69 protein-coding genes and 1 tRNA gene (2 of these 70 cut by a window edge) are annotated in these 53,459 nt (G+C 65.2%); 43 read left to right on the top strand and 27 right to left on the bottom strand.

Going from position 1 to position 53,459, the window contains the following annotated elements:
- Together PV761_RS03690 and PV761_RS03685 are read left to right on the top strand one after the other, a co-directional pair.
- Positions 1-436, top strand: partial view of a class I SAM-dependent methyltransferase gene (locus tag PV761_RS03690; RefSeq protein ID WP_347894480.1) — the 3' portion only. The gene continues 275 nt to the left of window position 1, outside the view; only the last 436 of its 711 coding nucleotides appear in the window; its start codon lies beyond the left edge, outside the window; the stop codon is at positions 434-436.
- Entirely contained in the window at positions 429-1,583 is a 1,155-nt protein-coding gene (locus PV761_RS03685; protein WP_347894478.1) for an NAD(P)/FAD-dependent oxidoreductase, read from the top strand. The genes PV761_RS03690 and PV761_RS03685 overlap by 8 nt, the downstream gene beginning before the upstream one ends.
- Here PV761_RS03685 and PV761_RS03680 read toward each other — a convergent pair.
- The gene (locus tag PV761_RS03680; RefSeq protein WP_347894476.1) at positions 1,580-1,990 is read right to left on the bottom strand and encodes a nuclear transport factor 2 family protein; all 411 of its coding nucleotides are present in this window, start codon (positions 1,988-1,990) and stop codon (positions 1,580-1,582) included. The genes PV761_RS03685 and PV761_RS03680 overlap by 4 nt on opposite strands.
- 59 nt (positions 1,991-2,049) lie before the next feature.
- On the opposite strand from PV761_RS03680, the gene PV761_RS03675 reads away from it, so the two are divergent.
- A complete protein-coding gene (locus PV761_RS03675; protein WP_347894474.1) occupies positions 2,050-2,961 on the top strand; it encodes a hypothetical protein in 912 nt (303 codons plus the stop codon).
- 9 nt (positions 2,962-2,970) lie between these two features.
- Positions 2,971-3,642, top strand: a complete 672-nt coding sequence (locus PV761_RS03670) for a peptide deformylase (RefSeq protein WP_347894472.1) — start codon at positions 2,971-2,973, stop codon at positions 3,640-3,642.
- Here the strand turns inward: PV761_RS03670 and PV761_RS03665 are convergent.
- Positions 3,639-5,717 (bottom strand): S9 family peptidase, encoded by a 2,079-nt coding sequence (locus tag PV761_RS03665; protein ID WP_347894470.1) that lies wholly within the window; start codon positions 5,715-5,717, stop codon positions 3,639-3,641. The two genes, PV761_RS03670 and PV761_RS03665, sit on opposite strands and share 4 nt — an antisense overlap.
- Positions 5,718-5,906: 189 nt before the next feature.
- On the opposite strand from PV761_RS03665, the gene PV761_RS03660 reads away from it, so the two are divergent.
- The 4 genes from PV761_RS03660 (at position 5,907) to PV761_RS03645 (ending at position 9,069) form a co-directional block, all read left to right on the top strand.
- Positions 5,907-6,758, top strand: a complete 852-nt coding sequence (locus tag PV761_RS03660) for a putative RNA methyltransferase (RefSeq protein ID WP_347894468.1) — start codon at positions 5,907-5,909, stop codon at positions 6,756-6,758.
- 122 nt (positions 6,759-6,880) lie between these two features.
- Positions 6,881-7,342, top strand: a complete 462-nt coding sequence (locus tag PV761_RS03655; protein ID WP_028269200.1) for an NfeD family protein — start codon at positions 6,881-6,883, stop codon at positions 7,340-7,342.
- Between the two features lie 115 nt (positions 7,343-7,457).
- On the top strand, positions 7,458-8,456 hold the full coding sequence (locus PV761_RS03650) for an SPFH domain-containing protein (protein ID WP_347894466.1): 999 nt from the start codon (positions 7,458-7,460) through the stop codon (positions 8,454-8,456).
- Between the two features lie 265 nt (positions 8,457-8,721).
- On the top strand, positions 8,722-9,069 hold the full coding sequence (locus PV761_RS03645) for an RNA polymerase-binding protein RbpA (protein WP_026266329.1): 348 nt from the start codon (positions 8,722-8,724) through the stop codon (positions 9,067-9,069).
- A gap of 116 nt (positions 9,070-9,185) precedes the next feature.
- On the opposite strand, the gene PV761_RS03640 is transcribed toward PV761_RS03645, so the two are convergent.
- The 18 genes from PV761_RS03640 to PV761_RS03555 form a co-directional block, all read right to left on the bottom strand.
- The gene (locus PV761_RS03640) at positions 9,186-9,926 is read right to left on the bottom strand and encodes a polyprenol monophosphomannose synthase (RefSeq protein WP_347894463.1); all 741 of its coding nucleotides are present in this window, start codon (positions 9,924-9,926) and stop codon (positions 9,186-9,188) included.
- Between the two features lie 421 nt (positions 9,927-10,347).
- Positions 10,348-12,024, bottom strand: a complete 1,677-nt coding sequence (locus tag PV761_RS03635; protein WP_347894461.1) for an amidohydrolase family protein — start codon at positions 12,022-12,024, stop codon at positions 10,348-10,350.
- 63 nt (positions 12,025-12,087) lie between these two features.
- The gene (locus PV761_RS03630) at positions 12,088-14,976 is read right to left on the bottom strand and encodes a DEAD/DEAH box helicase (RefSeq protein WP_347894459.1); all 2,889 of its coding nucleotides are present in this window, start codon (positions 14,974-14,976) and stop codon (positions 12,088-12,090) included.
- 24 nt (positions 14,977-15,000) lie between these two features.
- Positions 15,001-15,795: a twin-arginine translocase subunit TatC gene (gene tatC, locus PV761_RS03625; protein WP_028269205.1), complete on the bottom strand. Its 795-nt coding sequence runs from the start codon at positions 15,793-15,795 to the stop codon at positions 15,001-15,003.
- A gap of 48 nt (positions 15,796-15,843) precedes the next feature.
- Positions 15,844-16,128, bottom strand: coding sequence for a Sec-independent protein translocase subunit TatA (gene tatA, locus PV761_RS03620; protein ID WP_028269206.1), 285 nt, complete (start codon positions 16,126-16,128; stop codon positions 15,844-15,846).
- A gap of 32 nt (positions 16,129-16,160) precedes the next feature.
- Complete coding sequence (locus PV761_RS03615; RefSeq protein ID WP_347894456.1) at positions 16,161-16,538, bottom strand: hypothetical protein; 378 nt, start codon at positions 16,536-16,538, stop codon at positions 16,161-16,163.
- 10 nt (positions 16,539-16,548) lie between these two features.
- Positions 16,549-18,549, bottom strand: a complete 2,001-nt coding sequence (locus PV761_RS03610; protein WP_347894454.1) for a WYL domain-containing protein — start codon at positions 18,547-18,549, stop codon at positions 16,549-16,551.
- A 122-nt stretch (positions 18,550-18,671) separates the two neighbouring features.
- A complete protein-coding gene (locus PV761_RS03605) occupies positions 18,672-19,067 on the bottom strand; it encodes an FKBP-type peptidyl-prolyl cis-trans isomerase (RefSeq protein ID WP_028269209.1) in 396 nt (131 codons plus the stop codon).
- A gap of 43 nt (positions 19,068-19,110) precedes the next feature.
- The gene (locus PV761_RS03600) at positions 19,111-20,040 is read right to left on the bottom strand and encodes an FKBP-type peptidyl-prolyl cis-trans isomerase (protein ID WP_028269210.1); all 930 of its coding nucleotides are present in this window, start codon (positions 20,038-20,040) and stop codon (positions 19,111-19,113) included.
- A gap of 111 nt (positions 20,041-20,151) precedes the next feature.
- Complete coding sequence (gene pafA, locus PV761_RS03595; protein WP_028269211.1) at positions 20,152-21,516, bottom strand: Pup--protein ligase; 1,365 nt, start codon at positions 21,514-21,516, stop codon at positions 20,152-20,154.
- A gap of 1 nt (position 21,517) precedes the next feature.
- Positions 21,518-22,225 carry a proteasome subunit alpha gene (prcA, locus tag PV761_RS03590; RefSeq protein ID WP_347894451.1) on the bottom strand — a complete coding sequence of 236 codons (708 nt, stop codon included), beginning with the start codon at positions 22,223-22,225 and terminating at the stop codon, positions 21,518-21,520.
- A 1-nt stretch (position 22,226) separates the two neighbouring features.
- Positions 22,227-23,054 (bottom strand): proteasome subunit beta, encoded by an 828-nt coding sequence (gene prcB, locus PV761_RS03585; protein WP_347894449.1) that lies wholly within the window; start codon positions 23,052-23,054, stop codon positions 22,227-22,229.
- Positions 23,055-23,141: 87 nt separating this feature from the next.
- Positions 23,142-23,345, bottom strand: a complete 204-nt coding sequence (locus PV761_RS03580; RefSeq protein WP_028269214.1) for a ubiquitin-like protein Pup — start codon at positions 23,343-23,345, stop codon at positions 23,142-23,144.
- An 84-nt stretch (positions 23,346-23,429) separates the two neighbouring features.
- Entirely contained in the window at positions 23,430-25,103 is a 1,674-nt protein-coding gene (dop, locus tag PV761_RS03575; protein ID WP_347894446.1) for a depupylase/deamidase Dop, read from the bottom strand.
- Complete coding sequence (gene arc / locus PV761_RS03570) at positions 25,100-26,881, bottom strand: proteasome ATPase (protein ID WP_028269216.1); 1,782 nt, start codon at positions 26,879-26,881, stop codon at positions 25,100-25,102. Before arc ends, dop begins: the two co-directional genes overlap by 4 nt.
- An 82-nt stretch (positions 26,882-26,963) precedes the next feature.
- Positions 26,964-28,031, bottom strand: a complete 1,068-nt coding sequence (locus PV761_RS03565; RefSeq protein WP_028269217.1) for a tRNA (adenine-N1)-methyltransferase — start codon at positions 28,029-28,031, stop codon at positions 26,964-26,966.
- Between the two features lie 103 nt (positions 28,032-28,134).
- Positions 28,135-29,346 (bottom strand): site-2 protease family protein, encoded by a 1,212-nt coding sequence (locus PV761_RS03560; RefSeq protein ID WP_347894444.1) that lies wholly within the window; start codon positions 29,344-29,346, stop codon positions 28,135-28,137.
- Positions 29,315-30,064, bottom strand: coding sequence for an HAD family phosphatase (locus tag PV761_RS03555; protein WP_347894442.1), 750 nt, complete (start codon positions 30,062-30,064; stop codon positions 29,315-29,317). Before PV761_RS03555 ends, PV761_RS03560 begins: the two co-directional genes overlap by 32 nt.
- A gap of 164 nt (positions 30,065-30,228) precedes the next feature.
- Between PV761_RS03555 and PV761_RS03550 the strand changes: the two genes are divergently transcribed.
- The gene (locus tag PV761_RS03550; protein WP_347894440.1) at positions 30,229-31,134 is read left to right on the top strand and encodes a PAC2 family protein; all 906 of its coding nucleotides are present in this window, start codon (positions 30,229-30,231) and stop codon (positions 31,132-31,134) included.
- Between the two features lie 32 nt (positions 31,135-31,166).
- On the opposite strand, the gene mshC is transcribed toward PV761_RS03550, so the two are convergent.
- Positions 31,167-32,444: a cysteine--1-D-myo-inosityl 2-amino-2-deoxy-alpha-D-glucopyranoside ligase gene (gene mshC, locus PV761_RS03545; protein WP_347894438.1), complete on the bottom strand. Its 1,278-nt coding sequence runs from the start codon at positions 32,442-32,444 to the stop codon at positions 31,167-31,169.
- Positions 32,445-32,459: 15 nt separating this feature from the next.
- The gene (locus PV761_RS03540) at positions 32,460-33,293 is read right to left on the bottom strand and encodes an undecaprenyl-diphosphate phosphatase (RefSeq protein WP_028269222.1); all 834 of its coding nucleotides are present in this window, start codon (positions 33,291-33,293) and stop codon (positions 32,460-32,462) included.
- Between the two features lie 52 nt (positions 33,294-33,345).
- Here PV761_RS03540 and PV761_RS03535 point away from each other — a divergent pair, with 52 nt between their 5' ends.
- A complete protein-coding gene (locus PV761_RS03535) occupies positions 33,346-34,281 on the top strand; it encodes an aldo/keto reductase (RefSeq protein ID WP_347894435.1) in 936 nt (311 codons plus the stop codon).
- 47 nt (positions 34,282-34,328) lie between these two features.
- Here the strand turns inward: PV761_RS03535 and PV761_RS03530 are convergent, their stop codons facing one another.
- Positions 34,329-34,595, bottom strand: coding sequence for a hypothetical protein (locus tag PV761_RS03530; RefSeq protein ID WP_028269224.1), 267 nt, complete (start codon positions 34,593-34,595; stop codon positions 34,329-34,331).
- Between the two features lie 39 nt (positions 34,596-34,634).
- On the opposite strand from PV761_RS03530, the gene PV761_RS03525 reads away from it, so the two are divergent.
- Complete coding sequence (locus tag PV761_RS03525; protein ID WP_028269225.1) at positions 34,635-34,868, top strand: DUF5703 family protein; 234 nt, start codon at positions 34,635-34,637, stop codon at positions 34,866-34,868.
- A gap of 61 nt (positions 34,869-34,929) precedes the next feature.
- On the opposite strand, the gene PV761_RS03520 is transcribed toward PV761_RS03525, so the two are convergent.
- Together PV761_RS03520 and PV761_RS03515 are read right to left on the bottom strand one after the other, a co-directional pair.
- Positions 34,930-36,093, bottom strand: a complete 1,164-nt coding sequence (locus tag PV761_RS03520; protein ID WP_347894432.1) for an acyl-CoA dehydrogenase family protein — start codon at positions 36,091-36,093, stop codon at positions 34,930-34,932.
- A gap of 46 nt (positions 36,094-36,139) precedes the next feature.
- Positions 36,140-37,444: a M20/M25/M40 family metallo-hydrolase gene (locus PV761_RS03515; RefSeq protein ID WP_347894430.1), complete on the bottom strand. Its 1,305-nt coding sequence runs from the start codon at positions 37,442-37,444 to the stop codon at positions 36,140-36,142.
- A gap of 165 nt (positions 37,445-37,609) precedes the next feature.
- Between PV761_RS03515 and PV761_RS03510 the strand changes: the two genes are divergently transcribed.
- A tRNA-Leu gene (locus tag PV761_RS03510) sits at positions 37,610-37,692 on the top strand.
- Between the two features lie 101 nt (positions 37,693-37,793).
- On the top strand, positions 37,794-38,903 hold the full coding sequence (locus PV761_RS03505) for a tyrosine-type recombinase/integrase (RefSeq protein WP_347894428.1): 1,110 nt from the start codon (positions 37,794-37,796) through the stop codon (positions 38,901-38,903).
- On the opposite strand, the gene PV761_RS03500 is transcribed toward PV761_RS03505, so the two are convergent.
- Positions 38,900-39,208 (bottom strand): hypothetical protein, encoded by a 309-nt coding sequence (locus PV761_RS03500; RefSeq protein WP_347894426.1) that lies wholly within the window; start codon positions 39,206-39,208, stop codon positions 38,900-38,902. The two genes, PV761_RS03505 and PV761_RS03500, sit on opposite strands and share 4 nt — an antisense overlap.
- A gap of 129 nt (positions 39,209-39,337) precedes the next feature.
- A complete protein-coding gene (locus tag PV761_RS03495) occupies positions 39,338-39,751 on the bottom strand; it encodes an ATP-dependent Clp protease proteolytic subunit (RefSeq protein WP_347894424.1) in 414 nt (137 codons plus the stop codon).
- A gap of 191 nt (positions 39,752-39,942) precedes the next feature.
- Between PV761_RS03495 and PV761_RS03490 the strand changes: the two genes are divergently transcribed.
- The 30 genes from PV761_RS03490 to PV761_RS03345 all read left to right on the top strand — a co-directional run.
- Positions 39,943-40,233, top strand: coding sequence for a helix-turn-helix transcriptional regulator (locus tag PV761_RS03490; protein ID WP_347894422.1), 291 nt, complete (start codon positions 39,943-39,945; stop codon positions 40,231-40,233).
- On the top strand, positions 40,230-40,805 hold the full coding sequence (locus PV761_RS03485; protein WP_347894420.1) for a hypothetical protein: 576 nt from the start codon (positions 40,230-40,232) through the stop codon (positions 40,803-40,805). Before PV761_RS03490 ends, PV761_RS03485 begins: the two co-directional genes overlap by 4 nt.
- The gene (locus PV761_RS03480) at positions 40,802-41,065 is read left to right on the top strand and encodes a hypothetical protein (RefSeq protein ID WP_347894418.1); all 264 of its coding nucleotides are present in this window, start codon (positions 40,802-40,804) and stop codon (positions 41,063-41,065) included. The genes PV761_RS03485 and PV761_RS03480 overlap by 4 nt, the downstream gene beginning before the upstream one ends.
- A complete protein-coding gene (locus tag PV761_RS03475) occupies positions 41,062-41,388 on the top strand; it encodes a hypothetical protein (protein ID WP_347894416.1) in 327 nt (108 codons plus the stop codon). The genes PV761_RS03480 and PV761_RS03475 overlap by 4 nt, the downstream gene beginning before the upstream one ends.
- Positions 41,385-41,558, top strand: a complete 174-nt coding sequence (locus PV761_RS03470; protein ID WP_347894414.1) for a hypothetical protein — start codon at positions 41,385-41,387, stop codon at positions 41,556-41,558. The genes PV761_RS03475 and PV761_RS03470 overlap by 4 nt, the downstream gene beginning before the upstream one ends.
- Positions 41,555-42,028, top strand: a complete 474-nt coding sequence (locus PV761_RS03465) for a DUF4326 domain-containing protein (protein WP_347894412.1) — start codon at positions 41,555-41,557, stop codon at positions 42,026-42,028. The genes PV761_RS03470 and PV761_RS03465 overlap by 4 nt, the downstream gene beginning before the upstream one ends.
- Complete coding sequence (locus PV761_RS03460; protein ID WP_347894410.1) at positions 42,025-42,288, top strand: helix-turn-helix domain-containing protein; 264 nt, start codon at positions 42,025-42,027, stop codon at positions 42,286-42,288. The genes PV761_RS03465 and PV761_RS03460 overlap by 4 nt, the downstream gene beginning before the upstream one ends.
- Positions 42,285-42,566: a hypothetical protein gene (locus tag PV761_RS03455; RefSeq protein ID WP_347894408.1), complete on the top strand. Its 282-nt coding sequence runs from the start codon at positions 42,285-42,287 to the stop codon at positions 42,564-42,566. The genes PV761_RS03460 and PV761_RS03455 overlap by 4 nt, the downstream gene beginning before the upstream one ends.
- 135 nt (positions 42,567-42,701) lie before the next feature.
- Positions 42,702-43,076 (top strand): hypothetical protein, encoded by a 375-nt coding sequence (locus tag PV761_RS03450; RefSeq protein WP_347894406.1) that lies wholly within the window; start codon positions 42,702-42,704, stop codon positions 43,074-43,076.
- Positions 43,073-43,198, top strand: a complete 126-nt coding sequence (locus tag PV761_RS03445; RefSeq protein ID WP_347894404.1) for a hypothetical protein — start codon at positions 43,073-43,075, stop codon at positions 43,196-43,198. Before PV761_RS03450 ends, PV761_RS03445 begins: the two co-directional genes overlap by 4 nt.
- Positions 43,195-43,386 (top strand): hypothetical protein, encoded by a 192-nt coding sequence (locus PV761_RS03440; protein WP_347894402.1) that lies wholly within the window; start codon positions 43,195-43,197, stop codon positions 43,384-43,386. The genes PV761_RS03445 and PV761_RS03440 overlap by 4 nt, the downstream gene beginning before the upstream one ends.
- Positions 43,383-43,742 (top strand): hypothetical protein, encoded by a 360-nt coding sequence (locus PV761_RS03435; RefSeq protein WP_347894400.1) that lies wholly within the window; start codon positions 43,383-43,385, stop codon positions 43,740-43,742. The genes PV761_RS03440 and PV761_RS03435 overlap by 4 nt, the downstream gene beginning before the upstream one ends.
- Positions 43,739-43,912 carry a hypothetical protein gene (locus PV761_RS03430; protein WP_347894398.1) on the top strand — a complete coding sequence of 58 codons (174 nt, stop codon included), beginning with the start codon at positions 43,739-43,741 and terminating at the stop codon, positions 43,910-43,912. The genes PV761_RS03435 and PV761_RS03430 overlap by 4 nt, the downstream gene beginning before the upstream one ends.
- Positions 43,909-45,027, top strand: coding sequence for a hypothetical protein (locus PV761_RS03425; protein WP_347894396.1), 1,119 nt, complete (start codon positions 43,909-43,911; stop codon positions 45,025-45,027). Before PV761_RS03430 ends, PV761_RS03425 begins: the two co-directional genes overlap by 4 nt.
- Positions 45,024-45,650, top strand: a complete 627-nt coding sequence (locus PV761_RS03420; protein WP_347894394.1) for a hypothetical protein — start codon at positions 45,024-45,026, stop codon at positions 45,648-45,650. Before PV761_RS03425 ends, PV761_RS03420 begins: the two co-directional genes overlap by 4 nt.
- Positions 45,651-45,652: 2 nt before the next feature.
- Positions 45,653-45,850, top strand: a complete 198-nt coding sequence (locus PV761_RS03415; protein ID WP_347894392.1) for a hypothetical protein — start codon at positions 45,653-45,655, stop codon at positions 45,848-45,850.
- On the top strand, positions 45,847-46,209 hold the full coding sequence (locus tag PV761_RS03410; RefSeq protein WP_347894390.1) for a hypothetical protein: 363 nt from the start codon (positions 45,847-45,849) through the stop codon (positions 46,207-46,209). Before PV761_RS03415 ends, PV761_RS03410 begins: the two co-directional genes overlap by 4 nt.
- The gene (locus tag PV761_RS03405) at positions 46,206-46,400 is read left to right on the top strand and encodes a hypothetical protein (RefSeq protein ID WP_347894388.1); all 195 of its coding nucleotides are present in this window, start codon (positions 46,206-46,208) and stop codon (positions 46,398-46,400) included. The genes PV761_RS03410 and PV761_RS03405 overlap by 4 nt, the downstream gene beginning before the upstream one ends.
- A complete protein-coding gene (locus PV761_RS03400) occupies positions 46,384-46,758 on the top strand; it encodes a hypothetical protein (RefSeq protein ID WP_347894386.1) in 375 nt (124 codons plus the stop codon). The genes PV761_RS03405 and PV761_RS03400 overlap by 17 nt, the downstream gene beginning before the upstream one ends.
- A 5-nt stretch (positions 46,759-46,763) precedes the next feature.
- Entirely contained in the window at positions 46,764-47,276 is a 513-nt protein-coding gene (locus tag PV761_RS03395) for a single-stranded DNA-binding protein (RefSeq protein ID WP_347894384.1), read from the top strand.
- Between the two features lie 258 nt (positions 47,277-47,534).
- Positions 47,535-47,756: a hypothetical protein gene (locus PV761_RS03390; RefSeq protein ID WP_347894382.1), complete on the top strand. Its 222-nt coding sequence runs from the start codon at positions 47,535-47,537 to the stop codon at positions 47,754-47,756.
- A complete protein-coding gene (locus tag PV761_RS03385; protein ID WP_347894380.1) occupies positions 47,753-48,997 on the top strand; it encodes a DNA cytosine methyltransferase in 1,245 nt (414 codons plus the stop codon). The genes PV761_RS03390 and PV761_RS03385 overlap by 4 nt, the downstream gene beginning before the upstream one ends.
- Positions 48,994-49,353 carry a hypothetical protein gene (locus PV761_RS03380; protein WP_347894378.1) on the top strand — a complete coding sequence of 120 codons (360 nt, stop codon included), beginning with the start codon at positions 48,994-48,996 and terminating at the stop codon, positions 49,351-49,353. Before PV761_RS03385 ends, PV761_RS03380 begins: the two co-directional genes overlap by 4 nt.
- The gene (locus PV761_RS03375) at positions 49,353-49,712 is read left to right on the top strand and encodes a hypothetical protein (RefSeq protein ID WP_347894376.1); all 360 of its coding nucleotides are present in this window, start codon (positions 49,353-49,355) and stop codon (positions 49,710-49,712) included. Before PV761_RS03380 ends, PV761_RS03375 begins: the two co-directional genes overlap by 1 nt.
- Complete coding sequence (locus PV761_RS03370; RefSeq protein ID WP_347894374.1) at positions 49,712-49,960, top strand: hypothetical protein; 249 nt, start codon at positions 49,712-49,714, stop codon at positions 49,958-49,960. The genes PV761_RS03375 and PV761_RS03370 overlap by 1 nt, the downstream gene beginning before the upstream one ends.
- 14 nt (positions 49,961-49,974) lie before the next feature.
- Positions 49,975-50,925, top strand: a complete 951-nt coding sequence (locus PV761_RS03365) for a hypothetical protein (protein WP_347894372.1) — start codon at positions 49,975-49,977, stop codon at positions 50,923-50,925.
- A complete protein-coding gene (locus tag PV761_RS03360; protein ID WP_347894370.1) occupies positions 50,922-52,220 on the top strand; it encodes a DnaB-like helicase C-terminal domain-containing protein in 1,299 nt (432 codons plus the stop codon). The genes PV761_RS03365 and PV761_RS03360 overlap by 4 nt, the downstream gene beginning before the upstream one ends.
- On the top strand, positions 52,217-52,747 hold the full coding sequence (locus PV761_RS03355) for an HNH endonuclease (protein ID WP_347894368.1): 531 nt from the start codon (positions 52,217-52,219) through the stop codon (positions 52,745-52,747). The genes PV761_RS03360 and PV761_RS03355 overlap by 4 nt, the downstream gene beginning before the upstream one ends.
- Positions 52,748-52,755: 8 nt before the next feature.
- Entirely contained in the window at positions 52,756-53,157 is a 402-nt protein-coding gene (locus tag PV761_RS03350; RefSeq protein WP_347894366.1) for a hypothetical protein, read from the top strand.
- A gap of 121 nt (positions 53,158-53,278) precedes the next feature.
- Positions 53,279-53,459, top strand: partial view of a hypothetical protein gene (locus tag PV761_RS03345; protein WP_347894364.1) — the 5' portion only. It continues 62 nt past the right edge of the window; only the first 181 of its 243 coding nucleotides appear in the window; the start codon lies at positions 53,279-53,281; its stop codon lies off the right edge, out of view.

Raw genomic sequence — 53,459 nt, 5'->3', positions numbered from 1 at the left:
CACTGCCATTGATCCGGACCGCCGGGCCTTCGAGTTCGCCCTGCGCCGCAGGCGCGTCGACGGCGTGACGTTCCGGCAGGCGTCAACTGCCGAACTGGTAGCCGAGGGGCGGCGCTACGATGCCGTTGTGTCCAATCACGTCCTGCACCACCTGGACACGGCTGACCTTCCGCATTTCCTCGCCGAATCGGCCATGTTGTCCCGCGGCCCGGTCCTCCACAACGACATCCGCCGCAGCACCGCCGCGTACGCGCTGTTCTACGCCGTGTCATGGCCGTTTCCCGGTTCCTTCATCAGGGACGACGGTTTGACGTCCATCCGCCGCAGCTACACGGCGGCGGAACTGAAGGCGTCCGCTCCCCCGGGCTGGGCCGTTGCGCCCCGTTTCCCCTTCCGCAATCTGCTCACCCTGGACCGGACCGATAGCGGTGCTTGACGTCGTGGTGGTGGGCGGCGGCCCGGTGGGGATGTTCCTGGCAGCCCTTCTGCTGCAGCACGGGATGTCGGTCCGGATCCTGGAACAGCGCTCGGAGCCCAACACCCACTCCCGCGCCATCGGCATCCATCCCCCGTCGCTGGAGGCCCTCGATGGCGTCGGCGTAGCATCCGGCCTAATAGCCGAGGGAGTCCGGATCCGCCGCGGTGTTGCCATCGGGGGCGGCGTGGAGCTGGCGGGAATGTCCTTCGACTCCGTGTCCCGGCGCTACCCGTTCGTGTTATCCGTGCCGCAGGCCAGAACGGAAGCCGCCCTGGAGCGGCGCGTCCGGGAGCTGGACGGCGGGGCGCTTGTCCGCGGCGCAACCGTGACGGGAATGCACGACGACGGTTCGTCCGTTGCGGTGGACGTCCTCACCGCAGGCGGGGAATCCAGGATTCATGCGTCCCTGGCGGTGGCCGCGGACGGGGTCCGTTCCACGGTCCGCCAGCTGCTGGAGGCCCCAGCCCGGCTGAAGGTGTACCGCGACAGGTACCTGATGGGAGACTTCGCCGACAGCACGGCGTTCGGCCCGGACGCAGCCCTGTTCCTGGAAGCCGCCGGCATCGTGGAGTCCTTTCCGTTGCCGGGCGGAGTGCGGCGTTGGGTGGCCAGGTTGCCGGGCGCACCGGCCGTTGCTGGAGCTGATCCGGAGGCGTCGACTCCCGGCGGCCTGGCGCGGATAGTGCTGGAGCGGACCGGCGTCGCGGTCGACGCCGGCACGAATTCGATGCTGAGCAGCTTCGGCGCCCGGACCCGGCTGGTGGAGCGCATGGTCCACGGCAGGGTCACGCTCATCGGAGACGCCGCCCACGAAATCAGCCCTATCGGCGGCCAGGGCATGAACCTGGGCTGGCTGGATGCTGCTGACCTGGTGCCGTTCATCCTCCGCCGGCTGGCCCGGACCGGACGGGAGCGGGATCTCCGGTCGTTTGAAGGTCACAGGCTGCGGGCGGCCGCGACGGCCGCCCGCCAGGCCGAAATCAACATGGCGCTTGGCAGGCCGCTGCAGCGTCCGTGGTGGACAGTCCGGAACCGGCTCATCGGCTGTGCCGCGGGCGTGCCGGCGGTCAATGCACGCGTGGCCGCCCGTTTCACCATGCACTAGCGCAGTTCAGCGGTGTAATAGCAGTCGTAACTGTCCTGACTGGTGATTCGTCCGTCGCGGACCTCGAACACCGATGTGGTCCGGGCCCGGATAGTATCGCCGGCGTCCCAGAATCGAAGGTTCATCAGCAGCGTGGCCGACCAGTCCGCCTCGAGCACCACGCGGCTTCCTTCACACGTGGTCCGCCGGACGTCGAACCGCTGACCGGACACCACCTGACGGCTCTGGTCCGCCCCCGCCAGCACCTGCACACGGCTGCGCACGGACCCTTCCGGCGCGAGCACTTGCGGCGCCTCAACCAGAGTGAAGTCCTCGGCCAGGAAGCTGTCCACTTCAGCCGCGCCGCCGCCGGCCTCAATGGCGCGGACAAATCCAAGGACACAGTCGAGCGGGGTCTGTTCGTTCATGGAACGAGGCTAGCCCATAGCCCGCCGCCCGGATTCAACGGGGCCTTTAGACTGCTGGCATGGACGGCGCAGCGCAAGCGAGGCGACGGTGGCCGGCAACAGCCGCCGTCGTACTGGCTGCTGCGGTGGCAGTTACGGCACTGCGGGGCTGCAGCCCGGACGCGGAAGGGGCCGCTCCGCTGACTGCGGAACTCAACCAGTTCAGGGACAACTACGGCAGCCAGATCATCGAGATCCAGGTCAGCAACACCTCGTCCGTGTCCCTGACGGTCTTCAGCGCTGACATGTCCAGTTCCCTGTTCCCGGCGGGCACATCCTGGCGGGCAAAGCCGGAGGGCACGGAGGTGCCGCCGGGTCAGACAAAGAGCCTGCCGGCCACCCTGCCGGCGCCCTCCTGCGGCAGCCCCGGGGCGGATGCTGACGCAGCCCCCTCGGCCGGCGCGGCACCGGCGCAGGTGAAGGTCTCCTACCGCCAGGGCTCCACAACCAGTGACGTGAAAATGCCGGCAGCGGACCCCTTCGGAGTCCTGGCACGGAACCGCTCTGAACTCTGCCTCGCGCAGGACGCCGGGCGCATCGCCCGGATAAATCTCGCCCCGGAACTGGAGGTCGCGGCGGACGGCCGGACCGCCGTCGTACGCCTTCAGGTGACGCCCCGCGCGGCCGAAGCCGGAACACCGCGTTCCCTGGTCATCGAAAGCATCGAGGGCACCACCCTTCTGTCCGAAGCCCCGGACGCTCCGTGGCCGCAAGGAATCACGGTTGTTGCCGGCGGGAGCCCCGGTGAGTTCCGTCTCCGGTTCCGCCCCGCCCGCTGCGATCCGCATGCCGTCGCTGAAGACAAGGTGGGAACCCTGCTGCCCCTGCGCCTCGATGTGGGCGGACGGCGCGGTGTGTTCAAGGTTCCCGCCGGTGCCGACCTGACGGGCCGGATCCACGCGTTCGTCACGGCGGCCTGCCCGGCGCACTAGGCTTTTCCCATGCTTCATGTCGCAAACCCCACCCCGTTCAGCAACGCCCGGATCAGGGAAACAGTCCAGGAGATCCTCGCAGCCGGGGTGCTTCCGCCCATTGTGCAGGCCGGCCATCCGGTGCTCCGGCAGCAAGCTGCACCGTACGACGGCCAGCTGGACAGCGCCGAACTCGCGGCGCTCGTCGCGCTGATGCGCGAGGTGATGCATGACGCGCCCGGTGTCGGCCTGGCGGCTCCCCAGCTGGGCATTCCCCTGCAGCTCGCTGTCCTCGAGGACGAATACGACGTCGACGCCGATATTGCCGCCGTCAGAAACCGGACACCGCTGGAGTTCCTTGCGGTCATCAACCCGAGCTATGCACCGGTGGGGACCGGCGCAGCGGCTTTCTACGAAGGTTGCCTGTCGCTGCAGGGCCTGCAGGCCGTGGTGTCGCGGCACGAGTCAGTGCGCCTCGACTTCACCGACGCAACCGGCACCACGCTGCAGCGGGTTTTCTCCGGCTGGCAGGCGCGTATCGTCCAGCACGAGACTGACCACCTGCGGGGAGTGCTCTACATCGACAAGGCTGAGCTGCGCTCCCTCAGCAACAACGCTGAATACGGTGCGCGGTGGGCCCACCCGGACATTGACCGTGCCCGGCAGGAGTTGGGTTTCCTGCCGGACGAAGCCGCTGACTAGGGGTTGGCCTTGGTGGGCAGGTAGCGGGCCCACCAGCGAAGGATTTCCTCGAAGCGCTGCTTCCGGTGGTGCGGGGTACCTGACCGGGAGAGCTCGTGGTTTTCGCCCGGGAAGACGAGGAACGCAGCGTCCACGCCCTGCTGCTTGAGCGCCGTGAAGTACCGCTGGCCCTGTTCCACCGGGCAGCGGAGGTCGTCTTCGCTGTGGATGACCAGCGACGGCGTGCGGACGGTGCGGACGGTGGCCATGGGGCTTTGGGCGGCCATCTGTTCAGCTGAGGTGCCGGTGTACTCGCCACCGAAGAACCAGCCGATATCCGAGGAGCCCACAAAGCTCACCGGATCGAGGAATCCGCGCTCCACGATGGCTGCTTTGAAGCGGTGGTCCTGGCTGATGGTCCACGCCGTGAGGTAGCCACCGTAGGAACCACCCATGATCCCGAGCGCACCGCCGTCCAGCTCCTGGAACTTTGCCAGGGCGCCGTCGAGAAAGGACAGGACGTCCTGCATGTCCACGGTTCCCATCTTTTCCTTGATGGCACGCCCGTGTGCCTGGCCGTAACCGGCAGAGCCGCGGGGGTTGCACATGAGCACCGCGTAGCCGGCGGCGGCGTAGACCTGGGCTTCGTCGAACAGTGCCACGGTGTACTGCGAGAACGGGCCGCCATGGATGTTCAGCAGGACGGGGTGCGGACCCTTTCCAGGCGGCAGCACCAGCCAGCCGTGGACCGGGTAGCCGTCCGCCGCATCGAAGGTCAGCTCCCGGGGCTCAATAATCTCGGCCCGAAGCCGCAGTTCGGCTGAAAAATCCGTCAACAGCCTCAACTGGCCGTCCTCCAGCGCCGCGACGTCGCCTGCTGTGGCGGCGTCGCAAAAACTGACGAACAGCGAGCCGCCAGCGGACGCAGCGCCGGTGACGACCCGGTCTCCGTGTACCAGCAGCGAGTGGTTGCCTGTTGCTCCGAACTCCAGCAGCTCCACGGTTCCCTGCGCGTTGTTCAGGAGGAGTACCGAATCCGGGCCGCGGAGCTCCAATCCCCCGGCGCCTTCGGTGAGGTCCATCGTTTCCACGTCGCTGAGGACGGTGGCTTCGCCGCCTTCGGCCGGCATGACGTAGAGGGCCGTATTCCGTGCCACGAAGTCCTGCCCGGACTCGCCGAGTTCCTGGGCGGTGTAGAACAGCCACTTCCCGTTTTTGGACTGGCGCACGGCACCGACCGTCTGGCGCCCGCTGTTGGCGGCCTTGACGGATTCCGGCTCACCGCCCGAGGCTGCCACCCGGTACACGCCGGCTTCCAGGTCCCGGTCACTGCCTTCGTGAAGGGCAGCAATGAAGTACACGGATTGTCCGTCGGCGCTGAACGATTCACCGCAGTGGTCTGCCGCGGCGAAGGTCAGTTGCCGGGGGGCCGGGAGCAGGTCGCCCGCCGCCGCGTCGGCGGCTTCGTGGGCTTCGGCGTCTGCTGCCGGACCGGAGCCCGCCGGATCTTTCGCTGCCGGTTTGCGGTTCTTCAGGGCCCGCCCAACGGGCGGCACCCGGGGCTCGTCGTCCAGTTCCGGGACGTCCACGATGAAGAGCTGAAGAGGCTTGTCCGCCGTATACCCGACGCCGTTCATCCTGTATTGGTAGTCCGTGATCAGCCTTGCATCCTCAGCACCTGCGGATACGCCGTCCAGGGTGCCGTACCGGCCGTCGTCGGGCGTTCTGGCACCGAAGACGATGCTGTGCGAATCGGGAGACCAGGCAAAGGATGAGACGCCGAGCTTGGCGTTGGTGAGGACCTGCGGTTCGCCGCCGGCCGCCTCCACGACATAAAGCTGCGGACTCCCGCCCGCCGTTGCGCGCAGGAAGGCCAGTACCAGCCCGTCCGGAGAAAAGGCCGGGGAGGTGTCGCGGAAACCGCGGGTCAGCCGGCGGGGCAGCTTCTCCGGATCCAGCGGCACAGTCCAGAGCTGGCCCACGTAGGTGTCGGCGTCGAAATCGGGGCGGACCACCGAAACCACGGCCCGGCTGCCGTCAGGGTGGACGGCGGGGGCGGAAACGGACTTCAGCAGGGGCAGATGTTCAGGCTTCACGCCTGTGAGCCTAACGGCTCACGCATGACCTGTGAAATACCTCACGCCGCCGGCGATGCCGCACCGGGATGCTGCGCCGGGGATGCTGCGGCGAGGATGTTGCACCGGGGATGCCGCGCCGGGTCGGGGAGTTTCCGGCAGCTGGGCGCCGGGAAGGGCTGCTGCCGCCGCGGCCCTAGGATGGGGTGCATGCTTCCCGACGCCGCCCGTTTGCTCCTGTGCCCCGTCTGCCGAACCAGCCTGGGCCTCCGGGGCAACCGGCTGGCGTGCCCGGAAGGCCACAGTTTTGACGCTGCCAGGCAGGGCTACTTCAACTTGCTGGTGGGCAAGGGCACTGTTTTCGAAGCCGATACGGCGGCCATGGTTGCCGCCCGCTTCGACTTCCTGTCCAACGGGCATTACCGGCCACTGGCCGACGCGGTCGCGGAACTGGCCGCCCCCGCGCTGGGCGGGGCGGACGCTGCGGTGCTGGATGCCGGAACAGGAACCGGACATTACCTGAATGCCCTGCTGGCGGCGGCCCCTGCGTCCGCCATTGGCCTCGATATTTCCAAATTCGCGCTGCGGCGTGCGGCCCGGATGAATCCCGACGCCGTCAACCTTGTCAGCGACGTCTGGCAGCCGCTTCCCGTCGCGGACGCCGCCGTCGACGTCGTCACGGTGGTTTTCGCGCCGAGGAACGCCGCGGAATTCGCCCGCGTGCTCCGCCCCGGCGGGCGGCTGATTGTGGTGACCCCGCGGTCCGGCCACCTTGCCGAAATAGCGGGTCAGACCGGCATGCTCGGGATCGAGCCGGCCAAGGAGGAGCGGCTTGCCGCCTCCCTCGGCGGACATTTTGCCCAGCGCTCCACCCGGGAGCTGGACCTGGATCTGGGGCTTGAACCGGCCGACGTCGGCAACCTGGCCCTGATGGGGCCGGCCGGCCACCATCTGGACCCCGCAGCGCTGGACGCCATCATCGCCGGGCTGCCGCCCCTCACTCAGGTCTCGGCCCGGTTCCGAATCAGCGTGTTTGAACCCCTGAAGCAGGCGGCCTCATAACGAGTTGACTACTTTCCGACCGTGCCTGACAGTCCCCTCCTGCGCCCCGCAGCTTCGGTCTAGGATGGAAGCACAGTTACTGAGGGCCTGCGTCCGCAGCCCCGGGGACGAAGGGGGCACGCATGTTTGAATGGCTTGGCGAGAACTGGTGGGCACTGTGGCTCACCGTCTTCCTGGCGTTTGCCGTGGTGGAAATGCTCACCCTGGACTTGTTCTTCATCATGCTTGGAGGCGGAGCGCTGGCCGGCCTGCTGGCTGATTTCGCCGGTGCCGACTTCTGGCTGCAGATCGTGGTCTTCTGCGTTGTTTCCCTGTTGATGGTGGTCTTCGTTCGTCCGGTTGCATTGAAGCACCTGAAGAAGGGGCCCGCGGATCAGCGGACCAACATCGACCGGCTGATCGGCGAGTCCGCCCTCGTGATGGAAACCGTCAGCACCTCCTCCGGGCTGGTCAAGATCGGCGGCGACGTCTGGAGCGCACGCTCGGAGAACGGTGTCCTGAACGCCGGGCAGCGGGTGGTGGTTTCGGCCATCGAAGGAGCCACCGCGGTGGTGGCGCCACAGCCGGAGACGGCCGTCCAGTAGGACCAGCAGCACCAGCAGGCAGGAACATTTTTCCGGCAGCCGCCACCGGCGCCGGGCACGCGGCGGACCGCCGCCGCGAACATAGCAAGGCACATAACTGGGGAATAGGTGATGTATGGATATCGCAGTCGCAATCGTGCTGCTGGTTCTCGTTGCGTTCGTAATAATAGTGCTGGTCCGGTCGGTGCGGATCGTCCCGCAGGCCCGCGCCGGCGTCGTGGAACGGCTCGGTAAGTACCAGCGCACCCTGCTCCCGGGCCTCACCATCCTGATTCCCTTCGTGGACAGGCTCCTGCCGCTCCTGGACCTTCGCGAGCAGGTTGTGTCATTCCCCCCGCAGCCGGTGATCACCGAGGACAACCTCGTCGTCTCCATTGACACCGTCGTCTATTTCCAGGTCACTGACGCGAGGGCGGCCACGTACGAGATTGCGAACTACATCCAGGCGGTGGAACAGCTGACCACCACCACGCTCCGAAATGTTGTTGGCGGCCTGAACCTCGAAGAGGCGCTGACCTCACGCGACCAGATCAACGGCCAGCTCCGCGGTGTCCTGGATGAAGCTACCGGACGCTGGGGCATCCGGGTTTCCCGTGTGGAACTGAAGGCCATTGATCCGCCCCACTCCATCCAGGACTCGATGGAAAAGCAGATGCGTGCCGAGCGCGACCGCCGCGCAGCCATCCTCACGGCTGAGGGCACCAAGCAGTCGGCCATCCTCACGGCGGAAGGGCAGCGCCAGTCTTCCATCCTGAAAGCCGAAGGTGATGCCAAGGCTGCCATCCTCCGCGCCGACGGCGAAGCCCAGGCCATCCAGAAAGTATTCGACGCAATCCACAAGGGCAACCCGGACAACAAGCTCCTGGCGTATCAGTACCTGCAGACACTGCCCAAGCTGGCCGAAGGTTCCTCCAATAAGCTCTGGATCATCCCCAGCGAAGTCGGAGAAGCCCTGAAGGGCATCGGCAATGTCCTCGGAGGCAACAATGCTGACTCCCGCACCGGCGGTCTCTTCGACGGCGGAAGTGGCACCAACGCGGACGACGGCACTGGTGCCGGAACCGCCGCCAAGCACGGGGGCACGCAGCCCGGGGACCCGCGGCAGCCTCTGTAGGCAGCCGCGTCCGGCATTGGCCAGGGAGGCGTCCGCGTTGCGGGCGCCTCCCCCGCTTTTGCCTGCGGCAGGGTCCGGCTTTACGCGCCGGGAAATAAGCCCGTATAATAGGATATTTGTCCGGCTGGTTCAGACCTGCTGGAACAATCAAGCTTGGCAAAGCGTTGTGTCTATTGATGCAGGGCAGTGCAAACAGTAGTCCGAGGCGTGAGCTGCCCCGGCTAGCGCGGAGCCTCGCTCCGCGAACCGACCAAAGGGAGAAATCATGAGCGACCGCAGCCTTCGGGGCATGCGTCTTGGCGCACAGAGCATGGAGACCGAATCCGGTGTTGAGCCGGCTCCGCGCCAGCGGGTTGAGTATCGTTGCGAGGACGGCGAACAGGTCTTCGTTACCTTCTCTTCCGAAGCCGAGATTCCCCCGGTGTGGGTTTCGAAGACGGGCAAGGAAGCCTTGCTCGTTGACGGCGAACGCCCCGTCAACAGCAACGAGAAGGCCGTGCGCACGCACTGGGACATGCTCCTGGAACGCCGCTCACTGCCTGAGCTCGAGCAGATCCTCGAGGACCGTCTGACGATCCTTCGCGAACGCCGCGGCGAACGCCGCTCGGCCTAACCAAGCGTCCCGCGAAGTCGAGAACGCAAAGGGCCGGGCCCGTACCTCATCAGAGAGGTTACGGGCCCGGCCCTTTTCTTGTGTCCGGCTAGTGCCGGACGTTCAGCACCGGTGGCCTAGGACGCAGCCGAACCGCGGCCTGTGAGCTTCCGCCAACGGGCGGTGAGTCCCCACTTGGTGACGTTGATCATGGCTTCCACCACGATATTGCCGCTCATCTTGGAAGCTCCGAGTTCCCGCTCCACGAACGTGATGGGGCGTTCCACGATCTTCAGGCCCATTTTGGCCACCCGCCAGGCCAGGTCCACCTGGAATCCGTAGCCCACGGAGTCCACCTGGTCGAGGTTGAGCTTCTCAAGCGTCGTCCGCCGGAAGGCGCGGAAGCCGCCTGTGACGTCCTTGATTTTGATGCCCAGCATAAGCCGGGCGTAGGTGCTGCCGATCCGTGAGATGGCTTGGCGGTACAGCGGCCAGTTGACCACGCTGCCGCCCGGCACCCACCGGGAGCCCATGGCGAGGTCTGCGCCCTCTTCCACGGCGTCCAGGAGCTGCTGCAGCTGCTCGGGCTGGTGGGATCCGTCGGCGTCCATTTCCACCAGGATGTCGTACCCGGCTTCCAGCCCCCACTTGAAGCCGGCAATGTAGGCCGCCCCCAGGCCGGCCTTGCCTTGGCGGTGGAGAACGTGGACCTGGGTATCCTCCGCGGCGATGCCGTCCGCAAGCTGTCCGGTGCCGTCCGGGCTGTTGTCGTCCACCACCAGCACATCGGAAGCCGGGACGGCTGCACGCAGGCGTGCGAGTGTCTTGGGCAACGATTCCAGCTCGTTATAGGTGGGGATGATGGTGAGGACACGCACAGCGAGGCCCTTTCCTTGATGGGAGCGGTCACGCGCCAGGAAGCCAGATGGAAGTGAGGGCTTTAAGGCGCAAGTCACCATTATAGGGAGTTTGCGCTGATGGGGCGCGTCACGCGGGCGGGCCGCGGGCAGGTCCACATGCCTCGGGCCAGTTGCGTCCGGATGCGATGTGCCTCGGCGGAACTGTTTTCTGCTGCGAAGTGGACCTGCCCCCGGGACTGCCACGGTCTGGCCCGACGGCAGGTCCGGCTGGGCATCCTGCTGGCGGGTCACGCGGCCAGACGGAGCCCCTTGACTATTGGTTCCGTCCGTTGCGACTCAATGCTACGGACAGCCCCGGCAGTGTCAACCCGGGTTTGACCTGCAGGTTTGGGCATACCTGCAGGTCAGGAGCATACGGCGCGCCGGTAAGCTTTTCGGTCTATGACCGCAGGGAGCCGTTTGTGAACAGCTCCTGTCCGTCCCGGACGGTCTGCAGGCACACAGGATCGGTACCGGTGTCCAGTGCCGGGAGCAACGGTGTGCGCGCCCGGGGGTCCGTACTCCAGGACTGAACCCGGCCGTCCGCAACCTGCACCATGAGTTCCTCCACTTCCCAGACGGCGAAACTGGCCGGCGCGCCCGGTACCAGCTGGCCGGCCATCGGGTTGCGGTACTTGGCTGCCCGCCAGCCGGCCCTGGTGTGGCCAAGGAACGCGGCCCGCGCTGAGATGCGCTGTTCCGGATTGCTGTGTTCGAGGCAGGCGCGGACGCTGGCCCAAGGGTTGAGCGGAGTGACAGGACTGTCGCTGCCGAAGCTGATGGGAACTCCTGCGGCATAGAACGATGCGAAGGCGTTCATCCCGCGTTCCCGGTGCCCCAGCCGTTCCTGATAGAGACGGCCGGCCCCGCCCCATGCGGCGTCGAATCCCGGCTGCACGCTGACCGTCACTGAGTATTTGGCCAGCCGCTCGATTGCGTCGGCGTCGGCCATTTCCACATGTTCGAACCGGTGGCCGGCGGCCCTGACCCGCTGCTCCCCCACTTCCGCGGCCGCCCGGTCCAGAGCGTCCAGGGCTGCGTCGAGTCCTGCGTCGCCGATGACGTGGAAGCCCCCTTGGATGCCCAGCAGGGAGCAGGCGGCCAAGTGCGCGGCTGCCTGGTCGACGGACAGGTAGAGGCTGCCGCGTTCTCCCGAAGCATCGCCGTAGTCGTCCCTGAGCGCGGCAGTCCGGGACCCGATGGAACCGTCAATGTTCAGGTCCCCGGCGAGCCCGCGCACGGCGGCGCCGAGGCCGTCCAGGATAGCGCGGGCATCCTCCTCGGACCCGGCCAGCTGGCCCCAGTACGGGAGGACCTCAGGCGTCGGCTTCCCGAGGGCATCCGGGCCGTTCCAACCGGCTGCAATCCGCAGGTCTGCGGCGCTGCCGATATGCGGCGCGGCCATTTCCGCCACTGCCACGTAGCCGTTTGCGGCGGCTTCGGCCAAGGCGCGGGACTGGTAGTTCCGCAGGTCCCCGTCCGGCAGCTGCCGCGCTGCAAGCCTGGCCGACGTGTGGGCATGCCGCTTCACCTGGCTGCCGGCCGAGTATCCGTCCAGCCCGGCGAGGCCTGCTGCTTCGGCCAAGGCGGAAGAGACCAGTGCGGAATGGGCGTCGACGCGCGAAAGATAGACCCGCCGGCCCCCCGCCGCGCGTTCCAGTTCCTCGCGGCTGGGCAGGGCCGGGTCGGACCAATTGCTCTCGTCCCACCCATGGCCCAGGACGGTGGCGCCGGCATCGGCTGACGACCCCGCAACGGAGGCAGCCACAGCGTCCAGGAGTTCGGCGGCCGAGCGCACTCCGGCCAGCTGCAGTGAGTCCAGGGCAATGCCCGTTTCAGTCAGGTGGACGTGTGAGTCAACAAATCCGGGCGCCAGGAGCGCGCCGTGGAGGTCGACGATGTCCATCGACGAATCGGCGATGGACGTGGCTGCCTGCTCTGAACCGACCCACGCCACGGTGTCGCCGTCCACCATCATGGCGGTGGCAAACGGGTCTGCAGCGGTATAGACGGAACCATTGCGGTATAGCGTCACTTTGCGTTCTCCGGCCGGCTGGTCCGCCCGTGCGTCAGTCATGTTGTGTGGTGCTCCTAAGCAGCCTTGAAGTAGTGGAAAATCTGCGGACGGGTCCGGTGGGGGTCACACCACGGTGGAGTAGGCGACCACGCCGCGGCGCACCAGGATGATGGCCTCCGAACAGAGCCGTGAGAGCCTCGGATCCAGGCCGGGGATCTTTGCCAGCTGGTCCAGGAGGTCGATGACCTGCTTGACCCACCGGACAAAGTCGCCGGCTGCCAGGTCCGTGCCGCTGAGGACTTCCTGGAGATGCCTGCCCTTGGCCCACTTGAAGATGGGCCACACGAGGCCCAGCTCCGGTTCACCGGTCAACGGAAGCTTGTTCTCCTCCTCGGCGTCCTCCAGCATGGACCATTCCCTGACGACGATGTCGACGGCGGTCTCCAGCGACACGCTGGGCATCCGGGGCCGCAGTCCGCGTTCTTCCCGCTTGGCCTGGAAAACCAGCACGCTCGCCAGGGCCGCCACTTCGGTGGCGTCGAGGTCGCTGAACGCACCTTGCCGCAGGGACTGGGAAATAAGGAGGTCCTTTTCGCCGTAGATCCGGCGCAGCTTCTGGCCGTCGGCGTTGATGGACACCCTTCCCGAATCGGACGTTTCGAGGTAGCCGTAGCTGGAGAGAAGGTCGCAGACGCGGTCAAACGTCTTGGCGATGGTGTTGGTCCGGCCCTGGATTTCGCGGACCAGTCCGTCCGTTTCGCGGCGAAGCTTCAACCAGCGCTCCGACCAGCGCGCGTGATCCTCGCGTTCACTACACCCGTGGCAGGGATGGGACCGCAGGGCCAGCCGTAGTTCGGTAATCCGCTTCTCTTGGTCCGGCAGGGCCGCCGCCCTGCCGAAATCAGTGTTGCGGGTGTTGCCGGGCGCAGGGGGACGGTTTTCCCGGATGGCGTTGCGCACCGACGACGCCAGGTCCTTGCGCGACTTGGGCACCTTCGCGTTGAACGACTTGGGGATGCGGACCCGGGTCACCGGGGTGATGGGTCCTTCAAGGTCGTGGATGCCAATCCTGCGTAACTGGTTGTCCAGCGTCAGCACGGCGGGGCGCGGCTCGCGGGAGTTGTGGTCTGAGCCGAGCACCACGGCCAGGCCGGGTGCCCTGCCTGTCGGCACGTCCACCACGTCGCCGGGGAGGAGCCTGCTCAGGGAGTCCTCGGTAATGGACTTGCGGGCCTTCGAGGTGCTGCGGGAGGCGGCGTTTTCGGTGTCCGAAAGTTCCCGCCGAAGCCGGGAGTACTCGGTGAAGTCCCCGAGATGGCAGGTCATGGATTTCTGGAAGCCGGCCAGGGATTCCTCCCTGCTTCGGACCTGCTTGGCCAGGCCAACCACGGAACGGTCCGCCTGGAACTGGGCAAACGAGGATTCCAGGATTTCCCGCGCGCGCGGCCGGCCGAACTGCGCCAGGAGGTTGATGCTCATGTTGTACGTGGGGCGGAAGCTCGAGTTCAGGGGGTAGGTTCGGCGGGATGCGAGGCCTGCCACTGCCGTGGGGTCCGTCCCGGGCTGCCAGAGCACCACGGCGTGGCCTTCGACATCGATGCCGCGGCGTCCGGCGCGGCCGGTGAGCTGGGTGTACTCGCCGGCGGTGATGCCAACGTGGGCTTCTCCGTTGAACTTGTCCAGCTTTTCGAGCACCACCGAACGTGCCGGCATGTTGACACCCAGCGCAAGGGTTTCGGTGGCGAAGACCGCCTTGACCAGGCCTTCGACGAAGAGTTTCTCCACGACTTCCTTGAACGTCGGGAGCATTCCTGCATGGTGGGCTGCCAGGCCACGCAGGAGTCCATCCCGCCAACTCCAGAATCCGAGGACGTCCAGATCGTCAGAGGGGATGTCCTGTGCCGCTTCGTCAACGCGGCTGGCGATGATCTGTTGTTCCCGCTCGGTGGTCAGCCACAAACCTGCCGCGACGCATTGGGCCACTGCAGCGTCGCAGCCGGCGCGGGAGAAGATGAAAGTGATGGAGGGCAGCAGGTCCTGCCGGTCCAGGCTGGCGATGACCTGGGGGCGGCTGGCCTTGCGGACGGCACCCTGCTGGCCCGCTTGGGAGCGGTCGCCGCGCTGGTTCTGCTGGCGACGCTGGCTGCGGCCGCCATGGCCGAAGCGGGCCCGTGAATTCATCTGGCTCTCGGTGCGTGCCATTGCCAGCAGGTCCGGGTTCACTTCAAATCCCCGTTCGAGGGCGACGTTGGCCGTCATGGCCGTTGCGCCGGGGTTCGATTCGCCTTCGGGGGCAATTTCATCGAAGGTGGTTTCGCCCGCGAAGAGGTCCACGATCTCGCGTCCCACCATGACGTGCTGCCAGAGCGGCACCGGCCGGTGCTCGGTAACAATGACTTCGGTGTGTCCGCGGACAGTGTCAAGCCATGCACCGAACTCCTCGGCGTTGGAGACTGTGGCGCTCAGCGAAACCACCTGGACTTCGCTCGGCAGGTGGATGATGACTTCTTCCCAGACGGCGCCGCGGAACCGGTCAGCGAGGTAGTGGACCTCGTCCATGACAACGAAGCCGAGGTCGTCCAGGGTGTCTGAATCCGCGTAGAGCATGTTCCGCAGGACTTCGGTTGTCATCACAACAACCGGGGCGTCGCCATTGATGCTGGTATCGCCCGTCAGGAGTCCAACGTTCTCCGCGCCGTATTTGTCCGCCAGCTCCGAGTACTTCTGGTTGCTCAGCGCCTTGATCGGGGTGGTGTAGAAGGCCTTGAGGCCGCGCTGGAGTGCCAGATAGATGGCGAACTCCCCCACGATGGTCTTGCCGGCACCGGTGGGGGCCGCGACCAGCACTCCCCTGCCCTGTTGCAGGGATTTACAGGCCTGGCGCTGGAAATCGTCGAGTTCGAAATCCAGCGTGCGGACGAACGCGCCGAGGTACGTGTTGGCTTCTGCGGTCCGTTCGGCACTGGCCCGATAGAGTTCGGATGGCGACTGTGGCCCGGTTGTGGAGGACATACTTCCAGCCTAGTGGGCGAGGGGCTACAGTTTCCCCAGTTCCGAGCCGGGCGTCGCGACGTCGGCCGTCGCGTCAGTTTCGGCGGCGATCTTCGCAGCCTTACGGTCCCGGCGCCGGTCGTTGAAGATACAGAGTCCGATGGCGGCGAAAAACAGTGCAAGCAGCGGGCCTGCGAGCAGGAACATGGACAGTGCGTCCGCTCCCGGCGCCGCGACGGCGGCCAGCACGAACACCAGGAAGACTGTGATGCGCCATGCTTTCAGGATGGTCTCGCCCCTGATGATGCCGGCCATGTTGACGCCGACCAGGACCACGGGGACCAGGAACGCGAGCCCAAGGAACAGGACCATGCGGGTGACGAAGTCGACATAGTCGCGGGCATCGATGAGGTTGGAGAACCCGGCAGGCGTGAACTGGGTCAGCGCGCGCACGACCTGCGGCGTCACCATCCAGCCAACCCAGACGCCGGCAAGGAAGAGCGGCACGGCTGCGGCCATATAGCCGAGCGTGTAGTGCCGTTCCTTCTTGGTAAGGCCGGGGGTGATGAAGGCCCACAGCTGGTAGATCCAGATGGGGCTCGAGATGACGGCGCCGATCAGCAGCGAAAGCTGCAGTTTGAAGTCAAACGGCGACGCAATGCTCGAGAAGTTCACCGAAGAGGTGCCGCCGGTTGTCTCGGCGATCCGATCGACGGGTTCCTTCAGGGCGCTCAAAACCGGGTCGTAAAGGATCCAGCCCCCGATGCCGCCTATGACGAGTCCAATGGCCGACTTAATGAGCCGGTTCTTGAGCTCCTTAAGGTGGTCCATCAGGGCCATGCGGCCCTCAGGGTTGGATTTACGGCCCTTCGTCAGTGCCACTTCAGGTCAAACGCGGTTCGACGGCGGAACGTCGGTTCCGTCGGCGCTGCCGGACTCACCGTTTTGCGGCCGGGACTGCGGGTGGTTGACGATTTTGCCTTCAACCGGGTCCGTGCCGTCCTTGGCCTCGGGCTTGCCGTCGTTCTTCATTTCCTTGACCTCGGACTTGATGATCCGCATTGACTGGCCGAGGCTGCGGGCCATGGCCGGAAGCTTGGGTGCAGCAAAGAGAAGCAGAGCCACGATGATAATAATGACGATGGGCCAAGGGCCATCAAAGAGTCGTCCCACTGGAAGTCCTTTCCTCGAAATACATCCTACGTCTAACCGAAATCGATGTCGCGCAGCGCCTGGAGCTGGCCACGGTCCGCTTTGCGCTGAACGCGCCGGCGGCGGCGTTCATCCCTGCGGGAGGATTTGGACGTGAGGTAATCATGTCTCATCTGCATCGGCGAGGCAAAAACCGCTGAACCGGCCACCGGGTGGCGTCCCGGGCCGTGCTCCCCCTCGGGCGCCTGGCCCGGCAACGATGCAGGGTCGGTGAGGCTGGCGAGCGGTGCGCCGAAGCGTTCACCGGCAGCGCCCAGGTCCCTGGCCGTGGCCATGAATTGCCTGAACAGCCTTATTCCCAACAGCACATAGAAAAGAAGGGAAACGGCTACGAGCGCTATCCAGATCAGGATCCAAGACCACCAAGGCATGCTGAGTAGTCTAGCCGCCGTAGCGGGCCAAAGCCGCGCCGATCCAGTCACTGGCAGCCTCAGCCAGGCTGGCCGGCGCAAGGATACGGACGGCTCCGCCGTGCTGGGCGACGAACGTCGGCAGCCACCCGGTGCTGCCGAACCTGATTTCGGCCAGGACACCGCCGGTGGGGAGCGGAGCCGTCCGCTCCGAGTAGTAGTCGTCGGCGAGTCCGATGCCCTGTGGCGCCAGTTCCACGATGACCAGAGTGTCGTCGTCGTTCGGGGTGAAGAGTTTCACCGGGAAGCCCTCTGCGGGCTTCGCCGCTTCGGTCACGGGCCGGCCGTTCGGTTCCAGGCTCTCGATGCGGTCCAGGCGGAAGTTCCGGAGCCCGTGTGCGCTGTGGCAGTAGGCCTCGAAATACCAGGTGTTGTCCAGTGAATAGAGCCGCAGCGGGTCGACATCCCGCTCGGACATGGAGTCGCGTTGCGCGGAGAAGTAGGTGAGGTGCAACTGCCGGCCGTCCGCAATGGCCTGCCGGATCGTGGCAAGGTCCGCGGAATTCGCCGGACCCACCTGCGGTCCGGCGATGGATGCTGCCTTCAGGCCCTCCTCCCCCGCGGCCGCCATCAGTTTCACCGTGACGGACTCCAGGGCGTTCCCCTCTGCGAGCTCAGGCAGGCCGTTGAGGGTCTCCAGGCCGGTCAGGAGTGCGCATGCCTCGTCCACCGTGAACCGGACCGGACGATTGAGGTCAAGGTCCTGGGTGATGTAGACGTGGTCGTCCTCCCACTGAATGTCCAGGAGATCGTCCGGGTACCCCTCGGGCAGGCCGGAGCAGATCAGGATCCGCAGGTCGTCTTCCAGTTCCCTCCTGGTCACGCCGAAACTGGAAGCAACCTCAGTGATGTGCAGGCCCTGGTTGTGGACCAGGAACGGGACCAGCTGAAGCATCCGCTTGAGCTGGTCCTCGGACGTTCGCTTCCGCGGGCGCTTCGCCGGGGCAGCTTCCGAGAAGGCGACCGCGGGCACCGGAGATGCCGCGAAGTCCGCTGCCGCCTGCAGCCTCCTCCGGACTGCCGATACCAGTTCGTTAGGCGCACGGACCACCACGTTGGGCCCGTAGGAGGCGAGTTCCTCGCCCAGCACCTCAGCATCCCGGAAAGGGACGCTGAGCCGGTCCCACCCGGCGTCGGGCGCGTCCAGCGGCACGTCCGGCGGGGTGTGTGCGGCGGCTGCGGTGACGCGCTTGCGCAGGCCGAGCACCCTGCCTTCGGCCACGTCCACGACCGCGGACTGCACCGGCAGTTCGGGGAGGGAGTCCAGTTCCAGCCGGACGTTGAAGCCTTGGGGCCGCATGTAGTGGTCCTTGTCCAGGACAGCTACGGCGGACGTAAAACGGGAGAGCCGGAAGAAACGCTTCGCGTGACGGGCCCGGTCAAAGCCCACCAGGTACCACTGCCCGAAGCGGCTGCCCAGGCCCCAGGGCTCAACGGTCCGGGCCTCTTCACGGCCTGTGCTGCCGGCCAGGTAGGTGAAGCTGACGGGATGCTGGGCGTGCATCGCCCTGATCAGGTCCTCAAAGGCCTGGCCGGCGGGTTTGATCCGTGGCTGAACGCCGGCCGGGAGTTCGGCCTCCGTGAGGCCGCCGGCCGCCTGCAGCTTGCGCATGGCGTCTTGCGCCGCCGATCCGAGTGCGGCCTGCTCCCAGAGCTGGGCCGCCAGGATGAGCACCGTGCATTCGGCGGAGGTGAGGCTGACGTCGGGGAGCCGGTTGGACTCCTTGCCGATGCGGTAGCGCGTCGTGGCGGGATCGTCGGAGCCCCAGCCCTGGTCCATCACTGTTTCGACGTCGAAGCCGAACTGGCGGAGGTCGCTCTTGTCCCGCTCGAACATGCGGCCGAAGGCAACCTCGCTGCTGCTCGTGTCGTGGTACACCTTGTCGCGCAGTTCACTGCGCCGCAGGCCGTAGCGGGTGTTGAGGAGCGCGATGAGCAGGTTCAGGAGGCGTTCTGTACGTGAGGCGGACACCTTGGCTACGTTACTAAAGCCGTTGCGCCTTAACGCCGAAAGCGCGGCAACAAACGGAAATTTCCTTCCGATTGTTACCGCGCTTCCTAGGCGTGTCCGGTTGGTGCCGGGCCGTCGTCCGTTTAGCGGACTCCGACGAGGTCCACAACGAAGATCAGTGCTTCGTTGGGTCCGATCGCTCCGCCGGCACCGCGGGAACCGTAGGCGAGCTCGGAGGGAATTTCCAGGCGGCGGCGGCCGCCGACCTTCATGCCCAGCAGGCCCTGGTCCCAGCCCTGGATGACCTGGCCAACGCCAACGCGGAAGTCCAGCGGTGCACCGCGGCCCCACGACGCGTCGAATTCTTCGCCGGTGGACCAGGCGACTCCGACATAGTGGGTGGAGACGGTGTCGCCCGGCTTGGCCTCGGCTCCGTCGCCCTCAATGAGGTCGGTGATCACCAGTTCGGTGGGGACATCCCCCTCGGGGAAGTCAATTTCCGGCTTCTGGCGGTCGAAATTGCGCTGTCCAAATGACATGTTTGCTCCTTCTTGGTTTGGGTTGGCTTGGAAGTTGGGTGGCTTACTTGACGCCGAGGATATCGACGACGAACACCAGATCGCCCTTGGCTTCACCCTGTCCGGCGTCACCGTAGGCGAGGTCCTTCGGGATGACCAGGAGGACACGGGAGCCCACGGTCTTGCCGGCGAGGCCCTGGGTCCAGCCCTTGATAACGCCGGTCAGCGGGAAGCTGGCTTTTTCGCCGCGGTCGAAGCTGGAATCAAACTTGGTTCCGCCGTTGAGGGTGACGCCCACGTAGTTGACGGTCAGCGTGTCGGTTTCCTTGACGGCCGGACCGGTGCCCTTGATCAGGTCCTGCGAGACGAGGGCTGTCGGTGCCTTGACACCGTCGACCGAGATCTCCGGGATTCCCTTGTCGTTTTCCTTGACGGTCGGCAGTCCGGCGGGCGGCGTGACCGTCTCACCCTCCGGCTTGTCCAGCACCTTCGGGGCATCCTTGGCGGCGAGCACCTTCACAACAAGCAGCTGCGTGGGGCCGGCCTCGGTGCCTCCCTGGGCGGCCTGGCCCGGCACGGCGAGGGCAAGCTGCGAACCGATTTTGGCGCCAACAAAGGCGTTGTAGATCACGGCGTTGCCGGTCTTGAGGGCGTCGTTCAGCTCAAGCGGCTCGGGGTCCTTGGCAAAGGTGTCCTCGAGCGTGCTGCCGTCCTTGCCGCTGACGGCGAGGATGGAGATGTCGGCGATCTGGTTGGCCTTCAGGCGCTCTCCGGTACCCTCGGTGACCACCTTCACGGTGGGTTCCTTCACGTCCAGGGGCTTGTCGAATTCGACGCCAGGTGCCTTCTTGTCCCCGTTGTCCGTAAGCTTCAGGGAGTCGAGCTTGGCGGTCTCGCCAGCAGACTGGCTGGTGGGTTCCGGGGCTGCAGGCGATCCGCCGCAGGCGGTGATCAGCAGCAGTCCGGGAATGAGAATTGCTAGTAGTCGGCGCACGTAAGAACTTTCGTCGGGGCAAGATGGATGCGTTGCCGCGAGTGGTGCGCGCGGCAACGCAGTCGGGGCCGGATAAACGGCCCCATCCAGAATAGCCCCTGAAGCTGGGTATCAGCCCATAGAGTCCAGCAGGGCGTCCACCCGCTCGTCCACGTTGCGGAACGGATCCTTGCACAGGATGGTCTGGTGGGCCCGGTCGTTCAGCTTCAGATGCACCCAGTCAACGGTGTAGTCGCGGCCCAGTTCCTGGGCGCGGCGGACAAAGTCGCCCCGGAGCTTGGCGCGGGTGGTCTGCGGCGGCGCATCGACGGCATCCTTGACGGCTGTGTCGTCCACCACCCGGCGGACGGCTCCCCTGGACTGCAGCAGGTAGTAGAGCCCGCGCGTGCGCGAAATGTCGTGGTAGGTGAGGTCCAGCTGGGCGATCCTCGGCGCGTCCAGGCCGAGTCCGTGCCGGTTGCGGTAGCTGTCCATCAGCTTCTTCTTGATGGCCCAGTCGATCTCGGTGTCGATCGTGCTGGTGTCCCCGCTCTCGATGGCAGTGAGCGTCCGTTCCCACAGGTCCAGGATGAGGGGCACGTGCTGGTTGTGTGCGCCGTTTTCGGCGACGAACGACGTCACTTTGTTCAGGTACTCGCGCTGGATCTCCAGAGCCGTCAACTGCCGTCCGTTGGCAAGCCGGATGAGCGCCCTGCCGCTGAGGTCGTGGGAGATCTCGCGGATGCTGCGGATCGGATTCTCCATCCGCATGTCCCGCATGATCACGCCCGCCTCGATCATCCGAAGGATCAGGTCCACGGTGCCGACTTTCATCAGGGCCGTGGTTTCGGACATGTTGGAGTCACCCACGATCACGTGGAGGCGGCGGTAAAATTCCGCGTCTGCGTGCGGCTCGTCCCGGGTGTTGATGATGGGACGCGACCGGGTGGTGGCCGACGAAACGCCTTCCCAGATGTGGTCCGCGCGCTGCGAAAAAGCGAAGGTGGCACCGTGCGGGGTCTTGAGGATCTTTCCGGCACCGGCGATCAGCTGGCGTGTCACCAGGAAGGGAATCAGGATCTCCGCCAGCCTCGAGAATTCACCGCGGCGGGGTATGAGGTAGTTCTCATGGCTGCCGTAGGAATTGCCTGCGGAGTCGGTGTTGTTCTTAAAGAGGTAGACCGTGCCGTTGAACCCTTCGGCGGCAAGTCGTTCCTGTGCCTCGTCCACGAGGTCGTCCAGGATCAGTTCGCCTGCGCGGTCGTGGGCGATCAACTGCGCCAGGTCATCACATTCGGCGGTTGCGTACTCGGGGTGGGACCCCACATCGAGGTACAGCCGGGAACCGTTGGTCAAGAAGACATTGGATGATCGTCCCCAGCTGACCACCTTGCGGAAGAGGTAGCGTGCCACCTCCTCAGGTGCGAGCGGACGCGAGTCAGGGCTCGAGTATGAGATCCCGAACTCGGTTTCAATGCCGAAAATTCGCTTGTCCATTTCAGTTCTCCTCAGACAACAGGGCGGCGATTTCGTCGTCGTCGAGGCGCCGGAAAGCCCGCCGGGATCCCCGGGTGCTCTCTGAGGCGCGGTCCAGTACCGCCACTTCCAAGGCTGACGCCGGCAATTCGCCGGCCTCCTTGTCGGTGACGAGCCCCTTCATAGCGAGCCTGATGGCACCGGCGAAGTTCAATTCCCGCTGCCACCCGCCCTCGACGGTTTCGGAGACTTTGTCGGCCTGGCCGCCCATCACAATAAAGCGCTTTTCGTCGGCGATCGACCCGTCGAACGTCAGCCGGTACAGGTGGTCGTCCGCCGAGTTGCCGCCGACTTCCACCACAGCGAGCTCAACTTCGAACGGCTTCTGCTCGGCCGTAAACACGGCGCCGAGGCTTTGCGCGTAGACGCTGGCAAGTCCCCTGGCGGTGACGTCTTCCCGGTCATAGGAGTAGCCGCGGACGTCCGCGTACCGGACACCCGCCTGGCGCAGGCTCTCGAACTCGTTGTACTTGCCGACGGCGGCGAAAGCGATTTTGTCGTAGATCTCCCCGATTTTGTGCAGCGACGGCGACGGATTCTCCGCAACGAGTGCAATCCCCTCTTCGCAGCTGATCACCACGACGGAGCGGCCCCGGGCAATTCCCTTCCGTGCGAAATCCGCACGGTCCTTCATCAGCTGTTCGGGCGACACATAAAACTGTTGAGTCATATCAGGCCTCCCGCCGTGCAGCAGTTCTGGCCTCGATGATGGTGCCCGCCACGGCCGCCAGATCATGTTCGGGGATGCGCCTGGCGCCTGTCCGGCCCACGGTGTAGACAACCGGCCACAATTGCCGGACGGGGTCCGGCCCGCCGGTTGCCGAGTCGTCATCGGCCGCGTCGTATAGGGCTTCAACGGCCACAGCGACCGCCTCGGCTTCGGTAAGTCCCGGCCGCCAGAGTTTCTTCAGGGCTCCGCGGGCAAACATGGAACCGGAACCCACGGCGTGGTGTTCCTGCTCCTCATATCGTCCGCCGGTGACGTCGTAGGAAAACAGGCGGCCGGTGCCCGCCGGCAGGTCGAAGCCGGCGAAGAGCGGCACCACGGCCAGACCCTGCATGGCCATGGGCAGGTTTCCGCGGATCATCGCGCCGAGCCGGTTGGCTTTGCCCTCCAGGCTCAGCAGCGTTCCTTCGATCTTTTCGTAGTGCTCCAGCTCCACCTGGAACAACCGCGTCAGGTCGATGGCGATGCCTGCGGTGCCGGCAATTCCCAGCACCGAGTACCGGTCGGCCGGGAAGACCTTTTCAATGTGCCTGCTCGCGATGATGTTCCCCATCGTGGCGCGGCGGTCGCCGGCCATCAGGACGCCGCCGCCGTATGTCAGCGAGACGATGGTGGTGGCGTGCGGCACCTGCAGCGGCTGTGAACCGGCGCCGGCCGAAACGGCTGGCAACGGCTGATTGAAGGGAAGTAAGCCGGGCCTGTTGCGTTGGAGGTGTTCAGTGAATGATGACGTCGCGTTGGCAGCTACCTGGTTGGCTGTGGTGTCCTGCACTGATGCACTCCTTCAACGTGGTGGGTCAACGTCTCTTCGGCCGTCCGGGCTGCCGTCCCTCCGGTTCAGGCGAGGGCAGCCTGGGCCCTACTGGCCGCCTTTTTGGACGAAGGCCCGGACGAATTCTTCGGCATTGGATTCGAGTACGCCGTCGATTTCATCCAGAAGATCGTCCACACCCTGGGTGGCTGCCGATGCCTGGGCATCCCCGGATGCGGGCGGCGTGGCGGGGGCGTCGTCTTCGAATTCGTCATCGCGTGACTGCGGCTGCTGCTGCTCCTGGCCTGCCATTTCCTTCTCCTTCTATCCGTCCCCGACGAGAGGGGACATCCTGTAAGCCCCATATTGCCACGCCTTTTGCCGTGGTGGGGTGCTTTATGCCGGTGGCGGAGGCGGAGTTTGTCCGAGCAATTCGGCCAGGAACGATCCGGCGTCCCTGTGCCTCGCGAACAGGCCTCCGGTGAGGGCCTCCGTTCCCCTCAACGGCTCGCGGGTAGGCACGCGCTGGAGGCGTCCGTGGCCGGGGACGTCGAAGATCACCGAGTCCCAGCTGGCGCCCACAACGTCTTTGCTGAAGTTGCTGACGCAGCGCCCCCGGAAGAACGCGCGCGTGTCCGACGGCGGTTCCGTCACCGCACGCGCGATCGTTTCGTCGTCGACAATCCTGTCCATGCGGCCCCGGGCAAGCATCCGGTGGTAGAGCCCCTTTTCCGGCCGGACGTCTGCCCACTGCAGGTCCACCAGCCCCAGCCGGGCGTCGTTCCACTCCAGTCCGTCCCGCTGCCGGTATCCGTCCAGCAGGGAAAGCTTCGCCAGCCACTCCACGGAGGAGGCGGCGGCCGGCCGGTTGCTGTCGAGATCGGTCAGTGTTGCCGCCCAGCGTTCCAGGAGGGCGTGGGTATGTCCGTCTCCGTCCACGGCATCGCCCACTCCCGTGTCCTGGGCGAGCTTCGCGGCGGCTTCGTAATAGATCCACTGCAGGTCCAGGGCCGTGACCCGTCGTCCATCCAGAAGCCGGAGGGTGGCCGTCAGTGAAGTGTCGTGGCTGACGGCCTGGAGGGCAGCCACCGGTTCGTGGACCTCGACGCGCGGAGCGAGCCCGGCCTCGATCAGGCTGAGCACCATTGCGGTGGTGCCGAACTTCAGGTAGTTGGCCACCTGGCTGAGGTTCGCATCGCCGATGATCACATGAAGCCGGCGGTACTTGTCCGCCGTGGCGTGCGGTTCGTCCCGGGTGTTGATGATGGGCCGGCGGATGGTGGTCTCCAGACCCACCTCCGCCTCGAAGAAATCGGCCCGCTGGCTGATCTGGTACCCCGGGCGGGAGCTGTCCTGGCCTATGCCCACGCGGCCGGCGCCGCACATGATCTGGCGCGTGATGAAGAACGGCGTCAACCCGCGGACAATGTCGCCAAAGGGGACCACGCGCGGCATGAGGTAGTTCTCGTGCGAGCCGTAGGACACCGATTTGTTGTCGGTGTTGTTCTTATAGAGGTTCACCGGCGGCAGTTGCGGATCGGCTGCCATCCTGCGCACCGCCGAGAGTGCCACAACGTCCCCGGCAGCGTCCCAGGTGACCGCGTCCGCGGGACTCGTGACCTCGGGGCTGGAATATTCGGGATGCGCGTGGTCCACGTAAAGGCGCGCGCCGTTGCCCAGCACCATATTCATCAGGAGCGAGCCGGTTTCGTCCTCGCCGTCCTGCTCCAGTTCTTCCCGTCCGTAGGCCAGTGCCACCGCCTCGGCATCCAGTACCGGCGGCTGGTCCGTCAGTTGGCTGGGGTCTGCCTGGTTCCGTTCCAAGGTCCAGCCGCGGGCATCATGCAGCGGTTCCTCGTCGGTGTAGTCCCACCGGGTTTCCGCGCCGCCGGCGGCCCGCTGGCGGGTCAGCTGGGCGTAGGCCTGGATCACCCGGGCGGACATCATCGTGGCGTTGGCGCCGGGCGCCGACGGTGCGTGGATGCCGTATTCGGTTTCTGATCCCATCACCCGCATTGCCCCGCCTGCAGGGAGCGGGCTGCCCGGTGCTCCTCCGCTGCGGGCCGTCACAGGTACTGGCCCGTGTTGGGCATTGTCTCGATGGACTTACCGGGCTCCTGTCCTGCCTTGCCCTGGACGATGGTGCGGATGTAGGTGATGCGCTCACCCTTCTTGCCTGAGATGCGTGCCCAGTCATCCGGGTTGGTGGTGTTGGGCATGTCCTCATGTTCACGGAATTCGTCGACGACGGCGCGCAGCAGGTGGTCGATGCGAAGGCCCTTTTGCTGTGTGGTCAGGAGGTCCTTGATGGCGTACTTCTTGGCACGGTCCACGACGTTCTGCACCACTGCGCCGGAGTTGAAGTCCTTGAAGTAGAGCATCTCGGTGTCCCCGTTGGCGTACGTCACCTCAAGGTACTCGTTGGACTTCTCGGTGGAGTACATCGCTTCAACGGTGCGCTGGATCATGGCATCGACGGTCTCCTGCACGTCTCCGCCGTGTTCGGCGAGGTCGGACTCGTGGAACGGCAGGTCCGTGGTGATGTACTTGTAGAAGATGTCGGCTGCGGCTTCCGCATCCGGACGCTGGATCTTGACCTTGACGTCCAGCCGGCCGGGGCGCAGGATGGCCGGGTCGATCATGTCCTCGCGGTTGGACGCACCGATGACAATGACGTTGTCCAGGCGTTCAACACCGTCGATCTCGCTCAGGAGCTGGGGCACGATGGTGGTTTCGACGTCGGAGGAAATGCCGGTGCCGCGGGTGCGGAACAGCGAGTCCATCTCGTCAAAGAACACGACGACGGGGCTGCCGTCCGATGCCTTCTCCCGTGCACGGGAAAAGATCAGGCGGATATGCCGCTCCGTTTCGCCCACGTACTTGTCCAGCAGCTCCGGGCCCTTGATGTTGAGGAAGTAGCTCTTGAGGTCCACGTTCCCGGTCCGCTCTGCTGCCCGCGCGGCCAGTGAATTGGCCACCGCCTTGGCGATCAGCGTCTTGCCGCATCCCGGCGGACCGTAGAGCAGGATTCCCTTGGGAGCCTTCAGGCCGTGTTCGCGGTAGAGGTCCGGGTGCAGGAAGGGAAGCTCGACGGCATCCCGGATCTGCTCAATCTGCGGGCCCAGGCCGCCGATGTCCTCGTAGGTGATGTCCGGGACCTCTTCGAGTACCAGGTTTTCCACCTCGGAGCGCGGAACCTTCTCCAGGGCATACCCCGTCCGGGAATCGATGGACAGGGCGTCGCCGACGCGGAGCTTCTCCGACATCAGTGCCCCCGAGAGGCGGATGACGCGTTCCTCGTCAGCGCGGCCCACCACCAGGGCACGGTCCGTGCCCAGCATTTCCTTGAGCGTGACCAGTTCTCCGGCGCGTTCGTAGCCGAGGCCGGCCACCACCAGCAGGGCTTCGTTGAGGAGGACTTCCTGCCCCACGGCCAGCTGGTTCATGTTCACCAGCGGGCTCACCCCCACGCGCATTTTGCGGCCGGCGTTGAAGATGTCCACCGATTCTTCCGTCGCGGCCTGCCCGCTGTTGCCGGCAGTGGGCTGCCGTTTGGGGTTCAGCTGCAGAATGGTGCCAAAGCTGTAGGGCGGCTGGCCCTCCTGGTCCAGGGCGTTCTTAAGACGCAGGATTTCCGCCTTCGCGGTTTCCAGCATGCCCACCAGTTTTGAATTGTTCTGCGTCGCGGCAGCAAGCTGGCGGTCTATGTGCCGCAGTTTGTCCCGGAGGATGTTCACTTGCCGGTCTGCAACTGAGAGTTCGTTGGCCACATAGCGGGCATTCTCAGGTTCCACAGCCCCTGCGGCCTCGTCCGGTGTCCATGAGGAGTCGTTGTTCGGAGTTTCCATCATGCATCAGCCCCTTCCTGCGCTTCTATTAAGACCATAGCCCCAAGAAGCCGGGTACTGCGGGAGACATCCGAAATACGGACTAGTTCGTGACCTCCGGATCGTCCTTCACGTTGGTTCCGGCAATGGCATCGCGGGCGGCGCGGCGGAGTTTCTTGTCCGAAACGAGCCGCTCCCCCACGGCGCCCGGAGTCCAGGCATTGACGTCTTCTTCGTTGAAGTCCGTCTTGGACGGCCGCCGCTTCACCGAGATGCCGGTGACACCGTCCGCGAGCCTGCGCGTGACCAGCAGGAAACCCGTGTGGGCAACCATGCGGTGGTCCGGCCTCACCGCCAGGCCTTCCAGGTGCCAGCCGCGGACCATGGATTCCCAGGCATCGGGCTCAGTGAAGCGGCCGTCGGCACGGATGGCCTCCGCCGTCCTGGACAGCTGCGTCACGGTTGCCACGTAGTTGATCCACACACCGCCGGGGGCCAGGACCGTGGCCACCGCGTCCAGGCATTCCCACGGCGCCAGCATGTCCAGCACCACGCGGTCCACGGAACCGGGAGCTTCGCTGCGAACCACTTCCTCCTGGAAGTCGCCGAGGGAAATCTTCCAGGCGGGGTGCGGGCCGCCGAAGATCGTTTCCACGTTGCCGCGGGCGATGTCCGCGAATTCCTCACGCCGTTCGAAGGAGTGCAGGTAGCCGTTGTCTCCGACAGCGCGCAGCAGCGAGATCGACAACGCGCCTGAACCGACGCCCGCCTCCACCACGCGGGCGCCGGGGAAGATGTCCGCCATGGTGACGATCTGGCCTGCGTCCTTGGGGTACACCACTGCAGCGCCGCGGGGCATGGACAGGACGAAGTCCGAGAGCAGCGGCCGAAGGGTCTGGTACTGCTGGCCCACGTTGTTCGTGACCACGGACCCGTCCACCTTGCCGATGATTTCATCATGGTTGAGGAAGCCACGGTGGGTGTGGAATGCTCCGCCGGCCTCCAGGGTGATGGTGTTCATCCGGCCGCGCTCGTCAGTCAGCTGCACACGTTCGCCCTCGCGGAACGGTCCGCGACGCCGGGCAGCACCCACCGGCATTGCACCGGTGGTGCCGGCGGCGTCTGCGGTGTCGACCGGCGTGATGTTGTTGGCGGCAGTTTCGCTGCTCATGGAATATTCCTCGCTTTTGTAAACCTGTGTGGCCGTGCATCAGGATGGCCCGGCATCAGTCGCCGGGCCCGGGGCGCCGGTATTTCACGACCGGCAGGTAACTCTACCGGTTCTGCGCCTTGGCGCGCCCGCTGCGGCGCATTTCCTTGCCTGTAATGGCGGTCACTACGGCGGATTGGCGGAGCAGGCCGGTCACTCTGCCGTGGTGATCGACCACTGCGTACTCCTGGCCTTCAAGCTGGGCAAGGAACTGCACGAGTTCCTGCCCCTGGGACCACTCGGGCACGTAGGCGCCTGCGCCCAGGGCGTGCGAAACCGCGGTGGCCGGCGTCACGGCTGCCGACGCCGCAGGGACGGACGCGACGGCGACATCGGAGACGACTCCGGCGGGCCGCCCGTCCGGTCCGCACAGGACAATTACCGGAGTTCCCTGGGGGGACAGCCGGAGGATGTCGGCCACCGTCGATGATTCCGGGATTCCAACGGCCGGGTCGGCGAGGGCGGCGGCGTTCACCAGGTGCAGCCGGCTGCGGAGCCGTCCGTGCTGGATGGAAGCCGAGGCCCCCATCCAGAGGAAGCTGCCCACCAGCACCGTGATGAGCATCAGCGACACGTCTGGGCGGTCACCGCGCGCCAGCGGAAGCAGGACGAACCAGACCGCGAGGCCAATGACGATGATCCTGCCCGCCCAGCCCGCGGCGACGGTGCCCTTTTCCTGGCTGCCGGTGGCTTTCCAGACGGCGGACTCCACGAGGCGGCCGCCGTCCAGCGGTAGCCCCGGCAGGACGTTGAAGATACCGATGAGCATGTTCGCCCAGACAAAGATGTTGGACAAGATGCCGACCACGCCGGAGGGGTCCGCGGCGAGGATATACAGCCAGCCGGCGCCGGCCAATGCCAGGTTCGCAGCGGGCCCCGCCATGGCCACCAGCACCGAGCGTCCGGGCGTGGCGGTAAAGCCCTCGAACTGGGTGTGGCCGCCCCAGAGATTGAGTACGATCTTTTCCGTGGGCCAGTGGAAGATCTTGGCCGTCAGGGCGTGCGCAAGCTCATGGACCAGGACTGAGATAAGCAGGAGCAGCGCATACGCGAAGGCCACGTAATAGGCGGCGATGCCCATGTCCGGGTATTGGCCTTCGAGTACCGGCCCGTAGACGATCACCGTGAACGCGGCGATGATGAACCACGAGTATGCCAGGACCACCCGGATCCCCGCGATGCGGCCCAGTGAGATGCCTTCCCTGCGGCCGTTGGGTGCCTTCGGGTCCGCGCCGCGTGTAGGTTCAGTCAAGGCCGTGGCTCCGGACTGCTGCATCCTCCAGGCCGATGTTCCCGGCCGGGAAGTCGGCCCGGCGGGCCACGAGTTGCTGCAGGTCGCTCACGGTGCGTCCTTCCAGGGAATGCCATGTTGCCCTGGCGGGGTCGGCGGGCAGCGGAACGATGTGCGGGATGGCCACAGTGGCCACTCCAGAGGCCATGGCGGCTGCGACCCCCGGTGCCGAGTCTTCCAGCGCCACGCAGTGGTGGACGGTGAGCGCCGGGTCTTCCTGCTGGAGAAGTTCAACTGCTTTGAGGTATGCCTCCGGGTGGGGCTTTCCGTGCGTGACGGTGTCCCCGGTGACCAGGAATTCGAAGTAGGGCTTCGGCAGTGCCGCGACCACCTCGCGCGCCAGGGGGCCCTCGGACATCGTCACCAGGGCGCACCGGACGCCTTCCGCGTGAAGCTGGTCCAGCAGTTCGCGGGCCCCGGGCCGCCACGGAACGGACTTGCGGACTTTGCTGACCACCTGGGCCGTCAGTGAATCGATAATCTCACGGGCCTCGAGCTTCACTCCGGCCTTCTGGAGGACACCGGCGGAGAAAACCAGGGACTGTCCCACGAGCTGCATCGCCTGGGCATGGGACCACTGCCCGCCATGGGCTGCGACCAGCGCATGCTCGGCTTCGATCCAGTACGGTTCGGTGTCGACGATGGTGCCATCCATGTCCCATAAAGCGGCTTTGAGGAGGGGCTGGGAGGCTGAGGATCGCATGGCTCCAAGTCTACGGTGCTGACATCCGCAGCAGGCCGGCACTACGCCCTTGGCGAATATCCTGCAGGACACCCCGGCGCTGCCGCGGTCCGGATGCGGCCCGCTGAAGATTTGTGGCGCTTCATTCCATGCACCCGGCGGGGTCTTGGACGTAGGGTGAAGAAATGAATAGCTTCGACGGAGACACCAGCGAACCGGGTGCCACGCCCGAGCCGGAACGGCTGCTGCAGCCCGTGCCAGAAGGCCAGCGCATCACTGTAATGCTCGCCGCCTTCGAGGGGTGGAACGATGCCGGTGAAGCCGCGAGCGACGCCCTGCGCTACCTGAACAAACTGTGGGGCGGCAAGAAGGTGGCCTCGATAGACGCCGACGAATATTACGATTTCCAGTTCACAAGGCCCACCATCCGCCGAACCTCATCCGGGGAACGCAAAATCAAATGGCCGTCCACGCGGATCTACAAGGCCAGTGCCCCGGACGCGAACGTCGATGTGATTTTTGTCCAGGGCACCGAGCCGTCCTACAAGTGGCGGGCCTACACGGCTGAGCTGCTGGTGCATGCGGAGGCGCTGCACGTGGACTACGTCATCCTGGTGGGCGCCCTGCTCGCCGACGTGCCCCACAGCCGTCCGATCCCGGTGAGCACGTCCACGGACGACAGCGCCCTGCGGGAGCGGATGAACCTGGAGGCGTCCCAGTACGAGGGCCCGGTGGGCATTGTCGGCGTGCTCTCGGAAGTGGCACTGCTGGCCGGGCTGCCCACCGTGTCCCTCTGGGCTGCAGTGCCGCACTACGTCGCCCAGGCGCCCTCGCCCAAGGCGCAGCTCGCCCTCCTTCACCGGATTGAGGAGTTGCTCCAGGTGCCGCTCGACACGCACGAACTTGCGGAAGAGTCGGACGCCTGGGAGCGCGGGGTGGATGAGCTCGCCACCGAGGACCCGGAGATTGCCGCTTACGTGCGGCAACTCGAAGAGGCCAAGGACACCGCGGACCTTCCCGAAGCAAGCGGGGAGTCGATCGCCCGCGAATTCGAGCGGTACCTCAAGCGACGCGGCAAGGACAAGCAGTAGGGCCCGGCGGGGTCTGAAATCAGACGCGGGGTCTAGAGTTCGACGCCGAGCAGTGCGTTGACGGCGTCACTCACCAGCGCCTGGTCCATCGGCGAGCCGGCAAGCGGCTGCTTCCGCGCGTCGGCGGCCCAGCGGTCCACGGCCGAGAGCGCGCCGGGGGCATTGAGGTCGTCCGCGAGCTGGGCCCGCATTTCGGCGATAAGGGCGGCGGCTGATCCTTCCGGGGCCGTGGCCAGCGCGCTGCGCCACTCCTCCAGCCTGGCCTTCGCTTCGGCGAAGCCGGCGTCGGTCCAGGACCAGTCAGTGCGGTAATGGTGGGCCAGGATTGCGAGGCGGATCGCGGCGGGCTCCTCCCCGGCAGCCCGGAGCTTGGACACGAGCACCAGGTTTCCCTTGGACTTGCTCATCTTTTCGCCGTCGAGTCCCACCATCCCGGCGTGGGCGAAGTGCTGCGCCAGGGGAACCCCGGCCAGTGAATAGGCGTGGCCCGCGCCCATTTCGTGATGCGGGAAGATCAGGTCTGAGCCGCCGCCCTGGACGGTGAACGGCGCAGGCAGGTATTTCTGTGCGATGACCGTGCATTCAATGTGCCAGCCGGGCCGGCCCTCCCCCAGTTCGCCGCCGGGCCAGCTGGGTTCGCCGTCGCGGGCCACGCGCCAAAGCAGCGGGTCCAGGGCCTGCCGCTTGCCTCCGCGGCCGGGGTCCCCGCCGCGTTCGGCGAAGAGTTCAAGCATCTCGGTTTCGGAGAGTCCCGACACCGATCCCAGTGTCCAGGCACCGGCCTCTGCTGACTGCTTGCCGGCGGCCTCGACGTCGTAATAGACGTCGCCCTCCGGCTCGCCGGCGGTGCCGGCGACGCGGTAGGCCAGGCCAAGGTGCAGGAGGCGTTCGATAGCAGGAACGATTTCCGGGATGGACTCGACTGCCCCGACGTAGTGGTCCGGCGCCAGGACGTTGAGGGCCGCCATGTCGGTCTGGAAGAGATCGATCTGGCTCGCGGCCAGGTCGCGCCAGTCCACGCCCGTGGCGGTTGCCCGCTCGAGCAGGGGGTCGTCGACGTCGGTCACGTTCTGGACATAGGCGACGCGCTGGCCGCCGTCCCGCCACGCACGGTTCAGCAGGTCGAAGGTGACATAGCTGGCCGCGTGCCCCATGTGGGTGGCGTCATACGGGGTGATTCCGCAGACATAAAGTGATTGCTCACCGGTCGCCGCAAGGGTGCTGTATGCCCCCTCGGCGGTGTCGAAAATCCGAACAGCGGGCATTCGGCCCGGGAGCTGAGGGACAGGGCGGGAGATCCAGGATTTCACAGACCAAGCCTAGTGCTAGGCGCTGATGACATTGAAACCGAGCAGCAAGTACAACGCCAGGCCCAGGAAAATGCGGTACCAGACGAAGAGCCGGTAGCTGCGGGTGGAGACAAACTTCAGGAACCAGCCGATGATGACGTAGCCGACCACGAGGGCGATCACGGTGGCCAAAGCCGTTTCCGGCAAGCCGTAGGGCCCCGTGATCCCTTCCTTGGAGACGACCTTGTACAGCTGGTAGAGGCCGCTGCCGAACACTGCCGGAATGGCCAGGAGGAACGAATACCGGGCCGCTGCTTCTCGGGTGTATCCCATCAGCAGGCCGGCCGTAATGGTTCCGCCGGACCGCGACACGCCGGGGATGAGCGCCATGGCCTGCGCGAACCCGTAGAGGATGCCGTGCTTGTACGTCAGGTTCGTCAGGTCGCGTTCCTGGCGGCCTACAGCATCCGCCACGGCGAGGATCAGGCCGAAAACGATGAGCATGGTGGCCACGATCCAGAGGCTGCGGAGAACGGACTCAATCTGGTCCTGGAAGATCAGGCCGAGGACGATGATGGGAAGGCTGCCCAGGATCACCAGCCAGCCCATGCGGGCATCCGGGTCGTTCGACGGTACGCGCCGCGTCAGGGAGCCGAACCAGGCCTTGACGATCCGGACGATGTCCCGCCAGAAGTAGATGATCACGGCGGTCTCGGTTCCGAGTTGCGTGATGGCCGTAAACGCCGCTCCCGGGTCCGCCGCATTGGGAAGGAAAGAACCGACGATGCGCAGGTGGGCGCTTGAGGAAATCGGGAGGAATTCGGTCAGCCCTTGGACAAGACCCAGCAGGGCCGCTTCAAACCAGTTCACGTTTATAGACCCTACGTCATGGAGCAGGGTGAATCCCCGTAAGCTAACTGCTATGCAGCAGCGTTATGTCGGCAACAGTGGGTTGCGCGTGTCCTCACTCTCCCTTGGAACCATGTCGTGGGCACGGGAGACGGATGAGCAGGACGCCTCCGAGCTGCTGCGTTCGTTCGTTGACGCCGGCGGAACCCTGATCGACACTGCAGCGTCCTACGCAGACGGCCAGGCGGAGGCCCTCCTGGGGTCCATGCTGGGCGACGTCGTCTCCCGTTCGGAAGTCGTGATTTCCACCAAGGCGGGAATTTCGACGTCGGACGGCCGGCGGAGCGTCGACACCTCCCGTAACGGGATGTTGTCCGGGCTCGATGCCAGCCTCGCCCGGCTCGGCACCGATTATGTCGACATCTGGTTTGCGCAGGCATGGGATGCCAACGTCCCCTTGGAGGAGACGTTGTCGGCCCTGGAATTTGCCGTGCGCACGGGTCGCGCCCGGTATGCCGGTGTGTCGAACTTCACAGGCTGGCAGACGGCCAAGGCTGCCGCGTTGGCCGGCTTCCCGCTGGTGGCCAGCCAGTCGGAGTACTCGTTGCTGCAACGGAAGCCTGAATCCGAGCTGATTCCGGCCATCGAGGACGCAGGCCTGGGCTTGTTTGCCTGGGCACCCCTGGGCCGCGGAGTGCTGAGCGGCAAGTACCGCGGACATATTCCGGCGGATTCGCGGGCTTCACAGAAGCGGCTGGCCAGCTACGTGGAGCCGTATCTGGGTCAGCCTGCGTCCAGGATTGTTGAGGCCGTGGCGATGGCCGCGCGGGGACTCGGCCGGTCACCGGTCGATGTTGCCCTGAGCTGGCTGCTGTCGCAGCACGGCGTGGCCACCGCAATCGTGGGTGCCAGGTCCCCCGTGCAACTCAAGGAGATCCTGGACGCACAACTGACCCACGTTCCTGCGGAAATCGCCCGGGCGCTGGAAGACGTTTCCGCGCCGGAGTAGGCAGTCCGGCCTGTGAGCATTGAGTCCGGCCTTAGCCGGGCTACTGGTCAGTCCTGGACGATTTCCAGGTCCTCGTCGTCCTCGGCATCCTGCTCATCGTCGTCGTCATCCACATCGTCGATAACCTCCAGCGGAGTCACTTCGCCATAGGCCTCGTAGAGTGAATCGTCATAGACTTCGAAGGCATCAGCAACGGCAAAGAACGCCGCTTCGACCGTTGGGTCTCCCTCGCCCCGCCGTGCGGAGGCTGCGATCAGGTGTTCTTCAAGGGCTGTGGTCAGGGACTGAAGCGCGACACGCGGATCGATGCTCATGACTTCACGTTAGTCGGAAATGGACGAAAATGGAGAGCAATGAAAGAACATTTTCTGAGCAGTTCAGTCCAGCGGGAGCGGGACTACGCGAGGCAGTACGAGTACCTCGTACTGACGGTCAGTCCTGAGGATTCGCTGCCGGAAGCCCGGCGGCGCCTGGTTGAACACTCCGAATACGGCAAGTGGGAACTGGAGCGCAGCGTCCTCTATCTGGGTGGCGGGCGGCGCTTCTGGCTCCGCCGGAAAGTCATCCAGGTCCAGCGGACGGTATAGCGTCCAGCCCCGATTAGCAGGTGCCGGTCATCGGTGCCCGCGCTTTAGAGTGCGGGCGGTGCTACGGGGTCTCCAATGGCCCCAGCCAGGCATTGGCCACGGTGTTGTGCGCCGACTCGTCGTCCGAAGGGTGGAAAATCCCGGCCAGTACGTCGCGGTAGAGCCGTTCGAGCTCACTCCCCCGGAAGTAGCTGGAGCCTCCCGAGACCCGGATTGCCAGGTCCACCACCGTGCGCGCAGTTTCCGTGGCCTGGACCTTGAGGCCAACGAGCCGGGGAAACCACTGGCCGCCGTGATCGGCCAGGCCATCAACATCGCGGGAGAGTTCGGCCAGCTGCGGATAGAGGGCGTCCATCGCCATGGCGGCCTCCGCCACCTTCCACCGGATGTCTGGATCCTGCGCGTAGCTCCGCCCGTCATTCTTGAAGGACGTCCGGCGTTTGACGGCGTCGACGCCCAGCTCCAGTGCACGCTCTCCCAGGCCGATGTAGACCGCGGCCAGCAGTGTCTCGAAACAGGCGAAGATCGCGAATATCAAGGGGTCCGCGTTCGGTCCCACGGGAAGTTTCCGGAAGATCCTGTCCGCGGGCACCACCGCTCCGTCCAGCACCGTGGTGTTCGACTGGCTGGCCCTCATGCCCAGGGTGTCCCAGTCGCTAAGGATTTCGTAGCCGGCGGTGTCCCTGGCGATGAATCCGTGGACCAGTTCGCCTTCGCCTGCCCGGGCCGAAATGTCCTTGCCGAAGATCCCGAGCCTGGTCCACGCAGGAGAGAGGCTGGTAAAGATCTTCCGCCCGGTGAAGCTGTAGCTGCCGTCGGCATGCGGGGTGGCCGCCGTCCGTGAATCGAACAGCACCGAATCGTTGCCGGCCTCCGAATTTCCGAACGCGAAGATCTCCCCCTGCGCGGCCTCGTGGAGGACAAAGTCCAGCGACGAATCGCCGCGGGCTGCCAGCACATGGGCGACGCCGGTCCACACCAGGTGCATGTTGACCGCCAGCGCGGTGGCGGGGGCCGCCGTCGCCAGCCTCCGCTGCAGCTGAGCTGCATCTGCCAGCCCAAGGCCCAGACCGCCGTCGGACGCTGGAACAAACATCTTGAGGTATCCCGCTGCGGCGAGTTCCTCCAGATCCTCGGTGAAGAAGGCGTTCTCCCGGTCGTAGCGTGCGGCACGCGCCCGGATGCGTTCCAGCAGGGGCTCAGTGAGGGTCTGGTCCGGTGTCATGGCGTGGCTTACGTCACCTTTCTGTGGCTTTGGGAACAGAGCGGGTTCAGTAGGTGGTCAACAACCTGTCCAGCACCCGGGCGCCGAATTTGAGTGAGTCTGCGGGGACCCGTTCGTCCACGCCGTGGAACATGCCGGTGAAATCGAGCTCGTCCGGGAGCTGGAGCGGGGCAAAGCCGTACCCGGTGATACCCAGCCTGCTCAGGGACTTGTTGTCCGTACCACCGGACAGCGTGTAGGGAAGGACCTTGGCGCCGGGGTCCTCGGCGTGCAGGGCGTCGATCATGGAGTCCACCAGGTTTCCGGCAAAGGGCACCTCGAGCGAAACGTCGTTGTGGACGTAAGAAACCTCGACGCCCTTGCCGGCCAGTTCCCTGACGATCTCCAGCACCTGCTGTTCCTGGCCCGGCAGTGTCCGGCAATCCACCAGTGCCTCGGCCGACTCGGGAATGACGTTGTGCTTGTACCCGCCCTTGAGGAGCGTCGGGTTGGTGGTGTTCTGCAGCGTGGCGCCCACGAAGCGCGCCACGGTTCCGAGCTCCTTGAGGAGCTTGTCCGGATCGTCCGGATCGAATTCCACGCCCGTGAGTTCCGTCACGCCGTCAAGGAACTGCCGGGTGGTGGGCGTCAACTCCACGGGCCACTTGTACTCGCCGATACGTGACACTGCGCTGGCGAGGCGTGTCACCGCATTGTCGGTGTTGATCTGCGAACCGTGGCCCGCGCGGCCGTGGGCCACCAGTCGCAGCCAGGAGAGACCCTTTTCCGCGGTTTGCAGGAGGTACGTCCGTTGGCCGCCAATGGTGGCGGAGAAGCCGCCGACTTCAGAGATCGCCTCGGTGGCGCCGTCGAAAAGTTCGGGGCGCTTATCGACGGCGTAGCGGGCGCCGTAGGTTCCGCCGGCCTCCTCGTCGGCGAAGAATGCGAAGATCAGGTCGCGCTTGGGTTTGCGCCCGGTCCGGGCGAAATTCCGCATGACGGAGAGGATCATGGCGTCCATGTCCTTCATGTCCACGGCTCCGCGGCCCCAGATCAGGCCGTCCTTGAGTTCCGCGCCGAAGGGATCCACTGACCACTGTTCCCGGAGTGCCGGTACAACGTCCAGGTGCCCGTGAACAACCAGGGCGCTGGCCGAGGGGTCCTCGCCCGTAATCCGGGTGACAACATTCGCGCGGCCGGGTGCCGATTCGAAGATCTCCGCGTCCAGCCCTACTTCGGTGATGAGTCCGGCGGTGTATTCCGCGGCCGCGCGCTCCCCCGGTCCTGTTCCGTCGCCGTAGTTCGAAGTGTCGATCCGGATCAGTTCCTGGCAGATCCTGACGACTTCATCCTCGGGGCGTACTTCAGTCATGTTTCACTCCTCGTGGGGGCGGCCTGATTGCTGGTTTCAGCCTACCCACAAGCCCCCTCCAACCCTCGATTATTTGTTTCCCGAAAAGTCGTGCTAGAGTCTTTCTCGCTGCTTCGGAGAAATCCAAAACGCTGAAAGGCGGAAACGATCTCCGAATTACCACCTGCGCGGGTGGCGGAATGGCAGACGCGCTAGCTTGAGGTGCTAGTCCTCGAAAGGGGGTGGGGGTTCAAGTCCCCCTCCGCGCACAGTTAGACCCCCGGAAACTCAAGGGTTTCCGGGGGTCTTTTCTTTGCCTGTTGACACAGGCCCGGGTTTCGTTGACACGGGCGCGGGTAGAATTGTGGGCATGGCCAGCCCCCGAGACATCCGCCGCACGGACGGTTCCACCGCGTTCAAGATCCTCTGGCGCAAACCCGACGGCACCCAGACCTCGAAGACCTTCGATGATCCGAACGTGCGGGACCTTGTCCTGGAGCTGATGAACGCGAACGGCGACAACTATGCACTGGTGGATCAGGCGGTGGCGGCGGCGCAGCGGAAGTCCCCCACCGTGGAGGCCATCATGACGGCGCACCTTGACGGCATGTCCGGGGTGGAGCCCGGCACGGTCCACAGGTACCGGCAGCTGTCCCGGAACCATATCGTCCCCGGCCTCGGGAACTACCCGGTGGACGCGGTGACCCGGCAGAACGTCACGGACTGGTTCAACGGGCTCGGCGGCGGGACCCTGGCGGCGAAGACGCGGAAGAACATCCACGCGCTGCTCTCGGCCGCGTTCGAGACAGCCATCCGGGCCGGGCACCTGAGTGAGAACGTGGCCAAGGGTGTGCGGGATTCGAAGGCGGCGCAGGCGATCAAGACCCGCGAGAATGTCTTCCTGTCCCGGGCCGAGTTCGAACACCTCTGCGGCGCCATGGATTCCCGGTACGTGTTGTTCCTGCGGGTGCTGGCCGGGACGGGGCTGCGGTTCAGTGAGGCGACGGCGCTGCGGAAGCGGGACGTGAAGCTCACCGCCGACCGGTACACGGCCGCCGTCACCCGGGCATGGAAGAAAACGGATCAGGGCTACGTGATCGGCGGGCCCAAAACGGTGAAGGGCCGCCGGTCCGTGGCGCTCCCGACAGCCCTGACGCCGGCGCTCACCGGCCACCTGTCAGGGCTCAAGGCCAACGACCTGATCTTCACCCTGCCCGACGGCGGGCGCCTAGCGAACAACAGGTTCCACGAAAACTACTGGGACGACCCCGTCGATGGTCTGGCGGCCGCGGCTCTGCTGCACGACACACCAACCATCCACGACCTCCGCCACACCCACGCCTCCTGGCTGCTGAATGCCGGCGTCCCGATCACGGTGGTGTCCCGCCGGCTCGGCCACGAATCGATCAAGACGACAGTGGACACGTACGGGCACCTGCTCAACGATGCCGACAGTTCAGCGGCGGACGCGATCGGTTAGGACGGTTCCCCGCCGACGAGGGCGAGCATCCGCAACCAGTCCTCCACCGGCAGGGACCGGACGTAGGCGTCCACGACCGGGCGGGTGACGTGCAGCAGCGCGGCGATGGTGTCCAGTGAGGGATCGATCCTTGCTGCGGCGAGGAAGGTCCGCGGGGTGATGAGGAGGTGCGCGGCCCGGCGGTCGGCGCTCTCACACCGTGTCGGGCAGTCGGTCCTGTAGAAGGTGTGGGCCTGCGCGTGGGCGCGGGCTGTGCGGTGTTCCGCGGTGGTAAGAGGTCCCCCCAGGGGCCGGGTGTCAAGCATCGTCTGGCCTATCTCCATAACGCCACCGAATGTGGCATGTTGGATGAGAGTAACCCATTCCCTCGGATTCCTATATTGTCGGACCTCCGTGCATATGCATGGAAGGCGCGGGTTTAGCTCAAGATCCGGCTAAGACTCGCCATTAAGTCGGATTTTATAGTTACGGAATCGATATGAGATCTCGGCGAGGAGCTCCTCGTCGGTCAATTGAGACGCCCTGCTGACCTGTGTTGCTTTTGCTTCGAGGTCCTCCCAGGTGTCTTCGGTGGCGCCGCGTTCCATCTCCGCGATCGTGAGGGACACGGCGGGGATCTCGGAACGGTGCTGCCATACGTCGTGGATGGCGCCCTTCCGCCAACCGAGAGCCTGCTCTATACGGCGCTGCGTGTGCGGGTGGAGTTCCCGTTCGCCTTTCTCGGCGGTAACGATGGTCTTGATGTCCACGCCGGTGGCAAGAGCGAACTGCCGGCGGGAGGGGTAGCGGTCCGAGCGTGCCTCAACTATCAGGCGTGCCACCGCGGCGAGTGTTTCTTTGTCGTTCATTCCTGCATCATCCAAGAAATAAATAGGAATCACCACTAGGGGATGTTTGGGGATGTGCCCCAATCTTTGGGTATCAGGCGCCGTAATTCCATCGATGTCATTGTGCGCTGACCTGCGGAAACACCCAATCTATGGGACATTCCCCAATAGTCCCATTGCACATTCCTACACATTCCCATACAGTGGAACACATGACTACACCGACTACTCCAACCACCAAACCCGGCCGCCGGCGCCGCCACAACGACACCGACTGGCACCGCACAGGGGAAACCCTCCGACAGATCCGCATCGACCGCGACATCACCCAGGCGCAGCTCGCCACGGCCATCGGGTTCCGGCATCAGGGCGCGATCGCACAGATCGAGCTGGGCCTCAAGCCGCTCACGGACGGGAAGCTGTTGCGGGCTGCCCGGTACTTGGATGTGCAGCCCCTCGCGATCCGCCGCCCCGAACCCGGAGCCACCGAGGACGACGCATGAGCGCCGTCGACATGGATCGCCTGCCCGAATACGTCCGGTCACACCAGCTCGCCAGCCTGCGCAGCACCACAACCGAAGGCGACTATGAGGGTGGAGCCATCCACACGGACGACCCCGAGGCCGCCGATGTCATCACGAGCATCACGGGTGAATCCACGCCGGACAAGCGCCCCGTCAGGGAAAGCCCCGTCTCGTTGAAGGAACTCCTCGAGGACCTTGAACTCCTGCCGGAGGAAATGCATCGGCCAGTGCTGGACATCGACTTCGCCGCAACCCTGATCCCTTCGACAACCGATGGTCACTTCCATCTCTACCTTGACAAGCCGATGCCGTGGAGGGACTTTGAGAAGCTCCTGACGGTCATGGGTGAGGTTGGAATCCTTGAGCAGGGCTATGTGGATGCAAGCATCGCACGCCACTACTCATCCGTTCGCCTGCCATGGGTGAAGAAGCCAGATCCTGAACCGCTACCCGAGATCTCTTCGGTGCGGGACCTCTTGGGAATCGACCCGGACTGGACCGGCGGTCTCTCTTCTGTGGACTTTGTTCGTCAGCAGCGTGATCGGTCATGAAGGCCATGGTCCTCGAGGATCTCGAGTGGGATGTCGACGCACGGAACGCTTTGGAACGGGTGGCCATGCGCGGCCAGAAGTTCCAGGCGTACGACCTGACGGAGTTGGAGGGGTTGCGGAACCCGCCACACGCGAACATGTGGGGTCCGTTGTTCCGGCAGGCTGCGACTGATGGTGTGATCCGCCGGGTGGGGTTCGCTGAGTCCCGCCGCCCTGGCCGCAAGCACGGGCTGTGCCGGGTCTGGCAGGTGGCGGCATGAGCGCTGACTGGTGGACAGAGGAACGGCGCGGCCAGACGATCGGGTACGGCATCCGATGGGGCAACAAGTGGGCGCACATAACCCACATCACCGACTCGGGGCCCGGGGCGAACAATGTCAGCCCACTCTGCGGTGGCATCCAAGGCGTATGCCACATCAACAGCGGCCTCGACCTCGACAACCAGGAAGAGTGCGAGGACTGGAAGCACCAAGGCATCCGCTTCCCGCTCAACTGTGCCGTCGATGTCGCGATAACCAAGCCCACAAGGTTGGCGTCTGTCTGCCCGAAGTGCCGAACCAGCTATGAACGGAGGACGCAATGATCCGGATCTATCAGTGCAAGGACGACTGCTGCATTGTGCGCGTCCCGTCCAAACGTTTTTGGTGCGCGGAGTTCCGTGGCGAGGTTGTGGCGACGGAGTCCTCCCGGCTGGAGGCTCTCAAGTCTGCGGCCGATCACGTCATGGCCCTGCCGCAGGAGGTGACCGCGTGAGCCCGGTACGGGTGCAGCGGAAGCGGACCAAGGGCTGGCGGATGCCGGAGGGCGCGGTCTACGTCGGCCGCGGCAGCCGATGGGGAAACCCGTATCGGATAGGGGACGCGCAACTCCGGTTCCCGCGGGTCGACGGGACCGAGTCCTGGCAGTTCGAGGGCCGATTGCACAAAAGATCAGGGGAGAAGCACGCCTTCCACCACGGCGGCGACTACACACTGAACAGCCACGGAGACAGGGTCTACAAGATCACATGGCACGACGTGAGGGACGCTACCCGGGAAGAGTGCGTGGCACTGTTCCGCGAGGAAGTCACTGGCGAGCTGGACATGCTCGAGTACCGGCACAAGTCCCGGGCGAATGAGATCCGCGCCGAGCTGGCCGGCAAGGATCTGGCGTGCTGGTGCCCGCTGGATAAGCCGTGCCACGCGGACGTGCTCCTGGAGATCGCCAACGAGGTGACGTGGTGACGGCGCTGCGGACGGCGGAGGAGGCGGCCGCGCAGCTGGGCCACATCAGTCCGGCCACGATCCGGCGCCTCGCCAAACAGGGCCACATCGAATACGTGAAGGGTCCGCGGGGGAAGGTCCTCCTCACCGAGGAGCAGGTCCGGGGCGTTGTGGAGCACATGACGCAGGGCCGCCGCACCATCGGGGAACCCGTTCCCCTATCAGGTGGGATAGATTCCCTCACCACCGCCCGCTCCCGGTCCCGGGCAGGCCACCGGTGAACGAGTTGGAGATCGCGGTACGGCAGGCGATCAACGACTCCGAAGGGGCGGCTGGCTCCCCCGATGACCTCCTCGACGTCCAAGCCCGGGCGGCTGTGGAGGCGATGGTGAGGATGGGTTGGATCCAAGCGCACGGCTGGGAGTACGCGGTCAAGCGCGGCGACGTGACGGTCGCGGCAGGGTTCAACACGCTGGAGCAGGCCCAGGCATACGCGCCCGGACTCGCCGGGGCTGAGATTGTCCGCCGGCCGGTCGGGGTCTGGGAACCGGCCGAATAAGTATTTCCCAACTTTCCCCCATCCGATATAGGAATGTATGGGAATGTGAGGTACTGTTGTTCCATAAGCGAAAGAGGTCCGGGAGCGCGAACTCCCGGACCTCACGCCACCACCTACACCGACTAAGGAAAAGCAATGACTACCTCGAAGTCTAACGCGGAGTACCTCTTCAACAAAGACACCGCAGCCCACATCATCTACGCCGAAGTCCGCCACTTCGTCGCCGAAGAACCCCTCCACGGCCGGACCGAGGAAGAGGTCCGCACCCTCACCCGGGCCATCGCCTACCGCATCGACCAGGACCTCCACTGGGCCGACGTCGACGAACTGATCGAAATGATCAAGCACCTGCAGGCGATCGCCGCCGGCACCGATGACGAGGTCCGCCTCAACAACGAACGGACCATCGACAACCGGGCTTACCTCATCGGCAGGTACTTCCCCTACCTGCGGTCCACGATCGACGGCCTCGTCCGGCACATCAAGCCCCGTTACGAGCTGGCCGCGTGACCGCCCGGCAGTACCGGGTCCGCACGGCGGTCCGCTTCACCGCACTGACGGTGACCATGCTCGCCGGCTACGTCCTGCTCCACCTGATGGCTGCGGCCCCGTTCCTGGTGGCCGGACTATGACCGCCACCCTCGCCCCCTGCTACTGCGGCCAGTTCTACAGCTGCGAGGACTGCGGCGGCGACGTCTGCAACTGCACCTGTGAGCGCGACGGCGCACCCCAAACCCAGGCCGAAGTCACCGCCGGCTACGTGAACCCATCCCAAGCCCGCATGGACGCGTGGCAGACCCGACAGGACCTCCGCAAATGACACGACCCACCAGCCCCGCAGACCTCGAGGACTACCAGACCCGGGGCCACCGAGTCGCCACCATCCCGTCCGACTACATCACCCGCTACCCGTCCCTCGGCCAGCACCTCCTGGCCGCCCTTGCTGAGGCCGGACGCCTCGGACTTGCCATCGAGGACGGCGAGATCGTTATCCCGCTCACGGAGACGGAACTGGACAACAAGCTCCAGTCTGCGCAGCGTTCGTGGGACGCGGGCAAGGAACTTCACGACAAGTACCTCGCGGACGGCGAATGGCCCAAGTACAGCTACGTGTGGGGCTCGTATCTGACGGCCGAAGGCATCGCAACCCCGGAGAAGCCGGAGCACGTGTCATGAGTTGGGAACCCCAGGACGACAGGCCGGACGGCGAGTGGATCGTCTACGGCGAAACCGGTGAAGTCATCGGCACTTACGGCCTTGACGAGTACCGAGCTAAGGAGGCTGCCCGCGCTTGCGGCGGCCGGGACCTTGGCATTACAGCAACCTTTGTGGAGATGACCCGATGACCACCACGTTCCGCGAACCCACCGGCAAACCCACCTGGCCGATCCTCCTCATCGCTGGAGGCGAGAAGGCCGGCAAGTCCTACGCCTCCGCCAAGGCATCCGCCTCCGACCTGATCGGGCAGACCTACTGGATCGGCGTCGGCGAGGACGACCCCGACGAATACGGAGCCATCCCCGGCGCCCGTTTCCGCATCGCCAAGCACAACGGCACGCACCAGTCCATCCTCGCGGCACTGAGGGACGCATCCCAGCAGCCCCGCGTCGATGGGAAACCGAACCTCCTGATCGTCGACTCCGGAACCCGCGTCTGGGAAATGCTCTCCGACGAAGCGCAGGAACGGGCGAACATGCGGGCCAAGAAAGCCGCTGAGAAGTGGAACAAGCCGTTCGATCCGGACACGGAATCGACCATCGGCCCGGACCTCTGGAACCGTGCCACCGGCCGCTGGCAGGACGTCATGGAGATCCTCCGAAACCACGACGGCCCGTCCATCATCACGGCCCGCTTGGACATCGTGACGATCATGGACGCGAAGGGCCAGCCGACCAAGGACAAGACGTCCAAGGTCAAAGCCCAGAAGTCGCTGCCGTTCGACGTCGGCGGGATCGTCGAGATGCCCGAACGCGGCAAGGCCTACATCAGCGGGATCCGTTCGTTGAAGCTGGACCTTCCTGTCGGGGAGAAGCAGCAGGTCAAGGACTTCACCGTGGACTGGCTGTGGCGCAAGCTCGGCTTGGACGTTGAGGGTGCGACGTCACCCCGGCAGCACTCCGGCGCCGACGGCCAGGCATCGGCCGCGGTCCCGGACGCACCACAGCAGACCACGGCACCGGCTGGCAGCGGCCGGCAGCAGACGGCACCCGCCAACGAGGACGCCGGAGCCTCCGCCCTGCACGCCCGTCAGGCAGCAGCCCGCGCCTCCGCCCCCGTCTGGGGTCCGGAGCAGGCTGAACAGCTCGAGGTCAGCCTCTACGAAGCGAAGGGGAACATCGACATCCTCCGCTCCCTCTGGAAGTCATGCCAAGGCAAGGGCGCCCCACAGTCAGTCCTTGACCGGATCGCCAACATCAACAAACCGCAGACCGAAACCGACACGAAGGAGCAGGCAGCATGAGCGCCCAGACCGAAGAGCAGACCGACGAGATCGTCCAGGTAGACATCAAGGCCGAGAACCTGCGGTTCGCGTTCAAGAAGGCTGTCATGGACTCGTTGACGGCGGAGATCAAGAAGGACCGTGAGGAGCACCTCAAGCCGTTGGTGGAGGAGTGGCGCCGGTCGGGGAACAAGTCGTTCTCGGTGACGCTCCCGGACGGGACGAAGATCGGATCCGTGACCCTGACCGAGGGCACGGACGCGACGGTCATCGCCGACGACACCGCGTACTTCATGTGGATGAAAGCGAACCACCCGGAGGAGATCGAAACGATCACCGAACCTGAACAGGTGGTGGTCATCCCGGCCAAGACGTATGAGCAGGTGAAGCCGGCGGCCCTGAACCGGCTGCTGGAGCTGGAGGAGTTCGGCCAGGCCGGGGACGACATCATCACGAAGGACGGGGAGAAGGTCCCGGGTGTGGAGTATCTCAAGGCGCCGGAGCCGTCCCAGTTCAGTGTGACCTACGTCGGGGCGAAGGCCGCGGACAAGGACAAGACCAAGGCGAAGCTGTTCGCCGCCTACCGCGCCGGCCAGCTCGGCCACCTGAACCTCGGCCCCGCACTCCCCCAGATCGAGGCATGAGCATGACGGAGCGGACGTTCAACCCCAAGGTCCACACGTTCCCGGACACCAAGACGATCATGATCGATCTGGGCGAGGACAACTACCTGAGCATGTCCAGCGAAGTCGCGAAGAGGTTCGCCGGCCGCATGCTCACGGCTGCCAACGAGGCAGAGGGTAACGCCCCGGTGCACATGTTCGTGATCAAGGTGGACTCGTGAACACCCCGACGACGAACGAGGTCGTCATGCAGCTGGCCCAGCTCGGCCGGGACCTCGACCACAAGCAGCGGGAGATCCGTGATCTGGACGAGGCCGCGGTCCGGGCACGGGCCCGCTATGAGGTCACGATGTCTCGGAACTTCCTCAAGGCTGAGGGTGCGATGGATGTCCGGAAGCATACCGCCATTGTGGAGTCTGCGGAGTTGAAGCTGGACGCGGAGATCGCGGACCAGGTTCTCCGGGCGGCGCGTGAGTCGATCAAGGTCCTGCGGGACCGGCTCGAAATCGGCCGCTCACTGAACTCGGCTATCCGGTCCGAGTGGACCGCACAAAGCGCGGCACAAGGACTGGCGGCATGAAGGCTACAGCAGCGATCATCACGTGCGACGACGAAAGCGGTTGCACGGAATGGGAGATCGACTACTACGAGATGACCGCGACGAATTGGCGGGAGTTGATGGGTGAGTGGAAGTACAACCCCCATGATTCGGCCGCAGACATCTACTGCCCATATCACGCTAAGGAGGCGGCAAGTGAACGGATTCAGTAAGGCGCAGAAGATCGCGATCAGCGCCCGGGACCTCGGCTGCATCATCCATGGTGCGGGCGGGGACTGCGTCGGGGACCTCCTCCACCACCACCGCAAAGGCCGGGGCCATGGCGGGGTGAAGTCCCGCAACCGGGTAGCGAACGGGCTCCTCGTCTGCTCCCGGTGGAACACCCTCGTGGAAGCTATGCCGGACCTCGCCACCCAGGCACGCAAAAACGGCTGGAAACTCCGCACAGACCACGAGATCGACACCCTCCCGGTATGGATCCCGAAACTCGGCCGCTTCGTCTACCTCGACGACAACGGCCACTATCTCGACATGTCACACACCATCATCACTAGTCAGGAAGCAGCGTAAACAACATGGCAGGCGAAACCACGATTACCGTCATCGGAAATCTCACGAATGACCCGGAGCTCCGCTTCACCCCGAGTGGATCAGCGGTGGCGAACTTCACCATCGCATCCACCCCCAGGACCTTTGACCGGCAGTCCAATGAGTGGAAGGACGGGGAAACCCTGTTCCTCCGCGCCAGCGTGTGGAAGGAAGCGGCGGAGAACGTCGCCGAGTCCCTCACCAAGGGGATGCGCGTCATCGTCTCCGGCCGGCTCAAGTCCCGCTCCTACGAGACCAAGGAAGGGGAGAAGCGGACCGTCATTGAGTTGGAGGTCGACGAGATCGGCCCCTCCCTCCGGTACGCGAATGCCAAGGTGAACCGCACCCAGCGCTCCGGCGGTAATGGTGGCGGCGGGTTCGGCGGCAACACCCAGGCATCCGGCAACGAGTGGGGCGGCAATACTGCGGCGGCCACGGCTGGTGTCTCGGATGCCGGCGGAGGGTGGGGTAACGGTCCCGACTCCGAGCCTCCCTTCTAGCCACATCCCCCACTAGGGGCCCGTCAGGCATCACGCCTGGCGGGCCCTTTTATGTGCCCGGGAAACGCCGGCGGACTACTCGAGTACCTGTGTTCCAAAGTGGTGGATGTTAAGAGTGTTGGCGGGCGTGTCGTAAGTAATTGGATGAGGGAAAGTGAGGGAATTGGAGTACACTGTACTCATCCGTTAACAAACAAAAAACCCGCCCGGTGTCCTACCACCTGACGGGTCAACCATTGAGTAAGGAATGGTTCTGCCTTGAACAATAAACCAGTTTCCGCCATGCCCGCAATAGCGGCACCGCAAGATTCGCTCAGCATTCTCCGTGATGTCTCTGACATCTACGAGAGGATCGCCGATGTTCGCAAGAGCGCGGCCCGTGTCGCCCACGACGGCGGCCACACGTACCAGCAGCTCGGCGAAGCACTCGGCATGACCCGCTCCGGCGCCTACAACCTTGTGAACCGTGATGCAGCATGATCACCGTCTCTGATTTCTTCTGCGGCGCCGGCGGATCCAGCACCGGCATCATGCAGGTTCCCGGCCTCCACGTGAAGCTCGCCCTGAACCACTGGGAACGCGCCATCGAAACGCACGGCTACAACCACCCGGACACCGACCACGCCTGCGCTGACATCGCGCACATCCGCCCGGAGTACACCCCCAGGACTAACCTGCTGTGGGCCTCCCCCGAGTGCACCAACTTCACGGTGGCCAAGGGTGTGAAGCGGGAGCAGTGGGACGGGCAGGACTCCCTGTTCACCGACGGCCTGCCCGATGAGGCCGCGCAACGCTCCCGGGCCACCATGTACGACGTGCCCCGGTTCGCCGAAGTCCACCAGTACGAAGCGATCATGACCGAGAACGTCGTCGAAGTGACGGCGTGGAAGCCGTTCCGCGGCTGGCTGCAGTCCATGGGAGACCTCGGCTATGAGCACAAGATCATCAGCCTGAACTCCATGCACGCCCAGGCATTCGGGCCCGGCGCCCCGCAGTCCAGGGACCGCGTGTACATCGTGTTCTGGCTCAAGGGCAACAAGGCCCCGGACTTTGACCGGCTCCGCCCGATGGCCGAGTGCGAGAAACACGGCATGGTCCGCTGCATCCAGACCTTCAAGGACCCATCGAAGATCGTCGGGAAGTACCGCCAGCAGTACGTCTACCGCTGCCCGAACAGCACCTGCCGCAACGCCATCCTCGAACCGGTCGTGAAGCCGGCCTCGGACGCGATCGACTGGAGCATCAAGGGCGCCCGCATCGGGGACCGTAAGAAGCCCCTGGCCGCCGCGACGATGCGGCAGATCGTCGAAGGCCTGAACCGGTACCCGAACGCGGCCAGCATCCTCACCCAGTTCTACGGATCCCCGTCACCGAAACCCACCACGGACCCGTACAGCACCTTCACCACAAGGGACCGTCACGGCCTCGTCGTGACTCTGCGTTCCAACGCAGTGGCCACCCCGGCGAGCGAGAAGCCGTTCACCACCATCACCGCCGGCGGCAACCACCACGGACTGATGACCTACACCGAGCAGGACGTCGCCGACGTCGCGTTCCGGATGATCCAGCCGCACGAACAGATGTGGGGGATGGACTTCCCCAAGGACTACACGATCCTCGGCACCATGAAGGAACGCACCATGCAGGCCGGAAACGCGGTCACTCCCCCGGCCGCCCGAGACCTCGCCAGCATCGTCTCAGAATCGTTGGTGGCAGCATGAGCGGCCTCGTGGATCTCCGCACGGTCCGGTTTGAAATCCGCAAGCTCCAATATGAGCTGGCCGAGTTGAACCAGAAGATCAAACTCGCCCCGGCCCGGAGGGATATGAAGAGCATCCGTGCTGACAAGCTGACACTACTCAAGACGATGAGCGATCGGCAGGCGGAACTAATCGCCGGCCTAGAGTCAAGCCCGTTCTCACGTGCCGACCTCGCGGACGTTATTGACAACCTGGCGGACATTGAATCGCAGATGGTTCATGGCGGGGTGGAGCAGGGCCATGGAGCGATCCGGGCTTACATACGGTGGCTGCTGGCTGATGCTGAGCGGCTGAACGCTCAGGAGGTGGCAGCGTAATGGCGTACCAGTACCGCGGCACGGGCCGCGACGTCGAGGAGCCCACTCCGATCCGCTCCGGCAAGCTGACCGGCTTTGACCCGTCGGCGTGCGGGACCTACGCCGGTTACCGGCGGCACCGGAAGCACAACATCCCGGCCTGTCAGGACTGCAAGGACGCCCAGGCGGCTTACTCCCGAGCCCGCTACACCCCCGCACCGAAGCCGGTGTTCCGCGATGACGCGTGCGGGACCTGGGCAGGGTGGCAGCGGCACATCAAGTACGACGTCGAACCCTGCGAACCCTGCAGGGCGGCGACGCGGGAGTATCAGCGGATCTGGCGTGCCACCCGCAAGCAGCAGCGTGCGAGGGCAGCCTAATGCCGGGCTACGTCTACCGCGGAACGGACCACTATGTCGGCGGCGCACTCCCCGTAACGGGCCTGCCGCCGCTCAACCCTGCCCTCTGCGGCACGAACGCCGGATACCACCAGCACCACCGGCGCCGGGAAGAGAAGTGCGAGCCCTGCAAGCAGGCGCACCGCGACTACGACACCGCGTACCGGGTCCGGCGGAAAGCGGCCGGCCTCACCCGCAAGACCGCGAGCAGGAAAGCGGAGGCCGCCTGATGGCTTGGTTCAAGATGGACGACGGGTTCGCGAACTCGAAACCGGTCCTGCGGATCCCGCGCCGCTACCGGCTGCAGGCTGTGGGGCTGTGGGCGCTGGCCGGGACGTGGTCGGCGAAGGAAGAGACGGATGGGTTCATCCCCGAATATGTTCTCGAGGAATTTTGCGGCACCCCGGGGGTGGCGAACCAGCTGGTTCAGGCTGGTTTGTGGGAGATCGTGAAGGGATCCTCCAAGGATCCTGTTGGGATCCTGTCGGCAGTCTCCGACGATCCTCAGTTGCCTGGCTGGCGTTACCGGAACTGGTCCAAGTATCAGCCGACGAAAGCTGAGCTTGAGGAAAACCGCGAGAAGGAGCGGATCCGGAAAGCTAATTACAGGAAGTCCCAGCGGGACACCAAGGGGACAGAGTCGGGACAGTCGGAGGGACACCAGCAGGCGTCCGAACACCCCGACCCGACCCGACCCGACCCGACCCCTAAAGAAGAAGCTAAAGCTTCTTCAAGCACGATCCGGGAAGACGTCGAACACCTCTGCACGCTCCTGGCTGACCTGATCGAACGGAACGGTTCACTCCGGCCGGAGATCACCAAGACGTGGACCGATGAGGCCCGGCGCATGGTCGATCTCGATGGCAGGGAACCGGCGAAGGCGGAGAACCTGATCCGTTGGGCGCAGGGCAACACGTTCTGGCGAAAGAACATCCTGTCGATGACGAAGTTCCGGGCCAAGTACGACCAGTTGCGGCTGGCGGCGGTGGAGGACTGGGAGAAGAACAAGACGGGCACCTCACCGGATGGTGTGATCGACGTCGACGCGGTCCTGGGCCGGGACGTGTGGGCCCCTGGGACCCCGCCGGCCGGGCTGGATATGGCCGAAGAAATTGAGTGGAAGAAGCAGCAGCGGGCCGCGCATAAGGCGGAACGGTTGGAAGAGGCTAAGAGGAAGTTGGGGGCGGCGGCATGAACGACAGGACACCGAGGCAGGACATTGGGGCGGAGCGGGCCGTGATCGGTTCGGCGATGCTTGACCAGCGGGTATTGGAGGACATTCACCTCAAGGCGGAGGACTTCTATCGGCCCCAGCATGAGCAGCTGTGGGACATGATCCTCACGGAGTCCCGGGCCGGCCGCCCGGTGACACCCCTGGCGCTGGTGCAGAGGCTCATTGCGGAGCCTATCGCCGGTCTGGAGCCCACCTACCTGCACGAGTGCATGGAAGCGGCTCCTGTGCGGGCTGCAACCCCGCACTACGCCGGGATCATCACGGGCCTCGCCCGGCTCCGGCGGCTGGCCGATGTCGGGGTGAAGCTGCAGCAGATGTCGCTGACGTCCGGGTGGGACGAAACGGAGCAGGTCCTCGACGATGCCCGGGCGGTGCTTGATGCGACGGCGAACGAGGCGACAGGGATCCGGGTCCGGACGTTCGCGGACGCCCTCGAATCGGCGATCGACCTGTGGTCATCACCCAAGGGGAAGTCTTACCCGACCGGGTGGTCCGAGCTGGACCGGAAGTTCAACGGCGGCTGGCACCCGGGGCAGCTGACGATCATGGGCGCCCGCCCGGCCGTCGGAAAGTCGCTCGTGGCGGGCTGCGCCGCCGTCGCGGCCACCGGCTACGGGGTCGGGTTCTTCTCCCTGGAGATGAAAGAACACGAAGTCATCGGGCGGATGACGGCGGCCTCGGAAGGGATCGACCTGCACCACCTGAACTCGTTCGACCTGTCGGAGACGGACTGGTCCAAGGTTGCCCGGCTCCGGGCTAAGTCCGCTGACTGGCCGGTCTACATCGAGGAACTGTCCCGGACGACGATGGCGCAGATCCGTGCCACGGTCCGGACATGGAAGCGCCGCGGCCCCGTCCCGCTGGTCATCATCGACTACCTGCAACTGGTGGCGCCGGCGGACACGAGGGAGCAGCGCGAACGGCAGGTCGCCCGGATCGCGGAGGACTGCAAGCACCTTGCCAAGGAGTTCGACACGCACGTCTTGGCGCTGGCTCAGGTGAACCGCGGATCCACGCAAAGGGCGGACCCGCGCCCGACCATGGCGGACCTGCGGGAGTCAGGCGGCATCGAGGCGCACGCGGACAACATTATCCTCCTGCACCGTTCTGACGACATGGAGGGTGAGATCGAGTTCATCATCGAGAAGAACCGGCACGGCGAGACGGGGAAGATCAACCTCGCGTGGCGTCCGCACTTCGCCTCGGTCAACTCGATGGCGTCCGAGTCCGGCGACTTCCGGTATGGCATCGCATGACCGCCACTGACTTCCTGGACATCACGGCGTACTACGACCAGAGTCGAGTCCAGTCGGAGCAGGTTCACGCGATCAGCCTCGGTTCCTTGCTGGACCGGCTGGAGGAACCCGCGAGGCGGTGGCCGGTCCGGAACCGTGAGGAGCGGACCCCGATCGACTCGCAGAAGCGTGCCATTATCCACGAACGGGACGGCGGCATCTGCCGGATCTGCGGAACCGGCGGCCACGTCCTGACGGTGGATCACATCATCCCCCGGTCGGCTTTTGAGATAGCGGACCTGGTGGCGGCTGACAGGTCGGACAATCTCGTGTCGGCGTGTTGGGACTGCAACCAGCGTAAGAGCAACTTCGAATCCATCTGGACGAAGCGGCTCGGCGTGGTCATCGCATGCTGGTACTGCCTAAACCCGGGGCACGGCGAACATGATGACTCGTTCGAGGCGATGCCTTACCCCGTCACAGTGCCGGTGTTCTGCGGCCGGTGCGGGATCTCCAGCGTCCCGGCCGTGGTGGGGTGGGTCCTGTGAGGGAGTGGGTGATCGAACTGCCGTGGGCGACTCCGCCGGTGAAGCCGAACGGCGGGTACGGGAGCCGGTTCTCGCATGCGGCGAAGGTGCGGGAGGCCCGGCAGACCATGGGCCTCCTCGCCCGGGCGGCGAAAATCCCCCGGCTGGGTAAGTGCCAGGTGCTGCTGGTGTGGCATGTCGGTGACCGGATCGCCCGGGACCAAGACAACCTCGCGTGGACGCTCAAGCCGTTGTGTGATGCGCTCGCGTCGGCGAAGAAACCCACCGATTACCGGATCGTCCCGGATGACACGCCGGAGTTCATGGTGAAGCCGATGCCGGTGATCTCGTATGTGAAGGGGCAGCGGAAGCGGTTGACGGTGACGATCACGGATATTCCCGCACCGGAACCGGAGACGGCAATGTTCTAGAACACGATGGGGGAAAGTGTAGGAATATATGGGAATGTGATGTAAGCTGAATGCATAGATAAAGAAGCCGCCCGGACTCAGTGAAAGTCCGGGCGGCACGATCGGAAACTGGAGTCCGACCATGAACACTTTAGCAAAGCAGGCGCCCCGCACGGGTGGTTACGAGTTCCGGGGCGTGGTCCCCAACCCGGTGACGCAGGGTGCAGCGTACGCCGCCCGCGCATTGTCCGCGGCCCGCCGGCGTGTGGCTGTCGCCCGTGAGAAGGCCGCCCGGTTCAACACCGAAGAGAACCGCCTCGCCG

It is taken from the genome of Arthrobacter sp. CC3 (assembly GCF_039907775.1).
Taxonomy (GTDB): domain Bacteria; phylum Actinomycetota; class Actinomycetes; order Actinomycetales; family Micrococcaceae; genus Arthrobacter.
This window is presented reverse-complemented; position numbering and strand designations above follow the sequence as displayed.

Excerpts from the sequence above, each read along its gene's own strand:
- PV761_RS03615 (WP_347894456.1), bottom strand. The coding sequence starts at position 16,538 with ATGCCTTGGTGGTCTTGGATCCTGATCTGGATAGCGCTCGTAGCCGTT.
- PV761_RS03430 (WP_347894398.1), top strand. The coding sequence starts at position 43,739 with ATGAGTTGGGAACCCCAGGACGACAGGCCGGACGGCGAGTGGATCGTC.
- PV761_RS03680 (WP_347894476.1), bottom strand. The coding sequence starts at position 1,990 with ATGAACGAACAGACCCCGCTCGACTGTGTCCTTGGATTTGTCCGCGCC.
- PV761_RS03645 (WP_026266329.1), top strand. The coding sequence starts at position 8,722 with ATGAGCGACCGCAGCCTTCGGGGCATGCGTCTTGGCGCACAGAGCATG.
- PV761_RS03385 (WP_347894380.1), top strand. The coding sequence starts at position 47,753 with ATGATCACCGTCTCTGATTTCTTCTGCGGCGCCGGCGGATCCAGCACC.
- PV761_RS03530 (WP_028269224.1), bottom strand. The coding sequence starts at position 34,595 with ATGAGCATCGATCCGCGTGTCGCGCTTCAGTCCCTGACCACAGCCCTT.
- arc (WP_028269216.1), bottom strand. The coding sequence starts at position 26,881 with ATGGAAACTCCGAACAACGACTCCTCATGGACACCGGACGAGGCCGCA.
- PV761_RS03500 (WP_347894426.1), bottom strand. The coding sequence starts at position 39,208 with ATGCTTGACACCCGGCCCCTGGGGGGACCTCTTACCACCGCGGAACAC.
- PV761_RS03440 (WP_347894402.1), top strand. The coding sequence starts at position 43,195 with ATGACCGCCACCCTCGCCCCCTGCTACTGCGGCCAGTTCTACAGCTGC.
- PV761_RS03520 (WP_347894432.1), bottom strand. The coding sequence starts at position 36,093 with ATGACACCGGACCAGACCCTCACTGAGCCCCTGCTGGAACGCATCCGG.
- PV761_RS03555 (WP_347894442.1), bottom strand. The coding sequence starts at position 30,064 with ATGCGATCCTCAGCCTCCCAGCCCCTCCTCAAAGCCGCTTTATGGGAC.
- PV761_RS03525 (WP_028269225.1), top strand. The coding sequence starts at position 34,635 with ATGAAAGAACATTTTCTGAGCAGTTCAGTCCAGCGGGAGCGGGACTAC.
- PV761_RS03660 (WP_347894468.1), top strand. The coding sequence starts at position 5,907 with ATGCTTCCCGACGCCGCCCGTTTGCTCCTGTGCCCCGTCTGCCGAACC.
- PV761_RS03480 (WP_347894418.1), top strand. The coding sequence starts at position 40,802 with ATGAAGGCCATGGTCCTCGAGGATCTCGAGTGGGATGTCGACGCACGG.
- PV761_RS03365 (WP_347894372.1), top strand. The coding sequence starts at position 49,975 with ATGGACGACGGGTTCGCGAACTCGAAACCGGTCCTGCGGATCCCGCGC.
- PV761_RS03450 (WP_347894406.1), top strand. The coding sequence starts at position 42,702 with ATGACTACCTCGAAGTCTAACGCGGAGTACCTCTTCAACAAAGACACC.
- PV761_RS03670 (WP_347894472.1), top strand. The coding sequence starts at position 2,971 with ATGCTTCATGTCGCAAACCCCACCCCGTTCAGCAACGCCCGGATCAGG.
- PV761_RS03580 (WP_028269214.1), bottom strand. The coding sequence starts at position 23,345 with ATGGCAGGCCAGGAGCAGCAGCAGCCGCAGTCACGCGATGACGAATTC.
- PV761_RS03420 (WP_347894394.1), top strand. The coding sequence starts at position 45,024 with ATGAGCGCCCAGACCGAAGAGCAGACCGACGAGATCGTCCAGGTAGAC.
- PV761_RS03495 (WP_347894424.1), bottom strand. The coding sequence starts at position 39,751 with ATGAACGACAAAGAAACACTCGCCGCGGTGGCACGCCTGATAGTTGAG.
- PV761_RS03490 (WP_347894422.1), top strand. The coding sequence starts at position 39,943 with ATGACTACACCGACTACTCCAACCACCAAACCCGGCCGCCGGCGCCGC.
- PV761_RS03675 (WP_347894474.1), top strand. The coding sequence starts at position 2,050 with ATGGACGGCGCAGCGCAAGCGAGGCGACGGTGGCCGGCAACAGCCGCC.
- PV761_RS03470 (WP_347894414.1), top strand. The coding sequence starts at position 41,385 with ATGATCCGGATCTATCAGTGCAAGGACGACTGCTGCATTGTGCGCGTC.
- PV761_RS03535 (WP_347894435.1), top strand. The coding sequence starts at position 33,346 with ATGCAGCAGCGTTATGTCGGCAACAGTGGGTTGCGCGTGTCCTCACTC.
- PV761_RS03630 (WP_347894459.1), bottom strand. The coding sequence starts at position 14,976 with ATGTCCTCCACAACCGGGCCACAGTCGCCATCCGAACTCTATCGGGCC.
- PV761_RS03360 (WP_347894370.1), top strand. The coding sequence starts at position 50,922 with ATGAACGACAGGACACCGAGGCAGGACATTGGGGCGGAGCGGGCCGTG.
- PV761_RS03355 (WP_347894368.1), top strand. The coding sequence starts at position 52,217 with ATGACCGCCACTGACTTCCTGGACATCACGGCGTACTACGACCAGAGT.
- PV761_RS03655 (WP_028269200.1), top strand. The coding sequence starts at position 6,881 with ATGTTTGAATGGCTTGGCGAGAACTGGTGGGCACTGTGGCTCACCGTC.
- PV761_RS03485 (WP_347894420.1), top strand. The coding sequence starts at position 40,230 with ATGAGCGCCGTCGACATGGATCGCCTGCCCGAATACGTCCGGTCACAC.
- PV761_RS03405 (WP_347894388.1), top strand. The coding sequence starts at position 46,206 with ATGAAGGCTACAGCAGCGATCATCACGTGCGACGACGAAAGCGGTTGC.
- prcA (WP_347894451.1), bottom strand. The coding sequence starts at position 22,225 with ATGACTCAACAGTTTTATGTGTCGCCCGAACAGCTGATGAAGGACCGT.
- PV761_RS03395 (WP_347894384.1), top strand. The coding sequence starts at position 46,764 with ATGGCAGGCGAAACCACGATTACCGTCATCGGAAATCTCACGAATGAC.
- pafA (WP_028269211.1), bottom strand. The coding sequence starts at position 21,516 with ATGGACAAGCGAATTTTCGGCATTGAAACCGAGTTCGGGATCTCATAC.
- PV761_RS03565 (WP_028269217.1), bottom strand. The coding sequence starts at position 28,031 with ATGAGCAGCGAAACTGCCGCCAACAACATCACGCCGGTCGACACCGCA.
- PV761_RS03605 (WP_028269209.1), bottom strand. The coding sequence starts at position 19,067 with ATGTCATTTGGACAGCGCAATTTCGACCGCCAGAAGCCGGAAATTGAC.
- PV761_RS03505 (WP_347894428.1), top strand. The coding sequence starts at position 37,794 with ATGGCCAGCCCCCGAGACATCCGCCGCACGGACGGTTCCACCGCGTTC.
- PV761_RS03435 (WP_347894400.1), top strand. The coding sequence starts at position 43,383 with ATGACACGACCCACCAGCCCCGCAGACCTCGAGGACTACCAGACCCGG.
- PV761_RS03415 (WP_347894392.1), top strand. The coding sequence starts at position 45,653 with ATGACGGAGCGGACGTTCAACCCCAAGGTCCACACGTTCCCGGACACC.
- PV761_RS03560 (WP_347894444.1), bottom strand. The coding sequence starts at position 29,346 with ATGCAGCAGTCCGGAGCCACGGCCTTGACTGAACCTACACGCGGCGCG.
- PV761_RS03650 (WP_347894466.1), top strand. The coding sequence starts at position 7,458 with ATGGATATCGCAGTCGCAATCGTGCTGCTGGTTCTCGTTGCGTTCGTA.
- PV761_RS03475 (WP_347894416.1), top strand. The coding sequence starts at position 41,062 with ATGAGCGCTGACTGGTGGACAGAGGAACGGCGCGGCCAGACGATCGGG.
- PV761_RS03515 (WP_347894430.1), bottom strand. The coding sequence starts at position 37,444 with ATGACTGAAGTACGCCCCGAGGATGAAGTCGTCAGGATCTGCCAGGAA.
- PV761_RS03550 (WP_347894440.1), top strand. The coding sequence starts at position 30,229 with ATGAATAGCTTCGACGGAGACACCAGCGAACCGGGTGCCACGCCCGAG.
- PV761_RS03370 (WP_347894374.1), top strand. The coding sequence starts at position 49,712 with ATGCCGGGCTACGTCTACCGCGGAACGGACCACTATGTCGGCGGCGCA.
- PV761_RS03375 (WP_347894376.1), top strand. The coding sequence starts at position 49,353 with ATGGCGTACCAGTACCGCGGCACGGGCCGCGACGTCGAGGAGCCCACT.
- PV761_RS03380 (WP_347894378.1), top strand. The coding sequence starts at position 48,994 with ATGAGCGGCCTCGTGGATCTCCGCACGGTCCGGTTTGAAATCCGCAAG.
- PV761_RS03425 (WP_347894396.1), top strand. The coding sequence starts at position 43,909 with ATGACCACCACGTTCCGCGAACCCACCGGCAAACCCACCTGGCCGATC.
- PV761_RS03635 (WP_347894461.1), bottom strand. The coding sequence starts at position 12,024 with ATGACTGACGCACGGGCGGACCAGCCGGCCGGAGAACGCAAAGTGACG.
- tatC (WP_028269205.1), bottom strand. The coding sequence starts at position 15,795 with ATGGCCCTGATGGACCACCTTAAGGAGCTCAAGAACCGGCTCATTAAG.